Genomic DNA, 57,671 nt, shown 5'->3' on the forward strand with positions numbered 1-57,671 from the left:
GATCCCCATCCGCACCGATGTCGACAGCTCGAAGATGGACCTCTGCGCCCAGACCGGCCTGGCCATCATGAAGGACACCAGCCGCCACCTGGCCAACCCCGACGCGCTGCTGCCACCCGATGTGATGGGCTCGGTGCAGGACGTGATCTCCAAGTACTGGAACAACAACCAGTCGGTGGATGACGTGGTGAAGGCCTTGCAGAACGCCATCAAGAGCTAAGCGTTTTCTCCCGGTGCCGGCGTGCAAACACACGTCGGCACTGTTTTTTTGATGTACCGATTGACTGCTTCCAGGACCCTCCAGAACCCCTATGGCTCCCGTTAAAAAACCTCCGCCGCGGCGCGGCCTGCGCCAGAACTGGGCCGTCAACTTTGCCCTGCTGCCGATGGCGGTAACGGTGCTGCTGTGCTACGTGGGCACGGTGCTGTGGTCCATCACCATTTCGCTGACCAGCTCCAAGACTTTTCCGACCACCAACTTCGTCGGCTTGGCGCAGTACGAGCGGCTGTTTACCACCGAGCGCTGGGCGCTGTCACTGCACAACATGGCGCTGTTTGGCGCGATCTTTGTGGTGTCTTGCCTGGTGCTCGGCTTTTTATTGGCGGTCTTCATCGACCAGAAGGTGCGCGGCGAAGGCGTGCTGCGTACCATCTTTTTGTACCCGTATGCCATGAGCTTTGTGGCTACCGGCCTGGTCTGGCAGTGGATGCTGAACCCCGGCCTGGGCCTGCAGCAGGCGGTGCGCCAGCTGGGCTTTCCCGGGTTTGAATTCGACTGGATCATCAGCCAGGACAAGGTGATGTACGCCATCGCCCTGGCCGCGGTCTGGCAGTCTGCCGGGCTGGTGATGGCGCTCATGCTGGCCGGGCTGCGCGGTGTGGACGAAGAGATCTGGAAGGCCGCGCGCATCGACGGCATCCCGGTGTGGCGCGTCTACCTGAGCATCGTGCTGCCGATGATTGCGCCCAGCATCGCCACCGCCAGCGTGCTGCTGTCGCTGGCCGTGATCAAGGTGTTCGACGTGGTGGTCGCCATGACCGGCGGCGGCCCGGGCATCGCCAGCGAGGTGCCGGCCAAGTTCATCATGGACTACCTGTTCAACCGCGCCAACATCGGCCTGGCCTCGGCCGCCTCGGTGGTGCTGTTGCTGACCGTGCTGGCCCTGCTGCTGCCCTGGATGTACGCCAAGAACCGCATGGAACGTGCGCAAACCAAGGGACACTGAAGATGAGCACGACGACCCTCCCCCGGGTGCGCAACCAGCGCCCGCCCCAGCCCTGGCTCACGCCTACGCGGCTCGGCATCTACGCCTTCCTGCTGCTGAGCGCGGTGTTCTTTTTGCTGCCGCTGTATGTGATGGTGGTGACCTCGCTGAAACCCATGAGCGAGATCCGCCTGGGCCAGATCTTCGCACTGCCCAGCCAGCCGAACCTGGAGGCCTGGGCCATGGCCTGGTCCAGCGCCTGCACCGGCCTGAAGTGCGAAGGCATCCAGGTGGGCTTCTGGAACTCGCTGAAGATCGTGGTGCCTAGCGCGCTGCTGTCGATCTTCATCGGCGCGCTCAACGGCTATGCGCTGGCCTACTGGCGCCGGCCCTGGGCTGGCTGGCTGTTCACCATCCTGCTGCTGGGCGCCTTCATCCCCTACCAGGTGCACATGTACCCGCTGGTGCGCGGCCTGTCGATGCTGGGCCTGTTCAGCACCCTGCCGGCCATCGTGCTGGTGCACACCATCTTCGGCATGCCGGTGATGACCCTGCTGTTCCGCAACTACTACGCCTCGCTGCCCGAGGAGCTGGTGAAGGCCGCGCGCATCGACGGCGGTGGCTTCTGGCGCATCTTCTTCCAGCTGATGCTGCCCATGTCCACGCCCATCATCATCGTGGCGGTGATCATGCAGGTCACCAACATCTGGAACGACTTCCTGCTCGGCCTGGTGTTTGCGGGACGCGAAAACCTGCCGATGACGGTGCAGCTGAACAACATCATCAACACCACCACCGGCGAGCGTTTGTACAACGTCAACATGGCGGCCACCATCCTCACATCCTCGGTGCCGCTGTTCATTTATTTCATCTCCGGCCGCTGGTTCGTGCGTGGTATCGCCGCCGGTGCAGTAAAGGGTTAAAAGAAAAATATGGCAAGCGTTTCCATCCAACAGCTCCACATCCGTCTGGGCAATATCGACATCCTGCAGAACATGGACCTGGAGGTCGTCGACGGCGAATTCCTGGTGCTGCTCGGCCCCTCGGGCTGCGGCAAATCGACCCTGCTGCACAGCATTGCCGGCCTGATCGACGTGCATGACGGCGCCATCCATATCGGCGGCGTTGATGTGACCTGGGCCGACCCCAAGGACCGGTCCATCGGCATGGTGTTCCAGAGCTATGCGCTCTACCCCACCATGACGGTGGAGCGCAATATGTCTTTCGGCCCGCGCATCACCGGCATCCCCAAAGACGAGATCGCGCGCCGCGTCGACCGCGCCGCCACCATGCTGCACCTGGGCCCGCTGCTGCAGCGCAAGCCCTCGCAACTGTCGGGCGGGCAGCGCCAGCGGGTGGCGATTGGCCGGGCCCTGGTGCGCGATGCCGGTGTCTATCTATTCGACGAGCCGCTGTCCAACCTGGACGCCAAGCTGCGCAACGAGCTGCGCCGCGAACTCAAGCAGCTGCACGTGGACATCGGCAAAACCATGGTCTACGTAACCCACGACCAGACCGAAGCCATGACCCTGGCCAGCCGCATCGCGGTGATGCTGGACGGCAAGATCCAGCAGATCGGCACGCCGGCCGAGGTCTACGACCGGCCGGTGAACCGCTTCGTGGCGGGCTTCCTGGGCTCGCCGACCATGAACTTCTTTGACGGTGTACTGGCCGCCGACAACGGCCGGCTGCTGTGGCGCTCGCCGGCTCTGAGCATCGACGTCAGCGCCTATCCGTTTACCGCCGAGCCGCACATAGGCCAGCAGGTGGTGCTGGGCATGCGGCCCGAGCACATCGAGCTCGTGCCGCTGGAGCAACCGGCACTCGGCCAGGCCACCGTGACCCTGGCCGAACCCATGGGCGCCAGCGTGGTGCTGTGGCTGGACCTGGGCGGCACAGCCATGTCGGCCATCGCCGAGAGCCACACACCGCACCAGCGCGGCCACACCCTGGGCGTGCGCTGCGACGCGCAACGCATCTCGCTGTTTGGCGCCGACAGCGGGCAGCGGCTGTAGCCGACTCGCTGTAGCACTACAAAAAACATATCTGCTTCCGCAGGCAAGTAGAGCGCCACAGCCCTGAAAAGCATAAAAATCCCAGTTTGGCTAAGATAGCGGGCTTACCCCTGGAGTACCCCATGAGCCTGCATACCTGGTGGCTGTTTCTGATGATGACCTTTGTGGTGTCGGCCACGCCCGGCCCGAACATGCTGCTGGTGATGACATCCAGCGCGCGCTTCGGCTTCGCGGCGGCGCTGGCCACCATGGGCGGCTGCATGCTGGTGATGGTCCTGATGATGGGCGTCTCGGCCGCCGGCCTGGGCGCGCTGCTGCAGAGCTTTCCGGCGGTGTTCAACACCTTGCGCTGGCTGGGCGCCGCCTACCTGGCCTACCTGGGCATCAAGTGCTGGCGCGAGCCGGTGGCCGAGGACGCGGGCGGCGCAGTCGCCAAGGCCGCGCCCATGCCCGGCTACGGCAGCCTGTTCCGCCAAGGCGTGCTGGTGGCGGGCAGCAACCCCAAGGCGATTCTGTTTGCCGTGGCCTTTTTGCCGCAGTTCATCGACGCGGCTACACCCCAGCTACCGCAGTTTGCGATCCTGCTACTGACCTTTGCGGTGATCGAAGCCGGCTGGTACCTGGTGTATGCGGGCAGCGGCAAGACCCTGGCCCGCTTTCTGCGCCGGGCTACCGTGCTGAAAGCCTTCAACCGCGCCACCGGCGGCGTGTTTGTCGGCTTTGCCGCGGTGATGGCCAGCGTACGCCACTGACCACACGCTATTGAATCCATAGCTGCCAGCGCTGGATTTACCTGCGCCAGCGGCCTGTTTGGCTAAAAATTAGCTAGCGCCCCAGGGCCAGCTGGTTGCCGGCGCCGAGCTTGAACACGGCCACCGACTCCACCAGCGCCAGGGCCTGGCTCTTCAGGCTGCTGGCGGCGGCGGCCATTTCTTCTACCAGGGCGGCGTTCTGCTGCGTAGCCTGGTCCATATGATTGACGGCCTCGCCCATCTGCGCCATGCCGGTGGCCTGTTCGGAGCTGGCCGCGCTGATCTGGCCCATGATCTGCGTCACCTGCTGGATGGACTCCACCACCTCGGCCATGGTGGTGCCGGCCTGATCGACCAGCACCGTGCCCTGGCCTACGCGCTCCACGCTGGCGCCGATCAGCGCCTTGATCTCTTTGGCCGCCTGGGCGCTGCGGCTGGCCAGACTGCGCACCTCACTGGCCACCACCGCGAAGCCGCGGCCCTGCTCGCCAGCCCGCGCGGCTTCCACGGCGGCGTTCAGTGCCAGGATATTGGTCTGGAACGCAATCCCGTCGATCACGCTGATGATGTCGGAGATCTTGTTCGAGCTGTCGTTGATGCCGCGCATGGTTTCCACCACCTGGTTCACCACCTCGCCGCCGCGCGTCGCCACGCGGGAGGCGTTCAGCGCCAGCTGGTTGGCATTGCGGGCGCTCTCTGCGTTCATGGCGACAGTAGAGCTGAGTTCTTCCATCGAAGCGGCGGCCTGCTCTAGCGCGCTGGCCTGCTGTTCGGTGCGGCTGGACAGATCGTGGTTGCCGCCGGCGATTTCCGCACTCGCGTGGGACACGGTCTCGGACCCGATGCGCACCTTCCCGACCACCTGAAACAGGCTGACCTGCATGGCCTGCAACGCGGTCAGCAGCTGGCCGGTTTCATCTCGGGAAGTCACGTCAATGCGCGAAGTCAGGTCGCCCGCTGCCACCGTCTGCGCTACCTGCACCGCCCGGCCAATCGGCTGCGTAATGGAGCGCGTCAAGCCGTACGCCAGGCCCACGGCCAGCAGCGTGGCCGCGGCGGTCAGTACCAGCATCAGCACATTGGCGCCATGGGCCATGGCTGCCGCCTGGGCGCCAAACTCTTCCATGCTGTCGGTCTGGCTTTTCACAAAGCCCTCTATGGCCGCCAGATAGGCATTCTGCGGCTGCAACATCTCCTTGACCAGGTAGACACGGCCTTCGTCGATCTTGCCGGCCTTCAGCAGTTCGAGCAGCTCGTGCTCATGCTTCTTGAAGTCGGTCCGTGCTGCCAGCATGCTGGCCAGCGCGGCCTTGCCTTTGTCGCTGTGCACGATGGTCTGCAGCTCGTCTACCGCCTTGCCGACCACCACCACCGAACTCTCCACCGTGGCCAACTCGCTCTGCACCACCGCTGGCTCGCTGGCGATCAGGGCCGTGCGCAAGGCGCGGGACTGGCGGTTCACCTCGTTCTCGATCTTCTGCGCCAGCGCCACCTTGTGGTAGCGGTCGTGCAAGATGGTTTCGGTGTTCTGGTCGACGGCGTTGATGCGGCTGATGCCCACCGCCGCCATGGCGACAAGCAGGCCAATGACGATGGCAAACCCAGCCGCCAAGCGTTGGCCGATTTTCAGGTTGAGAAGGAATTGCATCGCGCCAACTTTCTTTTTAGAGGTTTTGGGTCCATGTACGTCGCGCCCACCCGCCAGCGCGCTGTACGCATACTGCCACGCCGCAGCGCCATGTAAAGCAGTTTCTATAGCAAGCACCGGCCAGGGGATGCGCTGTAATCAGGCTCTGGAGCACCGGGAACGCGGTCCCCGGTGCTGTCGAAGACTATAAGCAAAATCATGCTCTAGCGCATACAAATTCTGCGCCAACAGCTACCAAAAAAGTAGCAAATGGCACGGCCCATGGCGTTCACCGCGGCAAGATGTATCAGCGGCTTTACCCATTTCTGCGGGTTTGTCCGTAGATAGAAAACGTTTGCGCAAACGTTTGCTTTGTTATTATCCGCGCCACAGAAGCCCGCCCGGACCGGCTCCGCCGCCCTCGCTCGCCCGCTGTAACTTTCACAACGCCATGGAGACATACACATGAAATTCACCCGCCGCACCGTCCAAACCACCCTCGCCCTGAGCATCATGGCCGGCCTGTTCGCCGGCCCCAGCTTCGCCGCCGACAAGCCCAAAGTGGCGCTGGTGATGAAGTCGCTGGCCAACGAGTTCTTCCGCACCATGGAAGATGGCGCCAAGGCCCACAACAAGGCCAACGCCGCCAAGTACACCCTGGTGTCCAACGGCATCAAGAACGAAACCGACACCGCGGCCCAGATCCGCATGGTCGAGCAGATGATTGCCCAGAAGGCCGACGCCATCGTCATCGCCCCGGCCGATTCCAAGGCCCTGGTGCCGGTGCTGAAGACCGCCATCGACAAGGGCATTCTGGTGGTCAACATCGACAACCAGCTCGACGCCGATGCGCAAAAAGAAAAGGGTATCCAGATCCCGTTCGCTGGCCCGGACAACCGCGCGGGCGCCAAGCTGGTCGGTGACTTCCTGGCCAAGAGCCTGAAGGCGGGCGACAAGGTCGGCATCATCGAAGGCGTGTCCACCACCTTCAATGCACAACAGCGCACCCTGGGCTACCAAGACGCGATGAAGGCCGCTGGCGCCACCGTGGTCGGCGTGCAGTCCGGCAACTGGGAAATCGACAAGGGCAATACCGTGGCCTCCGGCATGCTGCGCGAACACCCAGACCTGAAGGCCCTGCTGGCCGGTAACGACAGCATGGCCCTGGGCGCCGTGGCTGCCGTCAAGGCCGCCGGCAAGACCGGCCAGGTGCAAGTCGTCGGCTACGACAACATCGGCGCCGTGAAGCCCATGCTGAAAGACGGCCGCATGCTGGCCACCGCCGACCAGTACGGTGCCAAGCAAGCAGTGTTCGGCATCGAAATCGCTTTGAAGGCAATTGCCGAGAAGAAGAAGCAAGCAGAAATGCCAGCGGCCATCCAGACCGACGTGGTGCTGGTGACCAAAGACACGAAGTAAGCTGGCTCCCCCGTGGCGCCGGCATTCGTCCGCGCCACCTCCATTCCCGAATTCCATGACCCCCTCCCCCGTTTTAACCATCCAGTCGGTCAGCAAAACCTACGGCAGCAACACCGTGCTGCACGGCGTGTCGCTGCCGCTGCATCCCGGCGAAGTGCTGGCGCTGACGGGCGAGAACGGCGCCGGCAAAAGCACGCTGTCGAAAATCATCTCCGGCCTGGAGCACGCCAGCCAGGGCACGCTGCTGCTGGGCGGCCAGGCTTTCGCCCCGGCCTCACGCCGCGACGCCGAAGCGCTGGGCGTGCGCATGGTGATGCAGGAGCTGAGCCTGGTGCCGACGCTGACCGTGGCCGAAAACCTGCTGCTCGGCGCCATACCACACCGCGGCCGCTGGCGCGGGCACTGGATAGACCATGCACAGCTGAATACCCGCGCCGTGGCCCAGCTGGCCAAGATGGGTATTGAGGACATCGACCCGCGCACACCCGTGTCGCAGCTGGGCATAGGCCAGCAGCAGATGGTGGAGATTGCCCGCAACCTGCAGGACAACACCCGCGTGCTGATCCTCGACGAGCCCACCGCGATGCTGACGCCGCGCGAAACCCGCCATCTGTTTGACCAGATCGCGCTGCTGAAGGCGCAGGGCGTGGCCATCGTTTATGTGTCGCACCGGCTCGAAGAACTGATCCAGATCGCCGACACCCTGGCTGTGCTGCGCGACGGCCGGCTGGTCAAGACCTGCCCCATGCACAGCGTGACCGAGCCCGACATCGTGCAGCTAATGGTCGGCCACGCGGTCGACCAGGACATGGACCGCCCCCGGCGTTCACGCGGCCCGCTGTTGCTGAGCGCGAAAAACCTAGGCCGCGGCAGCGCCGTACAGGACGTTAGCCTGGAAGTCCACGCTGGCGAGGTCTTCGGTATTGCCGGCCTGGTCGGCAGCGGCCGCACCGAGCTGCTGCGCCTGCTGTTTGGCGCTGACCGCGCCGATAGCGGTGAGATCACTATCCAGGGCACCAGCCACAAAGGCTGGCGCTCGCCGATCGAGGCAATTGCCGCCGGCATCGGCCTGGTCACCGAAGACCGCAAATCCCAGGGTCTGCTGCTGAGCCAGCCGATCCGCATCAACACCACCCTCAGCGATGTGGGCGCCGTGTCAAACGCCGGCTGGCTGGACCGCGTCCGCGAAGACAAGATCGCGCTGGACATGGTGCAGCGCCTGTCGATACGCTGCAGCGGACCAGAGCAGCCGGTCGGCACCCTCAGCGGCGGCAACCAGCAGAAAGTGGTGTTCGCCCGCTGGCTGCACCGCGAATGCAATGTGCTGCTGCTCGACGAACCGACCCGCGGCGTCGACGTGGGTGCGCGCGCCGACATCTATGCCGAGCTGGAAAAAATGGCCGAGGCCGGCAAGGCCTTGCTGATGGTCTCCAGCGATCTGCGCGAGCTGATGCAGATGTGCGACCGCATCGGCGTCATGGCCCATGGCCGCCTGGTCACGGTGTTCGAGCGCGGCGAGTGGACCGAGAAATCCTTGCTGGCCGCCGCCTTTACCGATACCGCCGCCCTGAATGGCACCCACGGTTGAACCCCAAATTTTCACTATGTCTACTTCCACCAAATCCCCCACCAGCAGCCAGCTCGGCACCTACCTGGGCCTGAGCGCCGTACTCATCGGCATGGTCGTGCTGTTCGGCAACCTCAGCGAATACTTCTTCAGCGCCGACACCTTTGTCGCCATCGCCAACGAGATCCCGGCGCTGCTGGTGATGGCCGTGGGCATGACCTTCGTGCTGATCATTGCCGGCATCGATTTGTCGGTCGGTTCGGTGCTGGCGCTGTCGGCGGCGGCCACTGCCAACGCCATCCTGCTCTGGCACTGGAGCGTGCTGCCGGCTGCGGCGCTGGGCCTGCTGGTCGGCCTGGCCTGCGGCGCCATCACCGGCAGCATTGCGGTGATCTGGCGCCTGCCGTCCTTCATCGTCTCGCTGGGCATGTTGGAGGCCGTGCGCGGTGGCGCCTATGTGGCCACCGACTCGCGCACCCAGTATGTGGGTGACGCGATCTCCGGCCTGGCCGCGCCCTGGGTGGGCGGCGTGTCGTCGGCCTTCTTCATCGCCGTGGCGCTGGTCGTCGTCGGCCAGCTGGTGCTGACCAAGACGGTGTTCGGCCGCTATGTGGTCGGCATCGGCACCAACGAGGAAGCCATGCGCCTGGCCGGCATCAACCCCAGCCCGATCCGCATCGCGGTGTTTGCCGCCACCGGCCTGCTGGCCGGCTTTGCGGGCCTGATGCAGTCGGCCCGCCTCGAAGCCGCCGACCCGAACGCCGGCACCGGCATCGAGCTGCAGGTAATTGCCGCGGTGGTCATCGGTGGCACCAGCCTGATGGGCGGGCGCGGCTCGGTCATCAACACCTTCTTCGGCGTGTTGATCATCGCCGTGCTGGAAGCCGGCCTGGCCCAGGTGGGCGTCAGCGACCCGAGCAAGCGCATCATCACCGGCTGCGTGATCGTGGTCGCCGTCATCATCGATACACTGCGGCAGCGCCGCGCCGCGCGCGCCCACTGAGCACCCCATGGCCTCCATCAAAGACGTTGCCCGCCACGCCAACGTATCCATTTCCACAGTTTCCCATGTGGTAAACCGCACGCGCTTTGTCAGCGACAAGGCGCGGCAAGACGTAGAGACCGCCATCCGCGCACTCGGCTATGTGCCCAGCGCGGTGGCGCGCAGCCTGAAGAGCAATACCACGCGCACCCTGGGGATGCTGATCCCCAACTGCTCCAACCCCTACTTCGCCGAGATCGTGCGCAGCGTGGAAGACCACTGCTTCGCCAGCGGCTACACGCTGATCTTGTGCAACACCGACGACGAGCCCCTACGCCAAAGCGTCTACCTCAAGGTGCTGGCCGAGAAACGCGTCGACGGCCTGATCATCATCTCCACCGGCGAAGACAGCGACCTGCACGACCTGCTGCAAGGCCTGACCACGCCCACCGTGCTGCTGGACCGCGAGGTCACCCATGTGCACTGCGACCTGGTGGAAACCGCCAACGTGCAAGGTGGCCAGATGGCCGCAGAACACCTGGTGGCGCTGGGCCACCGGCGCATCGCCTGCATCGGCGGGCCGGCCGATCTGAGCCCCAGCGCCCAGCGCATCCAGGGCTGGCGCAATGCGCTGGCTGCGGCCGAATTGGAAGCCAACGACCTGCTCTGGCACAGCGACTTCAGCAGCCAGGGCGGCTTTACCGCGATGCAGGAGATTCTGCAGTCAGGCCAACAGCCGACCGCTGTATTCGTCTGCAACGATTTGATGGGCATAGGCGCACTGAGCGCCGCACACGAGGCCGGGCTGCGCATACCGCAAGACCTGTCGGTCATCGGCTTTGACGACATCGAACTGGCCCGCTTCACCAGCCCGCCGCTGACCACCATCGTCCAGCCCAAGCAGCGCATCGGCATGCTGGCGGTGGACATGCTGCTGGAACGCATACAGGGCGGCCGGCTCGATGCCAAACAAGTTTTATTGCAGCCCGAGCTGATCGTGCGCGCATCCACCGCTTCCCCACCTTCACCATGAAACGTACCACCCTGCTCCACGCCGAACTCTCCCAGGTCATTGCCAGCATGGGCCATGGCGACATGCTGGTGCTGGGCGACGCCGGCCTGCCAATCCCGGTCGGCCCGGGCGCGCCGCAGCGCATCGACCTGGCGCTCTGCCCGGGCACACCGGGTCTGCAGCAAGTCTTGCAAGCCGTGCTGACCGAGCTGCAGGTCGAGGCCAGCATCATCGCCACCGAAGCCCTGGTCGGCGACGAACGCCAGCTGCCCGCCTGGTGCGCCGACCAACTGCCCGCCAAGCCGGCAAACATCAGCCATACCGAGTTCAAAAAACTCTGCGGCCAGGCCCGCGCCATGGTGCGCACAGGAGAATGCACGCCCTACGCCAACATCATCCTGGTGGCCGGCGTCAGCTTTTGAGAGGGCGCTAGAGGCGCTACACAATAGATAGCTGCTTGCGCATATAGATATTGCGCAAACAGCTTAAAAGGCCCATAAATTCGGCGCCTGCACAAATCTGCCGATCGGCCTAGAATTCAGGGTTTCCACGTAGACCCACCCCGCCGCCTGCTGCGGCTCCGCCCCCCGATCCGCACCATGAACCTCCCCTTGCTGGCCCTGGCCATTGCCGCTTTTGGCATTGGCACCACCGAATTCGTCATCATGGGCCTGCTGCCCGAAGTGGCCGGCGACCTGGGGGTGTCCATCCCCTCGGCCGGCATGCTGGTCTCGGCCTATGCGCTGGGGGTGGCCGTCGGCGGGCCTATCCTGGCGGTGGCCACCGCGCGCCTGCCGCGCAAGACCACGCTGGCCTGGCTGATGGCCTTGTTCGTACTCGGCAACGTGGGCTGCGCGCTGGCGCCCGACTACCAATGGCTGATGGTGGCGCGCGTGCTGACCTCGTTCTGCCATGCGGCCTTCTTCGGCATCGGCGCGGTGGTGGCCACCAGCGTGGTCGAGCCGCACAAGCGGGCCCAGGCCATGTCGCTGATGTTCGCCGGCCTGACCCTGGCGAATGTGCTGGGTGTGCCGCTGGGCACCCTGCTGGGCCAGCAGACCGGCTGGCGCTCCACCTTCTGGGTGGTGGCGGTGATCGGCGTGCTGGCCATGCTGGCCGTGCTGCGCTGGGTGCCGGCGCTGCGCCAGAACCTCAGTGGCAGCGTGCTGGGCGAGTTCCGGGTGCTGAAGATCAAGCAAGTCTGGCTGGCCCTGGGCACCAGCGCACTGGCCTCGGCCGCGCTGTTTACCGTGTTCACCTACATCACCCCCATCCTGCGCGACGTGACCGGCGTGGCGCCGCAGAACGTCAGCGGCGTGCTGCTGCTGTGCGGCGTCGGCCTGACCATCGGCAACCTGGTCGGCGGGCGCCTGGCTGACTGGAAGCTGATGCCCTCGCTGATGGGCATCTTCGCGGCGGTGGCGCTAGTGCTGGTGGTCTTCTCGTTCACCAGCGCCTGGCTCTGGCCGGCGGTCATCACCTTGATGGTCTGGGGCATGGCCTCGTTCGCCACCGGTGCGCCGCTGCAGGTGCGGGTGGTGTCGCAAGCCGGCAGTGCGCCCGGCCTGGCCTCGACCCTGAACATCGGCGCCTTCAACCTGGGCAATGCCGCCGGCGCCTGGCTGGGCGGCGCGGCCATCGACATAGGCTGGTCGCTGCAAGCCCTGCCCCTGGTGGCGGCCGGCGTGGCCGTGCTGGCGCTGGGCGTGACCGCCTACTCTGCCTGGCTGGAGCGCCGGGGTCCGCAGCTGCGCGGCGCGGTACTGGGCTGCGAAGCCGGTTGAGGCGCTCGGCGCCCGTCCGCAAATAAGAGGATGCGCAGGGCTACCAATCGGTTTAGGCTTGCACACCTCAATCCGACCGGGAGCCTCTCATGCGCCTCGCCAGCTTCAATGTTGAAAACATGTTCGACCGGGCCAAGGCCTTGAACGGCAGCGACTGGGCCGAGGGCAAGCCCGCGCTGGAAGCCCACAAGGAACTCAACGCCTTGTTCGAGAAACCGCGCTACAGCGCGGCCGACAAGCAGCGCATGCTCAAGCTGATGGCCGACAACGGCCTGCTGAAGACCGACGAAGGCCCGTTGTTGTTGCTGCGCAAAATCCGCGGCAGCCTGATCAAGCGCCCGCGGGTCGGCGAAGCCAGCATCGTGGCCGCCGGCCGCAAGAGCTGGATCGGCTGGGTCGAGCTGAAGACCGAGCCGGTCAACGAGGTCGCCACCTTGAACACCGCCCGCGTGCTGCATGCGGTGGCCGCCGACCTGCAGGTGGTGATCGAGGCCGAGGACCGCACGGTGCTGCGCCTGTTCAACGAGCAGGTGCTGATCGAGGTGGCCGGCAAGCCCTTCGACCACGTGATGCTGGTCGACGGCAACGACGACCGCGGCATCGATGTCGGCCTGATGACCCGCGCCAAATACCCCATCCTGTCGATCCGCTCGCATGTGGACGACCAAGACGCCAAGGGCACCATCTTCAGCCGCGACTGCGCCGAATACGAGATCGGCCTGCCCCAGGGCAAGCGCCTGTGGCTGCTGGCCAACCATTTCAAAAGCAAGGGCTATGGCACGCAGGCGGCCAACGATGCCAAGCGCAAGCGCCAGGCCCAGCGCGTGCGCGAGCTGGTGGACGCGCACCTGCTGGCCGGCGAAACCCTGGTGGCCGTGGTCGGCGACCTGAACGAAATCCCGGCCAACGGGCCGATGGACCCGCTGCTGCGGCAGGGCTCGCTGCTGAAGGACATCAGCAGCCACCCCGCCTACGCCAGCGGCGGCAAGCCGGGCACGCACGGCAACTGCGGCGCCAGTGCCAAGCTCGACTACATCCTGCTGTCGCCCGATCTGTTCGCCAAGGTCACGGCCGCCGGTATCGAGCGCCGTGGCATGTGGGGCGGCGCCAACGGCACGCTGTGGCCACATTTCCCCGAGCTGACGAATGCCGACGAAGCCGCGTCAGACCACGCGGCGCTGTGGGTCGACCTGGAGCTTTGACGCTACCCAGCGACCATGAAAAAAGGCTACCCCCGGTAGCCTTTTTTCGTTCGGGCCCGCAGGCCCCAACCATCAGCGCTTCAACAGCACCTTCAGCACGGTCTGCATGCGGCGCGCATTGCCGGCGTCGAACGGGCTGGCCAGCACCTTGGCCGTGTCCTGGGCCCAGGTCTGGGCGGGAGACGGGTCGTTGCGCTTGGTCAGCAGTTGCAGCTGCAGCATGCGGCGGGCGCTGACCAGTTCGGCCGGCGTGGGCGCTTCGGCGGCGATTTCCAGGCGCAGCAGGGCTTCGCCCGCGGCCTTGTCGTCGGCCTTGGCCGGCGCGCTGATGCTTTGCGACCAGGCGCTGCGGGTAGCGGGGTTCACGCCATGACCCAGGGCATGGACGCTGGGCAACTGCTCCACATCGCGCTTTTCCCAGGCGGTCAACAGATCGGTGAGGACTTCGCCATGGGCTTGGGCGGCCAGCTTCTTCAGGGCGTGCTGGGCGTTTTCCAGCGCGTCACGCTGGGCGCGGAAGGCCGCATCACCCAGGCGCGGGCCACGGTCTTCGAACGCCGGGCGGTCGCCAAAGCGGCCACCATCACGTCCGCCATCGCGCGGGCCACGGTCATCGCGGCGCGGCTCGAACTTGTTGTCGCCAGGGCGTGGCGCACCGCGTGGGCCGTCCTTGCGGTCGCCAAACTTGCCGCCGCGGCCGGCTTGCACCGGCTCGGACTTCTTCATGCCAGGGCGGTCGTCACCGCGCATCGCCACCACCGGCTTGCGCACGGGCTTGGGTGGCTCGACCGGAGCGGCTTCGGCTGCAGGCTCGGCATCCGCTACAGTTTCCGTAGCTTCTGGTGCAGACTCTGCCTGCGCTGGAGCCGGATTTTCTTCAGAAACTTCAGCGGCAGCGGCTTCCGGCGCAGCGGCTTGCGATTCGGCTTGCACAGCCGACTGGGCCACGGCTTCGGCCTTGTCGGCGTTGACAGCTGCCTGGGCCAGGGCCTGGCCGCGCAAGGCGGCTTCCAGGCCGGCCATGGCGGCGCGGATCTTCTGCGCGTCGCCGCTGGCATTGGCGGCGTCCAGGGCCTTGGCAGCTTCCAGCACCATGCGGTCGCGGTCGCTCAGGGCGGCAGCGGATTTCTCGCGCTCTTCGGTCTTGCGGTTGAAGGCGTCGTCCAGCGGCTTGCGGAACGCGTCCCACAGCTTTTGCTCGAACTTGCGGTCCATGGGCACGCTTTGCGCCTCGGCCTGCCAGCGTTGCTGCAAGGCCTTGACGGCGTCAATACGCAGCACCGGCGCGGCACCCAGCACCTTGGCTTCTTCGATCATGGCGTGGCGGCGGTCAACGCTGGCTTTTTGCAGGTTTTCCAGCGGCGCGGCGGCCAGGCTGATCGCCTCTTTCCACAGCGGCTGCATTTCGGCAAAGGCTTTTTCGCCCAGGTGGCCAGCATCGCGCCAGCGGTCGCCGAACTGGTGCAGGATGCGCGAGAAGCCCTTCCAGTCGCCGTCCTTGGCCGTCACGTTCTCGGCGGCCCAGGCCTTGACTTCTTCGATCAGCGCCAGGCGCTGGGCCTTGTGCGCGACGGCGTCGGTCTTGACCTTGTCGAGCCAGGCTTCGACGACCTTGTAGGCCTCGTTGCAGGCGTCGTCGAAACGCTTCCACAGCGCGTGGTTGGGCACGCCGCCTTGGTCGGTCTGCTTCCACTGCTCGCGCATCTGGCGCAAGGTGTCCTGCATCTTGCGGCCGCCCAGGGCGTGGCCGTCGGGGCGCTTGAGCAGGCCTTCGGCCTTGATCAACAATTCTTCGCGCAGCTGGTCGGCGCGCCAGCGTTGCCAGCCTTCAAGTTCGCCAGCGGCGGCCAGCGCGGCTTGCGCAGCATTGCCCAGCTTGTCGTCGACCAGGCGGTTGTGTTCTTTGAGCGCATTGCGCAGCGCGGCAGCCGCACCGGCGCTGGCCTTGCCATGGCCTTCAGCCACTTCTTGCTCGACCTTGGTCAGCGCTTCTTGCACGGCCTTGTTGGCGGCTTCGCGCAGGGCCGGATCAACCGGCGCCTTGGCCTGCTTGGCTGGCTTGGCCGCTTCCAGCGGCACGCCGCGGGCGACGCGCAATTCATCGGCCCACACATTGACGGGTGGCAGCGGTGCAGCGGCGTCGGCATCGGCGGCCACGGTCAGCGCCAGTGCGGCCTGGAACGCGTCCCACACGACTAGCAGCTGGCCGCGCGAGGCGTCGAGCATGGTGGGGTATTTGCCGTCCACGCTGGTCCAGTTGGCATCAGAGGCCAGCTGGGTGGCCTGGTCTTGCCAGTGCTGGACGTCGGTACGCAGCACTTCGAGTGCCGTCTGGGCGTCGCGCCAGGGCTTGGTGGACAGCACTTCGATGCGCTGGGCCAGCAGCACAGCGGCTTCGCGCTGGACTTGCACGCGGTGCTGCAGGTCTTCAATGCCTTTGACGCGGTCGGCCAGCTGCACCTTCAGGGCGGCCAGGGGCTCCTTGCTCAGCGGCGCGCCGGCTTTGGCGGCATCGCGCTGCCAGGCCATGGCGTCGGCCATGTTCAGCTTGGGCAGGGCCAGCAAAGCGGTGGCTTTGCGCGCCCATTCGGCGGCGATGATTTCGGCGCCCTTGGTGCGCTTGAGTTCGTCGAGCTTTTCGCGCAGCGGCTTGGCCGCGCCGCGGTCGCGCCCGTTGAGCTCCTGGAACACCTCGTGCATCTGCTCATAGCTGGGGTTGGTGACCAGCCAGTCGCGGATGCGCTGGGCCCGTTCGCCGGCGGTGTGGGCCGAGAAGGCGCCACCGGTCAAAGCGTCAAGCGGATGTGGTTCGTTGGATTTGGGTGTGGTCACAGCAGGCTTTTCGGACGGAGTGGCGGGCGCGGTTTTGGGATTGGAGAAACCAAACATGGATGAACTTATTCTTGGGGTAGACCGACGGGCATTTACACACAGGTAGATGCCCGCACAGGGTAAAAAAACAAGTGGCCAAAGCAGCCACCCGTGCCCTACGGCACACGGGTCCGGATCAGGGCTAGGGGGCTATTTTCGCCGCTTTTCGAACTGGCTTGTAAATTGACGTTAGTCGCTACGGCGTAGCCAGCTGCAAGTCGGCCTGCGGACGCCAGTTGGCGTCGCCTGCGGTGGTTTTGGCAGCGCCCAGAAACAGGCGTTCCAGCGGCAGCTTCTGGGCGGCCAGGTAGTCGCGTACCGCCACGCCGCGCTGCACCGCCAGGCGCTGCACATTGTCTTCGTCGACCGGCAGATTGGCCAGCAGCAGTTGCTCCATTTCGGGCTGCGGCAGGTCTTTGAGCAGGCCCAGTGCATTGCGCGGCTTGGGGAAGCTGGCGCGCTGGTAGACCGACTTGAGCAGCGCCGGGTATTCGGCGTCGCTCACCGTGATGCCTTCCAGCTCGGCGGCGTCGGCATTGGCTGCGGCGGCGCCACCGGTCACCAGGTTACGGCGCTTCTCGGCCAGCACCCGGCGCTGCAGGCGCTGGCGCTGCATGGCTTCGCGCTCGACTTCCAGGCTGGCATTGCCGACCACGGTCATCTTCAGCGCCGGCCGGTCGGTCAGCACCTTGGCCACCTTGTCCAGGCCTTGCCGGGCGTCGGCGGTGAGCACCGCGCTGCCGGGGGCGAAGGGCACGCTGCCCAGCTCTTCCCCGCCGCCGCCAAACGCGTGCGCCAGCAGGCTGAACGGCGAGGTGATGGCCTTGGCGATCAGGTTGCCCAGGATCTTCCAGATCACCGGGCCGATGCGGAACTGCGGGTCGTTCAAGGAGCCCGACAGCGGCAGGTTCAGGTCGATCACGCCATTGCTGTCGGCCAGCAAGGCCACGGCCAGCTTGACCGGCAGGCTGGTGGGCGCACCGGCCACTTCGTCGCCAAAGGTCAGCTGGTTCAGGATGATGCTGTTGGTGGCGGTCAGCTGGCCATCGGGCTGGACGGTGTAGTGCACGTCCACGCTCATCTTGCCGCGCTCTATGCCGTGGCCGACGTAGCGGATGCTGTAAGGCGACAGCGCGGGCAGCTCCAGATCGCGCACCTTGGCGCCGATGTCCAGCGCCAACGGCTTGGCCAGCGGGTTCAGCTTGCCCAGGATCTCCAGCGAAGCCGTGCCTTCGGCGCGGCCGCGCAGCTCCAGATCGGCCAACTGCACCTGGCCCTGCGCGGGCACGGACGAGAACGCGCCCAGCTTGCCGGTCAGCTCGCTCAGGTTGGCCGAGTAATTGGGTTTGACGAAACGGTCGGAGAACAGTACCCGGCCATTCACCAGGCTGATGCCGCCCATGCGCACCACCGCACCCGGCTCATTTGAAGGATTTGGGGCGCTGGCGCTGGTAGCGACTGCGGGAGCAGCTACTTTATTTGTAGCATCGGCAGCAGGCGTTGGCGGCGGGGTGCTGGACTTGACCAGGTCCTGCAGGTTGATGCGGCCGGTTTCGTCGACCACGATGCGGGCGTAGAAGTCGCTGAGCGCGGTTTCCTTGATGTCGACGCGGGTGGCCGTGCCGGGCTTGAGGGCGACGTCCAGGCCGCGCAGGTTCAGCAGCTTCCAGCTCAGCAGCTCGCGCCCGACTGTGGGCGCCGGTGGACCATCGGCCGAGGTCGTGGGGCCGGCCATGGTGCTGTTGGCCGAGCGGTTGGCACGCAGGTCTTCGAGTGTGCCGTCGCCGCGCACCTGCAGCACCGGGCCGGCCGGGCTGGCGGTATAGGCCAGCTGGCCTTTGAAGCTGGTGTCGGCGCGCACCACGTCCACGTTCAGCGACGCGCCGAAATACGGCTCAAAGGCATGCAGCGGCAGGTGCACCAGATCCAGCTGGCCCTGGGCTGCCAGCGGCTGCAGCGCCAGCGTGCCTTTGTAAGTCAAACGGCCTGGTTCTGCATTGCCTGCACCGATGCGCGCCGACACGCTCAGGGGCGAGGCCTTGGCGCTGCCGGGCACCAGGTCTTTCATCTGCAGCTGCAAGGCGGTCACCTCGAAGGCCACCGGATCGGCATTCGCCTGGTCCAGGTACGACACGGCGCCACCGTCCAGCTGCAGGTCGGCCACACTGACGGCCCAGGGCTGAGTGGGGGTGGTCGGTGCCGCAGTGGACGCAGCGCTGCTGGCAGGCGCCGGCTTGAGCCAGGCCTCATACATCCAGCGCTGGTCTTTGCCGCGCGCCACTTTGGCCCGCGGCTCGGTAAGGCTGAGCTTGCCGATCTGGACCCGGCGCTGGGCCAAATCGACCTGGGCCTGGCTGATCTGCAGCTGACGCAGACTGGCCAGCGCGGCCATTTCTGGCTTGGCGGCCTTGGCATCGCTAGGCTGGCTGCTCTTCTTATTAGTAGCAAGCGCTGTCGCCCCTAGGGCCAGGTTGTCCAGCGTCAGCTGTTTGGCACTAAGCTGCAGCGCGTCCGGCGCCTTCCATTGCAGCTGCAGATCGGCGCTGAGCTGGCCGGTCAGGCGCGGCTCCAGCACCGAAGCCAAGTACGGCGCGGCGACCGCCAACGGCAAACCGCCGAGCTGGGCATCGACCTGGGCTTGCTGGTCGGTCGCAGACCCACTGAAGCGCAGCTCGGAGGATGTGGCTGCATCGCCAGCGATTTGCGCACTGCCTTTGAACTGCAGCGGCTGGGTGAACGGCCAGGCGATGGCGGATGCCTCCAGCGCCAGCTGCTGCACCGCCACCTGGGCCGCGGGCTGGGTGCTGGCGTCGGTCCAGCGCAGGCTGCCGCTGTGCAGGGCCAGCTTGTCGACGCTGACCTTCCAACCCGCGGGTTGAGCATCTTTTGTGCCGCTGGCGCTGGCAGCTGCTGCGGGAGCAGCTATTGTTTTACTAGCAACCGGGGCAGATGCCAGGTTCAGCCGACCAGCAGCATCGCGGCGCAGGTCGAGCGCGGGCGCGGCCAGTTCGACGGCGGACAGCTTGACGGTCTGCTCCAGTGGGCGCAGCGCATCCACCGTGAGCTTGAGCGTGTCCAGCGCCAGCCAGCCCGCGCCCTGCGGATTGGCCAGCTTGATCTTGTCGGCCTGCAGCACGCCGCTGATCCGTAGCGAGAGCTTGGGCGTCTGCTCGAACGCGAGTTGCAGGTCCGCATTCAGCACCGCCGCCTGCAGCTTCACCGGCAGGCTGGCGGGCAGATAGGGCAGGTAAGGCGCCAGGTCCATGTTCTTCAACTGGAAGCTGGCGTCGGTCTTGCGCGAGACGGCAAACGGAGTGGTCTGCGCAGCCGAGTCGAAATGGCTGCCATTGAGGGTGAAGGCCAGCCGCGGCTCGGCCTTGATCTCGCGCTGCGAATCCAGGTTGCTGATGAACGGCAGGCCCAGGTGCAAATCGCGCAGGGCATGGGTGGCACCAACGGGCTGGTCGACAAAGTCCACCGCACCACCGGTCAGGGTGATGTTGTAGAGCGCAAAAGCCGGCGTGGGGCTGGGCGTGGGCTCGGACGGGCTGCTGAGGCGGGCCAGTACGTCGTCAAAATCGTAATGGCCATCGCCCTGGTGGGTGATTTTGAGCACCGGCTGGTCGATCGCGATGCCGTCCACCACCGGCGCCAGCCGCCGCAGCGACTGCCACAGTGCCGCATCCACCACGATGCGCTGCACCTGCAGCTGCGGCACCGTGCCGCTGGCGGCGGCGATGGACACGTTGTCCAGAGTCAGCGCCAGGGTCCAGGGGTGGAAGTCCACATGGCCGACCTGCACCTGGCGGCCCAGCTTCTCGGTGCCTTGCTTTTCAGCCTGGCTCTTCACTATATAAGGCAGGGCCAACCAGGCCAGGCCCCAGAGTAGCAGTGCGCCGACCAATACGTACAGCGTGCGGCGCAGCCATTTATTTCCAGAAAGCAGTTCGAATGTCATAGCGGGCATTTTGCCGCCAGACCGCAGCGGTACAACACGGGAAAGCGCGCGCCCAAAAACATGAAAGCCCGGACGGTAGGTGTTGAGCCTGGCCGCCGGGCCTGACGGCGAACTTGCGGTTCATGCCGTCTTGGGTTGCAAGGGAGAGAGTGATGTCCCCCATTGCATTGGAAACAAGAGATTGCTTCCATATAGTTCCGGGGCTGCTGCACACCACCGTCGCAAAGTGTCGGGTGGCGTTGGCTCCTACCGGAGAGCGCCCGTTTTGAGGCGGGCGCTGTCAATTTAGGCCATGGTGGGAGGGAATTCAAATCTGGTTTTCAATGCAAATCCTTCCAGCGATTGAGTCAATGTGATTGACAAGCCGCGCTGGCCCGGCGCATACGCGCAAGGGTGGGATGACGCTCAAAAAGCCCTACTAGACACAAAAATCTACAAACTTGCACCCGGTTTTACCTGCCCAAAACTGCGGCAATTTGGGCGGTATACAAAGCAATTGTAAAAATTTGAAAAAGAGCATCGGCCAGGCCCATTTATGCACTTTTATCGACTAGCCAAATTTTGCATAGGCCTTTGTAAGAACCTGTAAACACTGGGTAGCGAGCTCTGCTTTGTGTAGCAGTAGCATTTTGTAAGCCCTATCACGACGGGATCGGATGCTGCACTTTTTCAGCGCCCTTGGCGTCCCTCTCAACACAATAAGCTGTAAATAAAGACAGGTAAAATTCACATTTTTAGAATATCAAGTCGATTCGATATGCTTGACTCGATATTAATAGTCCTCCTAGAATCCGCCGTCCCCCCGTAAACCGCTACGGACAAACCGACCCGCTGCCGACCCCCGGCTAAGTCAAATCGCTGCCTACGTCTCGAAGACACCGCAGGATTTTGATGGCGTACCAACCCAATCGAAGTGCCAAAGCGAATTGCTCTTACGCAATCTGTCGCCCCCGGCCTTCGCGAGATGAGGAAGTGCTATGACAGCGTTACAGAAGTTAGGGAATGGGTTGCGAACTTTCGCATCCGACATTGCCCAAGGCTTTTTTGAGATCACCCACAACGGATTTGCCCTCTTGGGCTTGGTTGTGGCCTTTACCGTAGTGACCATGACCGCCCGGCCCGATTTGCGCCAGGTTGCCGAAGTCCAGCTGATGGGCTGGCTGCAAGAGCGCCAGGTCGAAGCCACTGGCATGGATACCATCGAAGCGGTAGCCGAGCCCGAGGCGGTAGACCGCGCCACGGCCAGCAATCCGCAAGATCTGCCCAAGCAGCAAGCGGCTGTGGCCTACTGGCTGAGCAAGAAGTACCATGTCGCGGCCGAACCGGTCAGCGCCTTGGTGGCCGAGGCTTATGAGCTGGGCCGCCGCGTCAAGCTCGACCCGACGCTGATTCTGGCCGTCATGGCCATTGAATCCGGCTTCAACCCATTTGCCCAAAGTGCCGTTGGCGCCCAAGGCCTGATGCAGGTCATGACCCGTGTGCACACCGAGAAATACGACGTGTTCGGCGGCAAATTGGCCGCGTTCGACCCGCTGACCAATCTGCGCGTAGGCGTGAAGGTGCTGCAAGAGTGCATTTCGCGCGCTGGTTCCGTCGAAGGCGGACTGCGCTACTACGTGGGTGCAGCCAATATTGAAGACGACGGCGGCTACGCCGGCAAGGTGATGGCCGAACACGGCCGCCTGCAGCAAGTGGCCGCGGGCCGCCCTACCCCTGTTACCACCCCGCGCGCCATTCCGGTCGCGGCACCGGCTGTGAAGCCTCAAGCACCAGCAGAAGCGGAAAAGGTCGCCGCTTTGATGGCTTACTAAGCCTCCGTTACACTAGCACCGTACGCAACTGGCGATAGGCGTGACCCCTGGATTTGATTCAGGGTGCTCACGCTGACGTGGACCACCGCAGCGGCCTTCTTAGCAAGGTCATGCGGGCAACCACTGGGAAGCGTGCCGCCAAATCCGTTTGGCGTTCAGCCGTTCGCCTGGGCAGCACTTGTTCCACCCCAAAGACTTTCGTCTCATAGGACTGCCATGTACGACCGCCAGATTTTGATCGAGCAAACCGACCCCGAGCTGTTTGCAGCCATCCAGGCTGAAAACGCCCGCCAAGAGCACCATATCGAGCTCATCGCCAGCGAAAACTATGCCTCGCCCGCCGTCATGGCTGCGCAAGGCTCGCAGCTGACCAATAAGTACGCCGAAGGCTATCCTGGCCGCCGCTACTACGGTGGCTGCGAGTACGTGGACGTAGCCGAGCAGCTGGCGATTGACCGTGTCAAACAAATTTTCGGCGCCGAAGCCGCCAACGTGCAACCGCATTGCGGCGCGTCCGCGAACGAGGCCGTGTTCCTGGCCTTCTTGAAGCCCGGCGACACCATCATGGGCATGAGCCTGGCCGAAGGCGGTCACCTGACGCATGGCATGGCACTGAACATGAGCGGCAAGTGGTTCAACGTGGTCAGCTACGGCTTGAACGCCAAAGAAGAAATCGACTACGACGCGATGGAGCGCAAGGCCCACGAAACCAAGCCAAAACTGATTATTGCGGGCGCCAGCGCTTACTCTCTTGCTATCGACTTTGAGCGCTTCGCGAAAGTCGCCAAGGCAGTAGGCGCGATCTTCATGGTCGACATGGCGCACTACGCCGGCCTGATTGCTGCAGGTATCTACCCGAATCCCGTGCCGCACGCCGACATCGTCACCTCGACCACCCACAAGAGCCTGCGCGGCCCGCGCGGCGGCATCATCTTGATGAAGTCGGAGTTTGAGAAAGCCATCAACAGCGCCATCTTCCCCGGCCTGCAAGGCGGCCCGCTGATGCACGTGATTGCAGCCAAAGCTGTAGCCTTCAAGGAAGCGCTGGCGCCGGAATTCAAGACTTACCAACAGCAAGTCTTGCGCAACGCCCAGGTTGTTGCCGAGACCCTGACCCAGCGCGGTCTGCGCATCGTCAGCGGCGGCACCCAAAGCCACCTCATGCTGGTGGATTTGCGTGCCAAGGGCATTACCGGCAAGGAAGCTGAAGCCGTGCTGGGCAGCGCCCACATGACGATCAACAAGAACGCCATCCCCAACGACCCTGAAAAGCCGATGGTCACCAGCGGCGTGCGCATAGGCACACCCGCCATGACCACCCGTGGCTTCAAGGACGAGGAAGCCCGCGCCACCGCCAATTTGGTAGCCGACGTGCTGGACAACCCACGCGACGAAGCCAACCTGGACGCCGTGCGCGCCAAGGTCGCCGCACTCACCAGCCGCTTCCCGGTCTACCGTTAAGCCCGCGTGGTTTAACGCACTGCCATGAAATGCCCCTTCTGCGGCCACGGTGAGACCCAAGTGGTCGAAACCCGTGAATCCGATGACGGCGACCTGGTACGTCGCCGCCGCCGCTGCGGGGGCTGTGAGCAGCGCTTCACCACCTATGAGCGCGCAGAAGTAGCCATGCCCAGTGTGGTCAAAAAAGACGGCAGTCGAACTGACTTTGACCGCAGCAAACTACAGGCATCCATGCGCCTGGCCTTGCGCAAGCGTCCAGTCGGTATTGAACAAGTGGAAGCAGCGCTAGACAGGATTGAACGCACCCTTCTATCGAGTGGAATTAAGGAAATGCCCACAGCCAAGCTGGGCGAACTGGTAATGCGCGAACTCAAGAACCTCGACAAAGTCGCTTACGTGCGTTTTGCATCGGTGTACCGCAGCTTTGAAGATGTGGATGAGTTCAGCCGGTTGATCCAGGATATTTGAAGCATTGCGCTAGGCTCGAAAAATAGAATCAGCGGTCGGTTTCACAGGACCAGCGGGCAGATTAACGGCACGGGTTGCATGCACAATCTGATACATGTTTGTTTACATGTCCCCTGCACACCCAAACCGTCATCGAGGCTTTACGGTAATCGAGCTGATGGTTACCGTCGCTCTCGTGGCCATTCTTGCCGCACTGGCCGTTCCCTCGTTACGCGCATTCATTGTGCGCAACAATTTTTCCAGCATGGGCAATGAATTCAGCGGCAGTATTTTGCGAGCGCGGAATGAAGCAGTGAGCAAGAACATGTGCGTCACCATGTGCATGAGCAGCACGGTAGATACCACAACAGGAAATGGACCAGTTTGCTTAACCAACGGCCAAGACTGGCAAGTTGGTTGGATTGTGTTTTTGAACCCCGAATGCAACACCACAATCAACCGCCCACAGGAAACTAATGCCAGCGGCACGCTCGTCAATAAGCCTGAGAACATGCTACTGGTAAGAAGAACCGGAAATGCCGACTACACACTGATGTCGCAAAGTACTACTCGCAAAATCCAGTTCAACCCACGGGGAAACTCAAACCTTGGCGCAGCTGGTCGATTTGATCTAGTTTATACAGACAACCAGTTGTCAAACGCATATGGTTTTAGCATCTGCCTGGATGCTTTGGGGCGGACGCGATCGGTTCCAGCCGCAGTCGTTTGCAATAGCTATTAGGAGTGGATGCTATGCCAAATGTTCACATCCTCATCCAACCGCATTCAAACCGCGCTCGTGGCGTCACACTTATTGAAGTGCTGGTAGCCATAGTCATCCTATCTATAGGACTTCTGGGCATAGCAGGCCTTCAGGTCGCAACCACAAAATTTAAACTCGGAAGCCAGGCTCGCGCAGCAACCGCCTCGCTTTACGCCGATTACGCAGATTTAGCGCGTCTGAACCCTGACATGCTAGGGAAAAGCTGGGTGTCTGGCGGTCGGCTTACAGCAGTACCAGACCATGCCGGCTACAGTTCTCTATATGCATTCCCTGCCTACTCGGACACTGCAACATATGCGAATAATCCGGATGCCATCGGCATTAGCTACCCGACGGGTAGCACTTGGGCTAACCAGCAAGCCATCAGCGATACCACACTTCAAACCCAGATAAATGCCGTAGCCTGTGAAGGTAGCAATGCCATATGTATACCTGCTGACCGCGCCACATACGATATGCTAAGTTGGCGCCAGCGCGTGCGCAACAGTCTGCCACAGGGAGCCGTTTTTGTAACGGGTGACCGTAGTACTGGCGTGGTGGTCACGCTTATGTGGCTCGACAAAGACAACACCGATCAAACGGCAACCACTAACGACGGCACCAGTGGGACCCAGCCAAATTTGGTTCTGGCCACCCAATGCAGCACTGTCGCAAGCACCAACTTTGGCCTCGCGCGGCAAACCTGCTGCCCCGATGCCGCGGCAGCACCTGCTGGAGTGCGTTGTAACCGCTTTTCCTTCATGCCATGAAACACAACAAACTGTTTGTACACCAGCGCGGCGTTACGCTGATTGAACTGATGGTGACAATTGCCATCACTTTGTTTTTAGTAGCGGCTGCAGCCTATGTTTATCTGGGCACAAGAGAAACCCAACGTGCCATTGATCGAAACGGCAGCAATGCCGAAACCGGCACGTTTGTACTACAGCTGATCGGCCGCGACATCATGAAAGCGGGCTACTACCCAGCCAATATCTCCCGCGTCACCACCGACGAAGGTTTCCCCAAGTTGGCCGGCTTCCCTCCCACCAAGGACATCAACAATAACGCACTGGCAACCGACTGGACGCCCCCTACACCGCAGTCAGTTTATCTATCAGGCCTGTTTGGCTGTGATGGCGCGCAATATGATCCAACAGCCACTCCTCCCTGCGGTACGCCTTCGGCCAACGAGCCTGACTCGCTTGTGGTGAATTACTTCACCAACGACAACATGGGTGTCAACGTAGGCGATCGATTTGACTGTAGCGGAGCAGATGTCGCCAACAGTGCCAGCAACGGTAATAGGCTCAATACAGTGCAACCCCTTCAGGCGCCACTCCAGCCGCTATTTGTATCCAACCGCTATGCAATTTCTGCAGCCAAAAAAACCCAAATCGATCAGCAGGAAATAACAACCCGAAGCTTCGCATGTGTTGGCAACGGCAGCGGCGACAACGCTGGAAGTACCGGAATTCCCTACCAACCCATACTTGCTGGCATTGAAGATATGCAAATCACTTATGGGGTTTTTGCCGCGACTGCCAACCAAGATCGTCGAACGCCAGATAAATACTACACAGCGACCGAGGTCAGCAATTTGGCGACTGTATCGGTGGAGTTCGGGGCGCTGGGCGTAACACCGCTGCCACCATGGTCTCGAGTTGTTTCAGTTCGCGTTTGTGTCATGACAAAAAGCGTAGGAGCCGCCCCCAAGATTGCCGACAAAGCCGGCGTTGAGCGGAAATATCTGGACTGCAAAGGCGTAGAGCAAACCCAAGCAGCAAGTGACAGCAGTTTGCGAAAGCGCTTTGTTCAAGAGTTTGCTGTTCGCAATCGGCTGAACCAGACCTACTAGTTCCACACTATGACAAGGCCAAAGAAATTAACGCTCATGCGTTACACACAGCCCGCCCAATCTCAACGAGGAGTCGCACTAGTCATGGTGTTGCTTTTTTTAATAGCAATTACAGGTTTAACAGTCTGGGCTGCTCGCCAATCCATGCTCGGCGAAGGTATGGCCCGCAATCAGCAAGATATGGAGGTAGCCAGACAGGCTGCAGAATCCGCTCTACGCGATGCTGAACGGGATATTGAAAATGCAGGACTAAATGTAGCTAATTGGGCAGTCAATCCCAACCTCTTGGCAGGAAAGTCTTGCTCAAGGACTGCGCGCAAATTGATTGCCATTGACTTCACAACTAATTGCGCCAAAGGGCTATGTCTTCGCACCGAAGCGCAATATGCGAGTTATCAATGGAGTACAGCAGATACATTGACCGGCGGTGAACCTTGGTGGCCGAGTAGTAAAGGCGGTCAATGGGTCAATGACTTTAATGGAAGTACTGTTACCAAGCCTGGTAGAACACCCGTAGACACAAGTAACTGCGAAACATTTACAGGGGGTGTACCACTTGGCACATATACCGGAGCATCCCCAATTAAAGGTGTAGCAGTCCAACCCGAGTATCTGATTGAATACTTCAAGCGTTCAGTACCCGGGCAGCAAGAAAAAGACATATACCGTATCACCGCACGAGGATTTGGCTACACCCCTCGCACTCAGGTGGTTGTTCAGTCCATTTTTCTACCTTAGTCGGTATGAGTGACACGTATTCTATTGATTAACCGAAAAGTAATTCTCTCTGGAGCCTCTATGCTAATAGTCCAAAAATTTTGTACAGCTATACTTATGACTGCAGCATTAGGAGGGCTTCTGCCTGCACAAGCAACTTCGGTAGAAGTATCGTCGCCACGCCCCTTAGTTCCACCAAACGTCACGACCAGCTCCAATCGGCCAATGATCATGTTGGCAGCCTCAAAGGACCACAGTATGTTTGGTCCCGTGTATACAGATTTTGAAGATCTTGATGACGATGGCACAATTGATACAACGTTCAAGCCCACATTCAAATACTACGGCTATTTTGATCCTACAAAATGCTACGCATATGACAATACCAATAAGCAATTTAATCCCGCAGCATCATCCATTATTATTACATCCACTGTAACAACGAATGGCGTCACCAAAACACTGGAAAGATATACATGCACTTCGGCGCAAAGTTACTGGAGTGGAAATTTCCTAAATTGGTCCACCATGACCCGTTTGGATGTTGTTCGAAAAATGCTATATGGTGGAACACGCAGTACAGATGCAACTGGAAATACAGTTCTTGAACGCGTAAAGCTTAACTGGGATGCACATTCATTCGTCAAATACTACCGCGGCACTGACATAAGAGATTACACGCCATTCACAACTGCAGCGTTGACAAAGACTACGGGCAGCAATCCAAACGTGTACGCAGGCCTAAGTATCTGCAACCTAGGCACAAATGACAGCACCACTGCATCCCCAAACCCACCCATAATGAGAATGGTGAAGGGAAATGTTCGCTTTTGGGCCACAGTAGAATATGAAGTATGCCAATGGAGAGACACATACAATTCCGGAACTTTTGGGCCTAAATTAGCCCGATACTATAGAAATTCTGATATTGACGGAATTTCCCACGAAGTCACCATTCCGTCTATTGCTAGAGATGGAGCAACTTATAGCAGCATAGGTCCGGAATTAACTGTACGAGTGAAGGTATGTGACCCTGCATTTATTGGAGAGGAAAGGTGCCAAGCTTTTCCATCCAATTCAACGACCAATTTAAAACCATACGGTTTATTCCAGGAATTCGGATACGCCGCGGCAGGGACTGCCGCGAGAGCGGAATTTGGAGTTATTACAGGTAACTATAGCGAGAACTATACAGCTGGCACCCTACGCAAAAATATGGGTGATTTTGCCGATGAAATTAACCCAAGTACCGGCGTTTTTTGCCATAGCGCTTCTTCTGGTTGTGCAACCACATTAGCGGCCCCAGATGGTCGCACCACCGGCATAGGTGCAATCAAGACATTTGACTCGATATTATTGAATGATAGAACCTCTCGAAGTTACGGATCGTCAGGCACGCCGAGTTCTGTATCCCAAGGCTCTTTATCCTCCTGGGGAAATCCAATTGGAGAAATGCTGGTACAAGCGCTTCAGTATTACTCTTACGACGGTTCTACGCCATCTCCCACAAATCCAAGCACAACCACAAAAGATACGGCGCTAGGACTTCCAACCAGAACTTGGAGTGACCCACTATCAAACTCCAATGCAACACGAAACAGTTTATATGGCAACTCGATTTGTCGCCCTTTAAATACATTACTACTATCCAGCAGCAGCTTGAGTTTTGATGGTCAAGCCGCCACTCCTTTTGCGACCTTACCCAATAGAACGGGGGATATCGCCAGCTATACAAACACGGTAGGTGCAACGGAAGGCATAAACAATAGCTTGCGTTCTATTGGGTCGGTTACTGGTGGTTATGGTGATTCCTGCTCAGCCAAAAGCGTGGTGAATTTATCTGATGTTTCAGGAATTTGCCCTGAAACACCTGCCATGGGAGGTACTTATCAGGTAGCAGGAGCAGCACTGTATGGCAATACTTCCAAAATTCGCACAGTAGCTACACCACCAAGCGATCTGCAATACGTGAAGAATGCCTTGAAAGTCAAAACCTTGGCGGCATCGCTCACTGGTGGTGCGCCGCGCATTGACGTACTGGTACCAGGAACCGGGACTAGCGCATCAAATCCAGCCAAATATGTATACATCACTCCCGAAAGTCTACAAAGCGGCGGCGGTATCAGTGCACCACTCACATTTGCGTCAATCAGCGCAAGCGCGACGCACGGTGCATTTATTGTCACTTGGAACGATATTTTAATGGGTGGCGACTATGACATGGATATCGTAGGCTATTTACGCTACGACATTATCACCAATGCAACTACGCCTACAAGTTACGACATAAAGGTCACAACGGATATACCAGGTGTCTGCGGTGGTGGAGCAGGAACCCATGGATTCAGTATTATTGGAGTCAAAAATTTGCTAAATGCGGATGCTAATGGTCGATACTTAACGCATCAGCATTACAACGCTGGAACGTTACCAGGAATGCCTGCAACTTCACAGTATTTATGTGGAGACAATACTTACAGAAATTTAACCAGCCCAGCCAACACAACCTATAGAAACTTAACCTTAACCAGCCCTGCCTTTGCGGGTGCATACAGCGCGACAGTGTGCAATGTTACGGGAACAGGAGCAACGGGTGATCCAGATATTCCAACAGCCGCCGCTTACTGCACCGTCAAAGATGTTGATTATCCAGTTTCTTTAACTTTTCATATGGATGGTGCATCCAATGCTCTAATTAAAGACCCATTATTTTACGCAGCCAAATATGGCGCATTTGACTCTAGTACAAAAAACAATAACAACACTTATACGGATTTAGCGCTCCCGCCATCTGTAGATTCATGGGATAAAGTCAAAAGCGATGGATCTTTAGGAGCGGACGGCGTGCCCGATAATTATTTCTTGGCCCGTCGTCCAGATCTGCTTGAGGCACAGTTGCGCAAAGCTCTAGATAGCTTGGCCAAGAATGCAAACTCCGCCCCTGCGACAACGTCAGGACAGCTGGCGGAAGGCAGCTATAAATATGTCGCAAAGTTCGACTCCACGACCGTCACAGGTGATGTTGCAGCTTACAAGCTGCTCAGTAGCGGTGCGTTTGACAGTAACCCCACGTGGGAAGTTGGGGAGTTGTTAAAAATCCGCGCCAGCACAGACTACGTAGCCCCTAATCGTCCAGGTAACTCGCGTCAGATCATTACCAATTTCGGAAACAAGAGCACTACAAACACTGCAGCAGCAATGCGCTTCCGTTGGACTGATTTACCCGCCGGGTATGTCACCCAGATGACTACATCCAGCACCAACACCCTCAGCGCCACCAATGCTGCGCTGGTTCTGAATTACATGCGCGGCGATCAATCACTAGAAAGCGCCTCTACTGGACTGAGGGAGCGGGGCGATAATTTATTGGGCCCTATCGTAAATGCCACGCCGTGGGTTCAAGCGCCGCCTTCAGCGAACTTCCTTGAATACCAATCTCCCGGCTACACGGCGTTCGCCAATGACTCCGTCAATGTATCCCGCGAAAAACTACTATGGGTTTCGGCTAACGATGGGATGCTCCATGCATTCTGCGCAGAAGGAGGAGGCACGGTATGTCCTACAGGGGGCAGCGAATTGTTCGCCTATGTCCCAGGCATGTTGGCCAATCGATTGGCCGAAATTCCTCTACAGCGAGGAATTGTAGGCCGAACCCGCTTGCAAGGTGCTAACTTCACATTGGATACAACCGAAACCCAACCCGACAGCACAGTATGGGCTTATGTGGATGGCAGCCCTTTTACCGCAGATGTAAAAACTAATATTGTGGTCGCAACTTCGACCACGGCTGAAACTGGTACCTGGAAGACCATGGCCTTCAGTTCGCTGGGACGAGGAGGACGAGGAATATTTGCCTTGGACGTCACCAATATAAGCACACTTGCTGCAGCAGAAAGTAGCCCTAACAGCATCTTTCAATGGCAGTTCACCCGTGATGATGACGATGACCTCGGATACCTAGTGGGCGACATCGGCACCAATACAAACACACGACAGGCCAATCCGGTAGTTAAGCTGAATAACGGTAAGTTCGGGCTGCTACTAGGAAATGGTTACCGATCAGCCAACGGAAAAGCTGTTTTGTTCATTTTGTTTGTAGATGGACCAAGCATCACCAGTGGCTGGACGGGCCAATACGTAAAAATAGTGGCAGATGCAGGCCCCAACAACGGGCTGATGGGTGTCACTTGGCTAGATCGAGACAACAACGGTACAGCAGACGCAGTGTATGCAGGTGATTTGAAGGGGAATCTGTGGAAATTCGACATCAGCAGTGCAGTTAGTACGGCCAACTGGGATGTCGCTTACAAAGGCACTGGTACACCAGCGGTTAACCGTCCGCTATTCACCGCTCAAAATAGCGTCACAACCGGCAATGTCACTACGGTGACCCCCCTGCCCATCGTTGCAGCCCCGGAGTACGTTTATCCTGCTTTCGATGGACTCATCATCAACTTTGGCACGGGCAATGCTTTGGAAACAGGTGACTTTCCAAAGACCTCGGTACCACAACGCATATTTGGCTTATGGGATCGTCCAGCGTTTAGCTCGACAGACCAAAACGGTACTGGACCGATGATTCAATCCGACCTATCCACGCTGATTACTAGAGCCTATGCGCGAAGCAGCACTGGTGTAGTGACGGCGACACCGAACTCCACTACTGGAGGTGTTTCTACATACACGGCTATAGACTGGACTAGCAAAGATGGTTGGTATTTCAATTTTCCAGGTGCGAGTCCCCCACCAAATACGCCGAACCTGTCGGAAATGCTCTTAGCTGATCCAGATGTGCAGGCTGGGTATTTGTTGTTCCCCACTGTTCGTCAAAAGGTAGGTACGGAAAGCTGTAACAACACACCAGATGTCACGCTCTACATCATTGACCCCATAGCAGGCATTCCCACACGCAAAGCTCAGGGCTTAGCCAGTGATGGGACTTTGATTGCAGGAACCCCTGTGATTAGCCAGAAGTGGGTGACGGTCACCAACCGGTCCACGGCAACCTACAAGCCACAGACCTGTGTTTCCGGAGAAGCTGGCTGCACCAATGTCAACGCAACCACAGGCATTGGTGAAAAGGATGCAACTTGTCCTCCGGGAAGCAAGGCCCTGTCATCGGAGAGCGGATCTGAAAGCCGTACTCTGTGTTACAACCCTTTGGGCCGCGTGCAATGGCGTGAAATTCCTGGACTGAGGACGGACCAATGAAGAACTTGAAGCGCCAGCAGGGCTTTACATTAATAGAGTTAATGATCACGGTTGCCGTTATCGGCATATTGGCAGCGATCGCCTTTCCCAGCTATACAGAGCAGATAGCCCGCGGTCGCCGCACTGAGGCGCAAACGGTTTTGTTGAGCGGCCAACAATGGATGGAGCGTTTTTACTCGGAAAACTATCGTTACGACCAGAATAGCGCGGGAACTGCGGTGACGGATACCAGTCAATTTCCCGCACGAGTAGCCTCTACTCCTGCTGCAGCGTATTACGCCATCACAGTAAGCAATTCAGCATCCAGCCCCCGCACCAGCTATACCATTACAGCTACACGCAAAACCGGTACGAGCATGGCTGCGGATCGCTGCGGCGATATGACAGTGGACCACCTGGGGCGGCGCAGCATCGTGGCAGGCACGTACACAGCCAAGGCTGGATCCAACCTCACCACGGCGATCGCCTACTGCTGGAAATAGGGTCAGGCACTGTACCCGAGAGAATGCGTATTGCCACCGTTGTATGGGCAGCTATCGGCTCATTGGTTATCCATACTGCAATCCTTGGGCTACTTTGGCCAACCACTCCACCGCAACGTATATCCGACAGTCCCTCAACATCCGTCATTCAAGCACGCTTGCTCACCGAGACTAGCACCCAAAAGGAGGAGGAAGCACGAACCTCAGGGCAGCTTCAAGCAGCTGTCATTGCGCCAGAGCCACCTTTGGTCACTCCACGCAAAACAAAAGCTCGATCCAATCACGATACGCCCAACCCGATAGCTGCAGCAACTTCGGCAGAGCAATCCATACCAACCGCTCCAAGCCGCGAAGGCTACTTGCCTATTGAAAAAGTAGACCAACCTGCAACACCGCTAGGTGACTGGGAGATAGATCCCGAAATGTTGCCACGCAATACCACTCTACGGGTAGCAATACAACTCTGGATATCCGCGCAAGGGACGATCGACTATTGGGATCTGCTAGACACATCCATATCAGACCCGGATTTAGTTCAAAAAGCTCTCGCCACAATCGAGCAGACCCGCTTACAGCCAGCCTTGCTAAACCATACCGCGGTGCCTAGCGTACGTAGGTTAGAGCTTGTCATTAGCCGCGAATAGTATTTGCCGATGCTCTCTTCGTCCATATGTAGAAAATCATCCCGTGACTGACTTCGATCTCGATTTGATGCAGCAAGCGCTGGCCCAAGCAACCCAAGCCCGCCTGCTCGCCCCCCCCAACCCAGCTGTCGGCTGCGTTATCACCACCCGAGATGGGCAGATTCTGGGTACAGGTCACACCCAGCGCGTAGGTGGCCCGCACGCCGAAGTCATGGCGCTGCGCGATGCCGCAGCCCGCGGCCACAGCGTGCAGGGCGCGACGGCCTATGTCACCTTGGAGCCCTGCTCCCACCACGGCCGTACCGGCCCATGCTGCGATGCGCTGATTTCAGCCGGTATCCGCAGACTGGTCGCCTCCATCGCCGACCCTAACCCCGTCGTCGCCGGCAACGGTTTTGCCCGGCTGCGCGCCGCTGGCGTCGAGGTTGAAATCGGCCCCGGAGCCGCCGAGTCCCGCGAACTCAACCTCGGCTTCTTCAGTCGCATGGTACGTAAAACACCTTGGGTGCGGATGAAAATCGCTGCCTCGCTGGACGGCAGCACGGGCTTGGCCAATGGCGACAGCCAATGGATCACATCACCTGCAGCCCGAACGGATGGCCATGCTTCCCGGGCCCGCGCCTGTGCGGTGTTGACGGGCATCGGCACCATCCTCAAAGACAATCCCTCGCTGGACGCGCGCTTGGTCGATACGCCGCGGCAACCGCATCTGGTGGTACTGGACAGCCGGCTGGAGACTCCGCCTGACGCTCATATTTTTATAGCTGGTCGCGCAGTCTATATATGCGCTAGCGAGCAAAATGACATTAAAAAGGCAGCCTTGGAGGCGGCAGGAGCCACTGTGCTTTACCTGCCCGATGCGGCAGGCCGGGTCGATCTGGCGGCAATGCTGCGCGAACTAGCGCGGCGCGAGATCAACGAAGTGCATGTGGAAGCCGGCCACACCCTCAACGGCGCGCTGGTCCAGGCCGGTTTAGTGGATGAATTCTTGGTCTACCTGGCACCCATGCTGATAGGCCCGGGCCTGGATATGGCCAGCCTATTGCCGCTGGACCAGCTGTCCGACGCAGTGCCTTTGGAGTTCACATCGGTCAGCCAAGTCGGCCCCGATATCCGCATCGCCGCACGCATTCCGGGCCGCGACCAGTTCTGAACAACTGCGCGGAATTTTCCCCCGCGCCAAGATCCATCCGAAACCCTGCGAAAATAGCCGGATGTTTACCGGAATCATCACCGGCGTGGGGCGCATCGTCGCCGTGCACGACCTGGGCAGCTCTTCATCGCATGGCAAACGTCTCACCCTAGAGACGCCCGCCGGGTATCTGGACGACGTGGGTTTGGGGGACAGCATCGCGCTCAACGGCGCCTGCATGACCGCCACCACTCTCAGCCCCAGCCAGCGCCAATTCACCATCGACATTTCCGCCGAGTCGCTCGACAAGACGACCGGTCTGGACACGCCAGGCCCCGTCAATCTGGAAAAGGCCTTGCGCGCCCACGACCGGCTGGGCGGCCACATCGTCTCCGGCCATGTGGACGGCATAGGCAGCGTGACCGAGTTCAGCCAGATCGGCGAAAGCTGGCTGCTGGTCATCCTGGCGCCGCCCAGCCTGGCCAAATACCTAGCCTACAAGGGCTCGATCACAGTCAACGGGGTCAGCCTCACCGTCAACCAGATTACCGACATGGCCGCGGGATGCGAGATGCGTATCAACCTGATACCGCACACGGTGGACAACACCGCACTCGGCAACCTGCGCGTCGGCTCCAGCGTCAATCTGGAGATTGACCTGATCGCACGCTATGTGGAGCGCATGCTCCAGGCCGACCCGCAGCAACCTGTAAAGCCAGCACCATGACAGCACCCTCTCCCGTCGCCATCTCTCCGGTCGAAGACATCGTTGCCGACATACGCGCCGGCCGCATGGTGATTCTGGTCGACGAAGAAGACCGCGAAAACGAAGGCGACCTGATCCTGGCAGCTGACCATGTAAGCGCCGAAGCCATCAACTTCATGGCCCGCCATGCGCGCGGCTTGATCTGCCTGACCCTGTCGCGTGAAATGTGCGAACGCCTGCAGCTGCCGCCCATGGTGGCGCGCAACGGCACCAAACAAGGTACGGCATTCACCATTTCCATCGAAGCCGCCGAGGGCGTCACTACCGGCATCTCCGCGGCCGACCGCGCCCGCACCGTGCAAGCCGCCGTGGCCCGCAATGCCAGCGCCAGCGATCTGGTGCAGCCCGGCCACATCTTCCCGCTGCAGGCCGTAGATGGTGGCGTGCTGATGCGCGCCGGCCATACCGAAGCCGGCTGTGACCTGTCCGTGATGGCCGGCTGCAGTCCCGCATCGGTGATCTGCGAAGTGATGAACGACGACGGCACCATGGCCCGCCTGCCGGACCTGCAGATCTTTGCCGCGCTGCACGGCCTGAAGATCGGCACCATTGCCGACCTGATCGAATACCGCAGCCGCAATGAATCCCTGATCGAGCAAGTCGGCAGCCGGCAGATTGAAACCGCCTTTGGCAGCTTCACCGCGCGAGCCTTCCGCGACAAGCCCAGCGGCGGCGTGCATCTGGCCTTGGTCAAAGGCAGCTGGGCCGCCGATGAATCGATTGCCGCGCGCGTGCACGAGCCGCTGTCGGTACTCGACGTATTGGAAGTGAACCGCAGCCTGCACTCCTGGAGCCTGGACGCCAGCCTGCGCCACATCGCAACTGAGGGCAAAGGCGTCGCCGTGCTGCTGAACTGCGGCGAAAGCGCCGCCGAGCTGCTGGCCCAGTTTGACGGCACCGCCCGCCCGGCCCAGGCCCCTGAACGCGGCCAGATGGACCTGCGCACCTACGGCATTGGCGCACAGATTCTGCTGGCCTGCGGCGTACACAAGATGCAACTCATGGGCAGCCCACGGCGCAGCCCCGGCCTGGTCGGCTACGGGCTGGAAACCACCGGCTACCTGGCGCCCCAAGAACCCGGCTCAGGTACCACCTAAGCCCCCAACAAGCACACAAGGAACCCACATGCTGGAAGCTGACAAAGGCGGCCTCGCGCCCCAGGATGCCCGCTGGAACGGCAGCAAGCTGCGTATCGCCATCGTGCAAGCCCGTTTCAACGAAGCCATCACCAACGCCCTGGCCGACGCCTGTAAAGGCGAACTGGAAGCCCTGGGCGTGCTGGCCAGCAATATCGACCACGTGCAAGTCCCCGGCGCCCTCGAAGTACCGTTGGCACTGCAAGCGCTGGCCGAAACCGAGCAATACGACGCCATGGTCGCCCTGGGCTGCATCATCCGCGGCGAGACCTACCACTTCGAACTGGTGGCCAACGAATCCGGTAGCGCCGTTACCCGTATCGGGCTGGACTACCAAATCCCGATTGCCAACGCAATCATCACCACCGAAAACCTGGCGCAAGCCGTGGCCCGCCAAACCGACAAGGGCGTTGATGCGGCCCGTGTTGCTGTGGAAATGGCCAACCTGCTGGAACAATTGGCATGAGCACCCCTGACAACACCACCCCACCCGCCTCTGCCACCAAGCGGCCGCGCCAATCGCGTAGCGGCCTCACCGACACCGGCGTGCGCAAAGCCGCCGCCAAGTCCGACCGCAGCCGTGCCCGTGAATTCGCCCTGCAGGCGCTGTACCAGCACCTGGTGGGCCGCAACGACGCGGCGGCTATCGATGTATTCACCCGCGACCTGGCCGGTTTCCACAAGGCCGACTCGGTGCATTACGACGCGCTGCTGCACGGCTGCATCGAACAAGCGGCCGAGCTGGACGCGCTGATCCTGCCGCTGCTGGACCGCAAACTGGAAGAAATCTCGCCCGTCGAGCGCTCCGTCATGTGGATCGGCGTGTACGAGATGCGCAACTGCCTGGACGTGCCCTGGCGCGTGGTGCTGAACGAATGCATCGAGTTGGCCAAGGAATTTGGCGGCACCGACGGCCACAAATATGTGAACGGCATCTTGAACGGCCTGGCGCCCAGCTTGCGCGCCGCCGAGGTCCAGGCCGACAAGGCCGGCAAAGTTGGAAAAACCAATACCGACTAATCCCGACTTAAGGCAGAACGCATGCGGATATCCCGGCGGGCCCAGGCCATCGAGCCGTTTTACGTGATGGAAGTGGCCAAGGCCGCCTCCGAACTGGCCCAGAAAGTCGCCCATACCGACCAGCCGATGGTGTTCCTGAACATCGGCGAACCCGACTTCACAGCGCCCCCGCTGGTGCAGCAGGCCGCCACCCAGGCCATCCGCGACGGCGCCACCCAGTACACCCAGGCCACCGGCATGCTGGCCCTGCGCGAACGCATCAGCGCCTGGTATGCGAGCCGCTTTGGCGTGCAGGTGGCCGCCAGCCGCATCGTGGTGACCGCCGGCGCCTCGGCCGCGCTGCAACTGGCCTGCCTGGCCTTGATAGACGCGGGCGACGAAATCTTGATGCCCGACCCCAGCTACCCCTGCAACCGGCATTTCGTATCGGCGGCCGATGGCAAAGCGGTGCTGCTGCCCGCCAGCGCCGCCGACCGCTACCAGCTGAGCGCAGCCCAGGTCGCCGCCGCCTGGACCGACAAGACCCGCGGCGTGCTGCTGGCATCGCCCTCCAACCCCACCGGTACCTCCATCGCGCCCGACGAGCTACGCCGCATCCACAACGTGGTGCAGCAGCACTGCGGCATCACCCTGGTGGACGAAATCTACCTGGGCCTGAGCCACGATGACCGCTTTGGCCAGACCGCGCTAGCGCTGGACGACCAGATCATCAGCATCAACAGCTTCAGCAAATACTTCCACATGACCGGCTGGCGGCTTGGCTGGCTGGTCGTGCCCGAAGCCCTGGTCCCGGTCATCGAGCGGATTGCGCAAAACCTGTTCATCTGCCCCAGCACCGTGGCACAGCATGCGGCGCTGGCCTGCTTCGAAAACGCCAGCATTGCAGAATTCGAACGCCGCCGGGCCGAGTTCAAAGCCCGGCGCGACTACTTTATTCCAGCCTTGAATGCGCTGGGATTTTTAGTACCCAAAATGCCCGATGGCGCATTCTATGCCTGGGCAGACTGCTCTCAAATATGCAGCAAACTAGGCATCAAGGACAGCTGGGATCTGGCCTATGAAATCATGCACCGGGCCCACGTCGCCGTGACGCCGGGACGCGATTTCGGCAGCGCCGACACGCACAAATACCTGCGCTTCTCCACTGCCAGTTCGATGGACAACCTGCACACGGCCATCGCCCGCTTGCGCGCCATGCTGGGCTGAACACCATGGAAGCCAACACCATCTTCACCCTGCCCGTCCGCGTCTACTGGGAAGACACCGACGCGGGCGGCATCGTCTTCTACGCCAACTATCTGAAGTTTTTTGAACGTGCCCGCACCGAATGGCTGCGCTCGCTGGGCATACAGCAGCGCGACCTGAAGGAAACCAGCGGCGGCATGTTCGTGGTGGCCGAAACTACCGTGAAGTACCTGCGCTCGGCCCGGCTGGACGACCAACTTCTGGTTACCGCCCAACTGGAACAAATCGGCCGCTCCACACTCACAATCAAGCAGCAAGCGCTGTGCGGTGACACCGTGCTGTGCGAAGGCAGTATCCGTATCTGCTGGGTACAGGCCGAGACCCTCAAGTCCAGCCGCATCCCGTCCAACCTTTTAGAAATTTTGCAATGACACAAGACTTGTCGATCTGGACCATGGTGTTGAACGCCAGCATCGTGGTGCAACTGGTGATGCTGCTGCTGGTCACCGTTTCCATCGCCAGCTGGGCGGCGATCTTTCGCAAGCTGTTCGCGCTTGGCAAGGTGAAGGCGCTGAACGAAACCTTCGAGCGCGATTTCTGGTCGGGCACCAGCCTGAACGACTTGTACTTGGGCGCCGCCAAGAATGCCCATGACGCTGGCCCGATGGAACGGATTTTTGCCAGCGGCATGCGCGAATACCAAAAACTGCGCGAGCGCCGCATCGCCGACACCAGCACCTTGATGGACGGCGCCCGCCGCGCCATGCGCGCCAGCTACCAGCGCGAGATGGACGTGATCGAGTCCAGCCTGTCCTTCCTGGCGTCGGTCGGCTCGGTATCGCCGTATGTCGGCCTGTTCGGCACGGTCTGGGGCATCATGCATGCGTTTACCGGCCTAGCCAGCATGACGCAAGTAACCCTCGCCACCGTGGCCCCCGGTATTGCCGAGGCGCTGGTGGCCACCGCCATCGGCCTGTTCTCGGCCATCCCCGCGGTAGTGGCCTACAACCGGTTTGCGCGCGATATCGACCGCACGGCCATCCGTCTGGAAACCTTCATCGAAGAGTTTTCCAATATCTTGCAGCGTAACGTGGCGGCGCAGACTCCGGCTGGGCCTGCTACGGCCGCGGCCCGGTAAGCGCCATGCCAGGCATGGTTTCCCGGGGCCGCGGACGGCGCACCATCAACGAGATCAACATGGTGCCCTTCATCGACGTGATGCTGGTGCTGCTGATCATCTTCATGGTGACCGCGCCCATGATCAGCCCCAGCGTGGTCGATCTGCCCAGCGTCGGCAAGGCCGGCAAGCAGCCCGACAAGGTGATACAGATCGTCATCGCCAAAGACGAGACGCTGGAACTCAAACTGCAAAGCAAAACCACCAAGCTCGGCAACCGCGATGTGGCCAGCGCCGTAAAAACCGCGCAGGGCGGCGACGCTGCCATGCCCGTGGTCATCAGCGCCGACCGCACGGTCAAATACGAGTCGGTGGTAAAGGTGATGGACACCTTGCAGCGCGCAGGCATACAGCGCGTCGGCCTGTCGGTCCAACTGGGCAACTAGAGCCACCATGCACGCCGCACCCGACAGCATCAGCCTCGCCCCACCCCAGCCGCCCGGCATGGTGCGGGCGTTCGGCCTGGCCCTGCTGGCGCACGCACTGCTGCTGGTCGCCCTGACCTGGAGCGTCAACTGGAAGCAGACCGAGAGCGCCACGGTAGAGGCCGAGATCTGGTCGTCCATTCCGCAGCAAGCCGCACCCAAAGCCGTGGAGGAGCCACCACCGCCGCCCCCACCGCCCGCGGAGGAAACCCGCCCGCCTCCCAAGCCGGTAGAAAAAGTCCAGCCGCCGCCCGCTCCCGAAGTCAAGGATGCCGACATCGCCCTCGAGCGCGCCAAGAAGAAACGCGAAGCCGAGAAGCTTGAACAAGCCCAACAAGAAAAGCTGGACAAAGCCAAGCGTGAGAAAGCCAAGATCGAAAAGGACAAGCAGGACGCCCTGAAGGCCCAGAAAGCCGAGGAAGAAGCCGACAAGAAGCGCGCCGAAGACAAGCGCGCCAAAGAAAAAAAAGCCGCCCAGGACAAGCAGGCGGCTCTGGACGCCCAACGGGATGAAACCCGCCGCGACGAAACCCGCAAAGCCCAGGCCGAAGCCAAGGCGCTGGCCGCCCAGCGCGAAGCCAATCTGAAGCGCATGGCGGGTCTGGCAGGTGCCACCGGGGGTGCGAACGCGACCGGCAGCGCGCTGCAGTCCGCGGGCCCATCCAGCGGCTACGGCGGCCGGGTCACCGCCAAGGTCCGGCCGAATATCGTATTCCCGGACAGCATTGATGGCAACCCGATGGCAGATGTAGAGGTACGCTCCGCACCTGATGGCACCATTCTCAGCCGGAAACTGGTCAAATCCAGTGGCAACAAGGCCTGGGACGATGCCGTACTCAAGGCCATCGACAAAACCGAAACCATGCCGCGTGATACCGATGGCCGTGTGCCCTCGCCATTGACGATTGGCTTCAGACCCAAAGACTAACCTTAAGAAACCCATGCAATACGTGATCGCGCCCCCTGCAGTTGTCTCCGTACCCGTAGTCGGCCAAGCCGCCCGCTTCCCGGTACACCGCATCTACTGTGTAGGCCGCAATTACGCCGAGCATGCCAAGGAAATGGGCTTTACCGGCCGCGAGCCGCCGTTCTTCTTCATGAAGCCGGCCGACGCCGTGGTGGCAGTGGAAGCCGGAAACACCGGCAGCGTGGCCTACCCGTCCCTGACCGGCAACCTGCACCACGAGGTCGAGCTGGTGGTGGCCATCGGTACCGGCGGCAAAAATATCTCCGCCGCCAACGCCCACCAGCACATCTACGGCTTTGCCGTCGGCCTGGACATGACGCGCCGCGACCTGCAAAACGAGATGAAGAAGCAAGGCCGACCCTGGTGCATAGGCAAGGGCTTCGAGCAGTCTGCCCCCATCGGCCCCATCACCCCCCTCGCCCAGGCCGCTGGCGTGGAGCAGGCCGAAATCGCCTTGCAGGTCAACGGCCAAGACCGCCAGCGCAGCACCGTAGCCCAACTGATCTGGAGCATTGCCGAAACCATCGAGCATCTGTCGGCCGCCTGGGAACTTCAGCCCGGTGACCTGATTTACTCGGGCACGCCCGAAGGCGTGGGCGCCGTGGTGCCGGGCGACACCTTGGTGGGCAGCGTGGAGGGCCTGGTTCCCCTGTCGATCCGCATCGCCTGAACCGCGTATGAATTTGCGCACCCCCATCAAGCACTGCAGAAACTGCGGCGCAGCCGTGGTTTACCGGATACCGGATGACGGCGACACCAAGCTACGCGCCATCTGCCCCGCCTGCCAGACCGTGCACTACGAAAACCCGATCAACGTGGTAGGCACCGTGCCCTACTGGGGTGACCGGGTGCTGCTGTGCAAGCGCAATATCGAGCCGCGTTTTGGCAAATGGACACTGCCGGCCGGCTTCATGGAGCTGGGCGAAAGCCCGGCCGAAGGCGCGGCCCGCGAGACCGTCGAGGAAGCCGGTGCCCAGTTCGAAATGGAAGAACTATTCACCGTGATGAGCGTTCTGCACGTGGGCCAGGTGCATTTGTACTACCGCGCCCGGCTGCTCAGCGAGGTGTTCGACCCGGGCTTTGAAACCATTGAGGCCCGGTTGTTCACCGAGGCTGAGATACCGTGGGACGAAATCGCCTTTCGCACTGTTTCGCAGACCCTTCAGCACTATTTTGCCGACCGCCGTACCGGCCAGTTTGCCCTGCACCACGCCAGCATCGTCTAGGCTGGAACTATCCAGTTCTTGCGCGCGGCCAGCACCGCATCGGGGTACGGCGCCTTGCCGCGCGAGCCGTTGTAGCGGCCCAGGCCCAAGAACAGGTCGCCATTCTCGCGGTCCAGGTAGTGGCGCAGTATCACGCAGCCAAAGCGCAGATTGGTCTGCATATGGAACAGCTTGCCCGGATCGCCATCGCCCAGCACCCGGGTCCAGAACGGCATCACCTGGGTATAGCCGCGCGCACCCACGCTGCTGACGGCAAATTTACGGAAGTTGCTCTCGACCTGAATCAGGCCCAGCACCAGCGAAGTGTCCAGGCCCGCACGCTTGCTCTCGTACCAGACGGTTTCCAGGAATTCCTTGCGCACCGGCCAATCCGGCTTTTTGGGCCTCAGGCGGTCGCTCATGGCACCCAGCCAGCGCAAATACGCCAGCCGCGCTTCAGTAGAGGAAAACTCGGGTACCGGTGGCGCGGCGTTGTGCACCGCTGAACTCAGGGCGCCGCGCACTGCATCGGCCAGCGGCTCCTCTACTTGGCCGCCGGCATGCGAGTACTCTACTTTTGATAGCACCCCCAGCAAACCAGCTGTGCGCAGAAGGGCTTTTCTTCTTGTAAAACTGCGCACCTCCACGGCATCAGGCTCCGGTGCTGGCCCCAAGGCGGGACTGCACAAAGGCAAACACCTCGGCCACCGCCACCTTGGTTGCGGTGGCGTCGCGGCGGTGCTGGTATTCCACCTGGCCGTCTTTCAGGCCCTTGTCGCCCACGGTCACGCGGTGCGGCACGCCGATCAGCTCCCAGTCGGCAAACATGGCGCCTGGGCGCTCGCCCCGGTCGTCCAGGATCACGTCCACGCCTGCCGCCAGCAGTTCAGCGTACAACGTGTCCGCCGCCGCCTTGACATCCGGGCTGCGGTCCGGGCTGATGGGGCAGACCACCACCGTGAACGGTGCCAACGCATCCGGCCAGATGATGCCGCGCGCATCGTGGTTCTGCTCGATCGCGGCAGCCGGCAAGCGGGTGATGCCGATACCGTAGCAGCCCATTTCCATGAACTGCGGCTTGCCGTTCACGTCCAGGAAGGTGGCGTTCATCGCCCGGCTGTACTTGGTGCCCAGGTAGAACACATGGCCGATCTCGATACCGCGTTCGATGGCCAGCACGCCTTTGCCATCGGGCGATGGATCGCCTTCGACGATGTTGCGCAGATCGGCGATCAGGTCGGGCTCGGGCAAGTCCCGACCCCAGTTGGCGCCGGTGTAGTGGTAGTCGGCCTCGTTGGCACCGCAGACCCAGTCGGACATGACTGCGACTTCGCGGTCCACCACCAACTTGACCGGCAGCTTGGTCTGCACCGGGCCCAGGTAGCCGGGCAGGCAGCCAAAATGCGCGTCGATTTCTTCAATCGTGGCGAAACGGAAGCCGTTTTCCAGGCCGGGCACCTTGCCGACCTTGATTTCGTTCATCGAGTGGTCGCCGCGCAGCAGCAGCAGCCAGACTTGCGTCTTGATGACCTCGCCCTTCTCATTGGTCTGCTCGGTCGCCAACACCAGCGACTTCACCGAACTCTGCAGCGGCAGCTTCAGGTAGTCGGCCACATCGGCGCAGGTGCTTTTGCCGGGCGTCAAGGTCTTGACCAGGGCTTGGCTAGCGTCTTTGCGTGGAGCCTGGGGCGCCAGCGCCTCGGCTTTTTCCATGTTCGCCGCATAGTCGCTGTCCGGGCAGTAGACGATGGCGTCTTCGCCGGTCGCCGCAATCACCTGGAACTCTTCGCTCAGGTCGCCGCCAATCGCGCCGCTGTCGGCCGCCACGGCACGGTAGGTTAAGCCAAAGCGGTCGAAAATCTTGCGATAGGCCTGGGCCATCACTTGGTAGCTGGCCTTGGCAGCATCCTGGTCGCGGTCGAAGCTGTAGGCGTCCTTCATGGTGAACTCACGGCCGCGCATCAGGCCGAAGCGCGGGCGGCGCTCGTCGCGGAACTTGGTCTGGATCTGGTACAGGTTCTTCGGCAGTTGCTTGTAGCTGCGGAATTCCTGCCGGGCAATGTCAGTCACCACTTCTTCGCTGGTCGGCTGTACCACGTAGTCGCGCTCATGGCGGTCCTTGATGCGCAGCAGCTCAGGGCCCATCTTGTCAAAGCGGCCAGTTTCTTGCCACAGCTCGGCTGGCTGCACTACAGGCATGGCCACTTCGATAGCGCCAGCGCGGTTCATTTCTTCGCGCACGATGGCTTCGACCTTGCGGATCACGCGCAAGCCCATCGGCATATAACTATAGATGCCGGCGCCCAGCTTCTTGATCATGCCCGCCCGCGTCATGAGCTGGTGGCTGACCACCTCAGCATCGGATGGCGCTTCTTTGAGCGTGGAGATGAGGAACTGGGAGGCTTTCATGGGCTAATTTATGTACAAGTGGGTTCGGGAAACAGGCTGCGCCGCTTGATACACAGGCCACGCTGTGCATAATGGACTCAGTTTAAAAATTGGGGTTTGATTATGCTTGACCGCGAAGGCTTTAGGCCTAACGTCGGCATCATCTTGCTCAACCAGAGAAATCAGGTATTTTGGGGCAAACGCATTCGTACCCATTCCTGGCAGTTTCCACAAGGTGGCATTGACCGTGGCGAAACGCCCGAGCAAGCCATGTTCCGGGAGCTGCACGAGGAAGTAGGACTACATCCTGAGCATGTACGCGTTGTGGCCCGCACCCGTGACTGGTTGCGCTACGAGGTGCCAGACCGCTTCATCCGCAGGGATGCACGCGGTCATTACAAGGGCCAGAAACAGATCTGGTACTTGCTGCAACTGGTCGGTCACGACTGGGATTTGAATCTGCGCGCCACCACCCACCCGGAGTTCGACGCCTGGCGTTGGAACGACTATTGGGTGCCGCTGGACGTGGTGGTGGAATTCAAGCGCGGCGTCTATGAAATGGCGCTCACCGAATTGGCCCGCTTTCTGCCGCGCCAGGATTACCGCAACCGTTTCTTGCGCAGCAGCATGCGTGGGCGTGAGGGCGAGCATCTCGACGGAAATTGTGATGCCGCCCAGGGCGCGCATTTCGAGCTGCCGCCTGGTGCCACGTTTGACCCGGACCCTCAGCTCAGCCACCCTGCTGCAAATTGAGCATAGCGGGCGCCCTGTGCACTCGCCCTTAGCCCTGCTACCGCGACAAGACCAGATTGTCGCGGTGCACCATCTCCGCTTCGGCCACGTAACCCAGCAGGTTTTCGATCTCGCTGGACGGCTTGCGGCACAGCAAGCGGGCTTCTGCGCTCGCGTAGTTCGCCAGGCCTCGGCCAATGGCCACGCCGGTGGCATCGCGGATGGCGATCACATCGCCGCGCGAAAAATCACCCTCAACCTGTGTCATGCCAATAGGCAGCAGGCTTTTGCCGCCATCGCGCACCTTGGCAGCGGCACCGGCATCTACGGTCACGGCGCCACGCAATTGCAGATGGTCGGCCATCCACTGTTTGCGGGCCTGGGTTTTCTGGGTTTGTGCCACCAGCAAGGTGCCGATAGCTTCACCGCGCGACAAGCGCACCAGGGCGTCGGGCTCACGGCCCCAGGCGATCACGGTGGACGCACCCGAGCCCGCAGCCCGCTTGGCGGCCAGGATCTTGGTGATCATGCCGCCGCGCCCCAGGCTAGAGCCCGCACCGCCGGCCATGGCTTCCAGTGCCGGATCGCCTGCATGGGCTTCGTGCACAAAGGTCGCCGTCGCATCCTTGCGCGGGTCAGCAGTGAACAAGCCCTTCTGGTCGGTCAGGATCACCAGCGCATCTGCTTCGACCAAATTGGCCACCAGCGCACCTAGGGTGTCGTTATCACCAAACTTGATTTCGTCGTTGACGACGGTGTCGTTCTCGTTGATCACCGGCACCACGCCGTGCTGCAGGAGGGTCAGCAAGGTGGAGCGGGCGTTGAGGTAGCGTTCACGGTCGGCCAGGTCGGCATGGGTCAGCAAAACCTGGGCGCTGCCCAGGCCGTTTTCACGCAGCTTGGTTTCGTACATCTGGGCCAGCCCCATTTGGCCCACGGCGGCTGCGGCCTGCAACTCGTGCACGGCGCGTGGCCGGGTGGTCCAGCCCAGGCGCTTCATGCCCTCGGCGATGGCGCCGCTGGACACCATGATGACCTCGCGGGGACGCAAAGCCTGGCTGGAATCCTCCAGACCTTTGACCAGTACCGCCAGCTGGCGGCACCATTCGCCGATGGCCTCTTCGTCCAGCCCTCGGCCCTCGTTGGTGACCAAGCTGGAGCCTACTTTGACCACGATGCGCCGGGCATCCCGCAATACCGTTGAAGCAAAAATTTGAGTCATTTAGGCCTGTGGCGCTTATTCAATAAGCGCAAGCAGCTATTATTTATGTAGCACTATGCAGCAGATGGATCTACCGGGAGAAAACGAGGATCGACTTCCACCGGCGTCTGCTCGGCCAGCTGTTCGGCCTTCACATGCTGGTAAATCGCTTTCACCAGCGGTTCGCAGCCTTCGCGGGTCAGCGCCGAGATTTCAAACACCGGACCCTTGAACTTGAAGCGCTTGATGAAATCCTTCACCAAGGCCGCCCGCTTGTCAGTTTCCGCCATGTCGAGCTTGTTCAGCACCAGCCAGCGCGGCTTTTTATACAGCGCATCATCGTACTTTTTCAGTTCGCCGACGATGGCCTTGGCCTGCGCCACGGGGTCGATGGAATCGTCAAACGGCACCATATCCACCACATGCAGCAGCAAACGGGTGCGCTGCAAATGGCGCAAGAACAAATGCCCGAGGCCGGCGCCTTCGGCGGCGCCTTCGATCAGACCCGGCAGGTCGGCGACCACAAAGCTCTGCTCGGGGCCGACGCGCACCACACCCAGATTCGGGTGCAAGGTGGTGAACGGGTAGTCGGCAATGCGTGGCCGGGCATTGGAAATCGCCGTGATAAAGGTGGATTTGCCGGCATTGGGCATGCCCAACAAGCCGACGTCGGCCAGCACCCGCAGCTCCAGCTTCAGGCTGCGCTTTTCGCCAGGCCAGCCTGGGGTCTTCTGGCGGGGTGCGCGGTTCACCGCGCTCTTGAAGCGCATATTGCCAAAGCCGCCATCGCCGCCCTTGGCAATGGTGATGACCTCGCCGGGCACCAGCAGTTCGAACAGTTTTTCGCCGGTTTCGGCATCGGAAATTATGGTGCCGACGGGCATTTTCAGCGTGATGTCGTCACCAGCGGCGCCAAACATGTCGGAGCCCATGCCGTGTTCGCCGCGCTTGGCATCGTGCCGGCGCGAGAACCGGAAATCGACCAAGGTATTCAGGTTGATGTCGGCCACCGCAAACACATGGCCGCCACGGCCACCGTCGCCACCATTCGGGCCACCGAATTCCTTGTACTTTTCGTGACGAAACGACACGCACCCGGCTCCGCCATCGCCTGCGGAGATGTCAATGTAGGCTTCGTCAACGAACTTCATACCGATTCCAGTTCCAAAATTATCCCGAAATAGCTTTTCAGGTTTGGGAGCAAAGCCTCCAAACCTGAAAAGCCCGGTCCCTAAAACACCGAAGCCCCGACGAGGCGGGGCTTCGGGGGGATCAAAGCGATCTATCCAACCAAGGCTTAGGCCGCTGGCGTGATAACCACTTGGTGCTTGTTCATCGAACCCTTGATAGCGAACGACACGTGGCCGTCAACCAAGGCGAACAAGGTGTGGTCTTTGCCCACGCCGACATTGGTGCCGGGGTGGAACTTGGTACCACGTTGGCGAACAATGATGGAGCCTGCGCTCACCAGTTCACCACCAAACGCCTTCACGCCAAGCATTTTTGGCTTGGAGTCGCGTCCATTTCGCGTAGAGCCGCCGCCTTTTTTCTGTGCCATGACCTGTGCCCGTTATGCTGCAATAGCGCCGATTTGCAGTTCGGTGAACTGCTGACGGTGCCCTTGGCGTTTCATGTAGTGCTTACGACGGCGCATTTTGAAAATGCCCACTTTGTCGTGCTTGCCGTGAGCCACTACCGTGACCGTAACCGTTGCGCCGGAAACCAAGGGGGTGCCGACCTTGATCTCGCTGCCGTTGCCGACTGCCAGAACTTGATCAAACACGATCTCTTGGCCTACGTCCGCAGCAATCTGTTCTACTTTAATTTTTTCACCGGAAGCAACACGATACTGTTTGCCACCGGTTTTTATGACCGCGTACATACTTGACCTCTTCACTAATTCTGTAGACGAATTTCCACAGAGCCCTAGATTCTAGCATTGTCTTGCACGCACCGCCAGCCACTTGGTTTTAAGCCGGCAATGCGGGGTGGCGAACTTCTTATAATTACGCAACTACCTGCTATCTATTTTGTCCGCCAACTCTTCCCGCACCGCTGCCGCCCTCGCCCTCATTGCCGATGACATGCGCGAGGTAGACCTTGTTATTGCACAGCGACTGGCATCCGGCGTGCCCCTGGTCGGTACTGTGTCGCAATACATCATTTCCGCCGGCGGCAAACGCTTGCGACCCGCCATCTTATTGCTGATGTGTGGCGCATTGGGCTACCGCGACGCGCAGCGCTTCAATATGGCCGCCGTGGTGGAATTCATCCACACAGCCACCCTATTGCATGACGATGTAGTGGACGAATCCACGCTGCGCCGCGGCCGCGCCACAGCCAACGAAGCATTTGGCAACCCGGCCAGCGTCCTGGTGGGTGACTTCCTGTACTCGCGTGCATTCCAGATGATGGTGGACGCCAAAGACATGCGCATCATGCAGATCCTGGCCGATGCGACCAATGTGATCGCTGAAGGCGAAGTCATGCAGCTGGTCAATATGCACGATGCGTCGCTCGATGAAGCCGCCTATCTGCGCGTGATCCGCTCCAAGACCGCCAAGCTGTTTGAAGCCAGCGCCCGGCTGGCTGCCATCCTGTCCCATAGTTCCCCCGAAATCGAGCAAGCCTGTGCCGACTACGGCCAAGCGCTGGGCACCGCCTTCCAGGTGATTGACGACGTGCTCGACTACGACGGCGATGCCGCCGAAATGGGTAAAAACCTGGGCGACGACCTGCGCGAAGGCAAAGCCACCTTGCCCTTGATTGCCGCCATGCAGCGCGGTACCCCAGAGCAGTGCGCCTTGATCCGCAATGCGATTGAGAACGGTGAAACCGAGCGCCTGGACGACATCATTGCCATCGTCAAAAGCACCGGTGCTTTGGACGTGACCCGACAGGCTGCGGCCGTGGAAGCGCGGCGCGCAGTGGCCGCCACGCAGCACTTCCAGCCCAATCCCTATACAGAGGGATTGCTACAATTGGCAGCCCAATTATTGGAGCGCCGTTCTTAAGCTAATGGCTTTCAAACGGGGTGTAGCTTAGTCAGGTAAAGCGCTACGTTCGGGACGTAGAGACCGGAGGTTCGAATCCTCTCACCCCGACCAAATTTCGATGGTGAGCACTTCGTGTGCTGCCCTCCAAATGCGGTCACCCCCACCACCGAAACAGCAACGGCATCAGCACGGATGACAGCACCGCCTGCATCCCCAGCGCGATACCCGCATACGCCCCGGCATCTGGATGTACTTGCAAGGCTCTGGCCGCGCCAATGCCGTGCGAGGCCGTGCCCAAGGCAAAGCCGCGTACCGCCCAGGAATCTATCTTCAGCAGATTGAACAGGTACTTGCCCGACAAGGCACCGACCAGCCCTGTCAGTACGGCAAACACGGCGGCCAATGCCGGCACCCCGCCCAAACGCTCAGCGATGCCCATGGCGACGGGCGCGGTGACAGACTTGGGTGCTAGCGAGCGCAGTACCTCGTCAGGCAGTCCCAGTGCCCAAGCGATGGCCACAGCGCTGGTGGCCGCAGCCAGGCCGCCCGCCAGTACGGCCAGAGTCAGTGCCACTCCCCGTTGGCGCACTTCGGCGCGCCGCAGCCACAGCGGCCAGGCTAGCGCCACCACCGCCGGCCCCAGCAGCACGTGCACAAACTGGGCTCCCGCAAAATAAGACGGATACGGCGTGTGGGTCCACACCAGCAAACCTCCCAGCACAACCACCGACCACAGCACCGGATTCGCCCAAGGCGCACGCTGGACCCTCTCGTACACCGCCTGGACGGCTACATAAGTTAGTAAGGTGGCCGTCAAGCCAAATAGCGGCGTGGCCGACAGATAGACCCATAATTGCACAAAGTCAGTCATGCGGACCCTTCTGCAAGGCTTGCTTGCGCAGCAGCGCCTGCAGTACCCAGGCGGTTACCGCCAGGCCGATCCAGGTGGACAGCACAATCACCACCAGCAGCTGTAAGCCATACTGGGACACCAGTTGCAGATGGGTCACGACACCCACGCCGACCGGCACAAACAGCAGGGACAGATGGGCAAGCAGCAATTCAGCCATGGCCGACACAGGCTCGCGCACCCAAGTCCATCGCAAAGCAGGCAACAGCAGCACCAAGCCCACCACCGGGCCTGGAAACGGCAATCCGAACAGGCGCGTCACGCTCTCGCCCGCCGCCTGCAACAGCAGCAGAAATGCCAAGCCACGCAATGCCATCATGGATATCCTCCCCGGGGTGTTGCCACAGTCCACCCAGCATAGCGGCAAAGCAGCGGCCCAAGACAGTGGGGGGTAACGGAAAGACGGCGCTATTCAGCGCACTGGACGATGCTGTGCTTGTCCATCAGGCGGTACAAGGTCATGCGGGATATACCCAGCTCGCGTGCGGCCAAGGTCACGTTGCGGCCTACGCGGGTCAGGGTCAGGCAGATCGCATCGCGCTCGGCCAGGGTACGGGCGGCATCCAGTCCCAGCACCTCGATTCTTTCTGCCGCCTGCAAGCCTAGGTCCGCAGGGCAGATCAGTCGCTGGTCGGCCATCACGACTGCGCGCCGCACCCGGTTGTGCAGTTCGCGCACATTGCCTGGCCAGTTGTGCGCCAGCATCGCCGCGATCGCTTGCCGACGGAAGCCTTCGACCCGGGTATTGCCCTCGCCGATGCAGCAGCGCAGAAAATGCTCGGCCAGCACCGGCACGTCCTCCATGCGGCTGCGCAGCGGCGGCACCTCGATGGGCAGCACGTTTAGCCGGTAATACAGGTCTTCGCGGAAACGCCCCTTGGCCACGGCTTCAGCCAGGTCGACGTGGGACGCAGCCACCACCCGCACATCCACCGCCAAGCTGCGCACGGCGCCCACACGCGTGATGGTCTTTTCCTGCAGAAAGCGCAGCAGACTGGTTTGCAGCTCCAGCGGCAGGTCGCCAATTTCATCCAGAAAAATGGTGCCATTGTTGGCCGCTTCGATGAAGCCGTTGCGCTGGGACGAGGCCCCGGTAAAAGCGCCGCGCTCATGACCAAACAGCTCCGAATGGATCAACGAAGGCGAGATGGCGCCGCAATTGACCGCAATGAACGGCCCATCCGACCGGCGTGAATAGCGGTGGATGGCTTGCGCCGCCAACTCCTTGCCACTGCCACTTTCCCCGGCTATCAACACCGGGGCGGCCGTGACAGCCACTTTGCGTATCTGCTGGCGCAAATGCTTGATGGCCGAACCACGCCCCACCATGCCCAGCGCGCCCGCTTCATGCTCTTGGGCGTAATAGCGTTGTCGCAAGGTGGCGCGCCGCGCCGCATGCTCGAGGAACAGTGCCAGCGCCGGCCAATCCAGCGGCAAAGTCTGGTAACCAAAGAAGAAACCCAGTATCAGCTCCCGGAACTCCGACTTCTCCAGGGCCTGGCTATCGCACACCGCCACCCACTCCGACCCCTTGGACGCTTTGACGCAAGCCTCCAACGCGCCGTCGGGCACGGGGTGCCCCGCCCCCAGCACCAGCAGGCTCACCGGAAAATGCCGATGGGACTGGATACGCCCGGCCGCCAATAGGTCGGAGACCTGTTCGACCTCCCAGCCTGCGGCACGCAGATGGGACGCAACCGCGCCTGCATCGTCACCCAGACCCACGCACAGGATGTTTCGAACCGCCATGGTGAGACCTGTCAAAACGATACCGGAATCCTGACGGTCAGCGTCAAATTAGGTGTATCCGGGGTCAGGCCTGCAGCTACCGATACGTTCACCGTTGTCTTGGGGTCCACCCGGTACGAGTAGCCGAGCAGCAAGGACGCCAGCTGCGTACGGACCGAACTTGCGACCGGCGCACCGTTTTGCCGGGTTCGGGCAATCGAGTTGAGGTCCACCCCCATGCTGAAGGTGGAGCGCTCGTTCAACGCCAGGCCCATACCGAAATTGACGCCCAGCACACCGCCAGGCTTGATGGTGCCAATCAATTCGCTTTGCCCCCCCAGGACCATGCGATGCACGTTGTCACGGCCAAAATTATGGGTGTAGCTAAAGCTACCGAAGAACACCGCGGGGTCCGATGGGAGCAGCCAGGTCAGGCCGGTTTGCAACGAATAAAAACCCGAACCGGTGGGCAGCTCCAGCGGCAAACCGGTACCGGTGGTATTGCCGATGCAACGGGTCACGCAGTCGGTCACCACCTCAAAAGGATCTTTACCCGTGCGCGACTTGAAGCGCAGTGAGCCGATCATGAAGGGGAAATTGCCTTTGGGCTGGTTCAGCTGGTAGCGCGCTGCAAATTCGATATCACCCACCGACATGCCGCTGCTGTTGAAGGCCCGGTCGGATGCGGTCCCGGTAAATATCTCGCGGCTGACGGTAGAGTCCGAACGGTAGACATAAGGCACCTTGACCTCCGCCTCCAAACGGTTCGTCAGGCCCCAGCGTGCAGCGAGGGCTGCGGTCGTCACATTGCGCTTCACTTCGCGCACATCGATCAGGCCAATCAGCAGCGCCGGGATCACGGTGTACCCCACCAAGGCCACGCGGTTGCTCGACGAGTAGCCGTACTGCACCGACGGCTCCAGCACATAGTGGCCAGGCGGCGTCAGAATGCCGGGCTGGTCGAACAGCTGGGCGACTTTGGGCGGCTGCACCTCCGCGCTAGGCGCCACACCCACGCGTATCGACTGGGTACCGTCAGCGCCATCAGCGGGCTGGTTACTCGCCATCGCCGGGTTCTCGGTACGCTCATTGGCTGGGGCTTCCTGGTTGGCCCCGCCCGGCTGTCGACCCGCCTGTTCAGCCACCTGCTGTCGCAATGCCTCGATCTGTCGGCCCTGCTCGGCGACCAGCCGCTGCAGTGCCTCGATTCGCTGGTCCACCGTGCTGGACAGTGGTGTCTCCTGTGCATATGCGCTAGCACAGAGCAACGCTACGGAAGAACAGGCCAGTTGCAAGACGGGCCGATTCTGGCGGAAGACTCTCATGGACTTGCTCCTTGTAGTCAAGGCATCGCCTTGCTTTTTCTTGTGTCCTGATTTTGTATTGCCACGTACAAATTGTGTACAAACTTCACCTTCAAATTGAAACTGTACGTAAACCACTTTAAATAATTGACTGTCACACAATTGAGGCAGTCTTTTTATCTGGTTTATCACCCATCCATTGAACAACCAACGCAAGTCCTGCCCTTGCTGGCAGCGCTTGTCGAGACGTTCCGCCCGCGGCTTGTGCCGTTAACCCTGTCTCACGCATGTGACAGCAGCCGCGAGCACATCCACATATGCATGCAAAAAAGGCCTGGAAACAGCCTGGTTTACGCCGCTCGGTGCTGTAGCCCGCCACCTGGCCAGTCACGGAATCGTTACAAACCCGGCCTGCCGATCGCATCCACAAGCTTGCCAACGCCCCCATCCGCATACAGATCTGCTCCAAAAACAGTGTTTACCCGCAGAAATCGCATACAAAACTAAAGAAAAAAATGTAGGCACACAAAATGCAAATGCTGATTTGGAGTTGTGGCGCCATGGCTCGGAGCTGTGCACCGTGACTCGATTTAGGACCTTTCTACTTTCAACGTTTGGAGGATTTATGAAAACAACGCTTCTAGCTACCGCTCTCACTGCGATATTCGGGTTAAGCAATGTGGCACTGGCCAGCGACATCGACACGGATATCACGCAGCGGGCCCGCACCGGTGACAACACCAGCACAGTCACCACGACCAACACGGATACGCGGACGGATTCCAGTACGAATACCAAAACCTATACGGACACGGATACCAAGACCATCACCAAAACCAACTCCAGCACCAACTCCAAGAGCTATGCGAACAGCAGCACCAACTACCGTGACACAGGCGCTGCCCGCGCCACCGACCGGTCTGCTGCGCTGAACAACGGCTCCACAGGCACCTTTACCAATGCCTTCAATGTGGCCACCGCCACCGCCACCAGCAAGCTGGAAGGGTCTGTCTCCGGCAACCGCATCTACGGCATTGGCAACGACGCCTACAACACCGGCAATGCCAATGGCGGAAGAGCCTATGGCGGCGACGGCGGCAATGCCAAGGGCGGCTATGCATCCGGCAAGGGCAATGGCGGCAGCGGTGGCGAAGGCTACGGCGACGATGGCGGCAACGGTGGCAGGGCCTCGGTGGGCAGCGTCAGCACCAAGGCCAGCAACGGCAGTGCATCTGCAGGCAAAGGCGGCAGCGGCTGGGGTGGCAATGCCAGCGGCGGCGACCGCTCGGGCCGGGCCATTGCCAACGGCGACAACGGCGGCAGCAGCGGCAGAGCCATTGCGAATGCCAACGGCACCGGCACCGGCTCTGGTAGCAATGGCGACGGCGACACCGGCACCGCTACCGGCACAGGCACGGGTACCGGCTCAGGCGGTACCAGCACGTCCGGTGCAGGCGGCGCAGGTGGTGCAGGCGGCACCGCATCGGCCAATGCAGGCGGCAGCACCCGTACGGCCGGAGCCGGCTCTGGTGGTGCAGGCGGTGCAGCTACCAATGGCAGCGCAACCGGTGGTGCAGCCACTGGCGGCACGGCCACGGCAGGTGCCGGTGGCGCAGGCGGCGCAGGCACAGGTGGTGCCGGTGGCGCAGGCAACGGCGGCGTCAACACTGCCCAAGGCGGCACAGGCGGCGCGGGCTCTGGCGGCGTAGGCGGCGCAGGCGGAACCAACTCGGTGAACGCAGGCACGTTCAACATGTCGAACACCATGACCAGCGTTGGCCAGTCGGCCGCCGGCATCATGGTGGCCAGCCAAAACAGCGGCATTGCTTCGCTCGTTCAGCAAAGTGTGAACGTACAAGCCAACCTGAACGTGGGTCAGTAACGCGTAGCCGGTAAGGCCATGCTGTCTGTGCCCCAGGGTGCAGACGGCATGGCGGATACCGGTACACCCCACCCACTCCACCGAGAGACCGAGGGGACAATGCCATGCAATCAACAATATTCCGCTGGCCGGGCGGCTTGGCGCTGGCCTGCGCACTAGTGGCGCCGGCCCTGGCGCAAACCCAGGACACAGGCAGCACTGCGGCCCGTGCAGCCTTCAGCAAACCGGTAGCACTGGCCGAGCTGGGCAACTACCGCGGCGGCAGCCAGTTCGTCCACAACGACATCACACTGGCCGGCACCACGGCGGACAACTCCGCGCAGCAGGTGACCACCGGCAACAACGCCATCAGCTCCGGCGCCTTTGCCAATATGAGCGGCATACCGGTGGTGATCCAGAACTCTGGCGCCAACGTGCTGATACAGAACGCGGTCATCCTGCATCTGCAGATCGATTGACGGCGGCACCATGCGCAGCCTGCTGCTTTCCTTAGCGCTACTCGCCGGCACCGGCGTAGCACCGGCGCAGACTGCGCATCTGCCGTCCATGGGCGCGGGCGACTTCCGCGTACCGGTCACCAGCATCCGCGAAGCCCGCTGGGCCGGCACCCTGCTGCAGCAATACGATTTCAGCTGCGGCTCCGCAGCCCTCGCCACCCTGCTGACCCACCACTATGGCTACCCGGTCAGCGAGCAAACCGTGTTCGAAGAAATGTACGCACAGGGCGACCAGCAAAAGATCCAGCGCGAAGGCTTCTCCTTGCTCGACATGAAGCGCCTGCTGGCCAAGCTCGGCTTCGAAGCCGACGGCTTTGAGCAGCCGCTGGAGAAACTCAACGAGGCCAATGTGCCCGCCATCGTGCTGATCAACGAGAAGGGCTACCACCATTTCGTGGTGGTCAAAGGCGTGCAACCCGACCGGGTGCTGATCGGCGACCCAGCGCAAGGCACGCGGGCCGTGGCGCGCCAGGCGTTTGACGCCAGCTGGCAAAACCGCGTGCTGTTCGTCGTGCACAACCGCATGGACACGGCCCGCTTCAACCTGCAGGCCGACTGGCGCGTAGCACAGCGCGCGCCCGTCAGCGATGGGCTGAACCGCATCGGTGCTGCGGGCATCACCCTGCCCCGCCTCGGGCCTGGAGACTTCTGATGCGCGCCCCTCGCCCCATGATCTTGAGCAAGCGCGGACGCAACCTCTGCCTGTTCGCCATCCTGGCGATCCTGGCCTATTTTTCCGACCGAGCCGATGCAGGCCAACCTGCGGACAACAGCCTGTGGCGCACCGTCAGCAACAGCACCCTGGACAAACTGCGCGGCGGCTTTGACATTGGCGCGGGGCTGCAGGTCAGCTTCGGCATCACCCGCACCGTGTACATCAATGGCGCACTGATCACAGAAACTACCCTGAGCCTGGGCGAGCTGTCCCAGCTGACGCCCGCACAGGCGGCGCAGCTCAATGGCCAGATCGCCGGATTGAACCTGGTGCAGGTCGGCACGGGCAATAGCGTGCCCAACGCGGTGGCCAACCTGGGGGCGGGCACCGTCATCCAGAACACGCTGAACAACCAGCAGATCAATGTGCAGACCTTGATCAACGCCAGCTCCAACGGCCTGGGCATAGTGCGCAGCATGAACGCCCAAGGCACTATCGACGATGCCCTGGCCCGCGCGATTGCACCACGCTGAAGGCAGCGGTATCGCAACGCCTACCGCTACTATTTATATAGCTG

Annotated in this window: 52 protein-coding genes, 1 tRNA gene and 1 riboswitch (1 of these 54 running past the window's edge); of the genes, 40 read left to right on the forward strand and 13 right to left on the reverse strand. The window is 61.2% G+C overall.

The features are described from left to right. The 5 genes from BLT66_RS05695 to BLT66_RS05715 form a co-directional block, all read left to right on the forward strand. Window positions 1-220, forward strand: partial view of an ABC transporter substrate-binding protein gene (locus tag BLT66_RS05695; protein WP_092756530.1) — the final stretch only. The gene continues 1,022 nt to the left of window position 1, outside the view; 220 of the gene's 1,242 nt are visible here — the last part of the coding sequence; its start codon lies off the left edge, out of view; the stop codon is at window positions 218-220. Between the two features lie 91 nt (window positions 221-311). Next, window positions 312-1,226 carry a carbohydrate ABC transporter permease gene (locus BLT66_RS05700; protein WP_092756532.1) on the forward strand — a complete coding sequence of 305 codons (915 nt, stop codon included), beginning with the start codon at window positions 312-314 and terminating at the stop codon, window positions 1,224-1,226. A gap of 2 nt (window positions 1,227-1,228) precedes the next feature. Next, window positions 1,229-2,128 carry a carbohydrate ABC transporter permease gene (locus BLT66_RS05705; RefSeq protein ID WP_092756534.1) on the forward strand — a complete coding sequence of 300 codons (900 nt, stop codon included), beginning with the start codon at window positions 1,229-1,231 and terminating at the stop codon, window positions 2,126-2,128. A gap of 9 nt (window positions 2,129-2,137) precedes the next feature. Beyond that, on the forward strand, window positions 2,138-3,220 hold the full coding sequence (locus BLT66_RS05710) for an ABC transporter ATP-binding protein (RefSeq protein WP_092756536.1): 1,083 nt from the start codon (window positions 2,138-2,140) through the stop codon (window positions 3,218-3,220). Window positions 3,221-3,342: 122 nt separating this feature from the next. Next, entirely contained in the window at window positions 3,343-3,972 is a 630-nt protein-coding gene (locus BLT66_RS05715; RefSeq protein ID WP_092756538.1) for a LysE family translocator, read from the forward strand. Window positions 3,973-4,045: 73 nt separating this feature from the next. On the opposite strand, the gene BLT66_RS27390 is transcribed toward BLT66_RS05715, so the two are convergent. Then, a complete protein-coding gene (locus tag BLT66_RS27390) occupies window positions 4,046-5,620 on the reverse strand; it encodes a methyl-accepting chemotaxis protein (RefSeq protein WP_092756540.1) in 1,575 nt (524 codons plus the stop codon). Between the two features lie 444 nt (window positions 5,621-6,064). Here BLT66_RS27390 and BLT66_RS05725 point away from each other — a divergent pair, with 444 nt between their 5' ends. The 7 genes from BLT66_RS05725 (at window position 6,065) to BLT66_RS05755 (ending at window position 13,565) form a co-directional block, all read left to right on the forward strand. Continuing rightward, entirely contained in the window at window positions 6,065-7,018 is a 954-nt protein-coding gene (locus tag BLT66_RS05725) for a sugar ABC transporter substrate-binding protein (RefSeq protein WP_092756542.1), read from the forward strand. Window positions 7,019-7,073: 55 nt separating this feature from the next. Beyond that, window positions 7,074-8,606, forward strand: a complete 1,533-nt coding sequence (locus tag BLT66_RS05730; protein ID WP_092756544.1) for a sugar ABC transporter ATP-binding protein — start codon at window positions 7,074-7,076, stop codon at window positions 8,604-8,606. A gap of 16 nt (window positions 8,607-8,622) precedes the next feature. After that, window positions 8,623-9,588, forward strand: coding sequence for an ABC transporter permease (locus tag BLT66_RS05735; RefSeq protein ID WP_255406782.1), 966 nt, complete (start codon window positions 8,623-8,625; stop codon window positions 9,586-9,588). 7 nt (window positions 9,589-9,595) lie between these two features. Continuing rightward, a complete protein-coding gene (locus BLT66_RS05740) occupies window positions 9,596-10,600 on the forward strand; it encodes a LacI family DNA-binding transcriptional regulator (protein ID WP_092756548.1) in 1,005 nt (334 codons plus the stop codon). Then, a complete protein-coding gene (rbsD, locus tag BLT66_RS05745) occupies window positions 10,597-11,001 on the forward strand; it encodes a D-ribose pyranase (RefSeq protein WP_092756550.1) in 405 nt (134 codons plus the stop codon). Before BLT66_RS05740 ends, rbsD begins: the two co-directional genes overlap by 4 nt. Window positions 11,002-11,178: 177 nt before the next feature. Continuing rightward, entirely contained in the window at window positions 11,179-12,363 is a 1,185-nt protein-coding gene (locus BLT66_RS05750) for an MFS transporter (RefSeq protein ID WP_092756552.1), read from the forward strand. Between the two features lie 89 nt (window positions 12,364-12,452). After that, complete coding sequence (locus tag BLT66_RS05755) at window positions 12,453-13,565, forward strand: endonuclease/exonuclease/phosphatase family protein (RefSeq protein ID WP_092756554.1); 1,113 nt, start codon at window positions 12,453-12,455, stop codon at window positions 13,563-13,565. 72 nt (window positions 13,566-13,637) lie between these two features. On the opposite strand, the gene BLT66_RS05760 is transcribed toward BLT66_RS05755, so the two are convergent. Both BLT66_RS05760 and BLT66_RS05765 read right to left on the reverse strand, forming a co-directional pair. After that, window positions 13,638-16,454 carry a DUF349 domain-containing protein gene (locus BLT66_RS05760; protein WP_092756556.1) on the reverse strand — a complete coding sequence of 939 codons (2,817 nt, stop codon included), beginning with the start codon at window positions 16,452-16,454 and terminating at the stop codon, window positions 13,638-13,640. Between the two features lie 178 nt (window positions 16,455-16,632). Then, window positions 16,633-20,394, reverse strand: coding sequence for a DUF748 domain-containing protein (locus BLT66_RS05765; RefSeq protein WP_369821576.1), 3,762 nt, complete (start codon window positions 20,392-20,394; stop codon window positions 16,633-16,635). 977 nt (window positions 20,395-21,371) lie between these two features. Here BLT66_RS05765 and BLT66_RS05770 point away from each other — a divergent pair. From BLT66_RS05770 to BLT66_RS05870, 21 genes are all read left to right on the forward strand, one after another. Next, window positions 21,372-22,205: a lytic transglycosylase domain-containing protein gene (locus BLT66_RS05770; protein ID WP_092756560.1), complete on the forward strand. Its 834-nt coding sequence runs from the start codon at window positions 21,372-21,374 to the stop codon at window positions 22,203-22,205. Window positions 22,206-22,219: 14 nt separating this feature from the next. Next, window positions 22,220-22,385: riboswitch (ZMP/ZTP riboswitch) on the forward strand. Between the two features lie 36 nt (window positions 22,386-22,421). Further along, window positions 22,422-23,666, forward strand: a complete 1,245-nt coding sequence (gene glyA, locus BLT66_RS05775; protein WP_092756562.1) for a serine hydroxymethyltransferase — start codon at window positions 22,422-22,424, stop codon at window positions 23,664-23,666. 24 nt (window positions 23,667-23,690) lie between these two features. Then, entirely contained in the window at window positions 23,691-24,134 is a 444-nt protein-coding gene (nrdR, locus tag BLT66_RS05780) for a transcriptional regulator NrdR (RefSeq protein WP_092756564.1), read from the forward strand. A 106-nt stretch (window positions 24,135-24,240) separates the two neighbouring features. Next, on the forward strand, window positions 24,241-24,855 hold the full coding sequence (locus BLT66_RS05785) for a GspH/FimT family pseudopilin (protein WP_176954976.1): 615 nt from the start codon (window positions 24,241-24,243) through the stop codon (window positions 24,853-24,855). An 11-nt stretch (window positions 24,856-24,866) separates the two neighbouring features. After that, the gene (locus tag BLT66_RS05790; protein WP_092756566.1) at window positions 24,867-25,646 is read left to right on the forward strand and encodes a prepilin-type N-terminal cleavage/methylation domain-containing protein; all 780 of its coding nucleotides are present in this window, start codon (window positions 24,867-24,869) and stop codon (window positions 25,644-25,646) included. Then, a complete protein-coding gene (locus BLT66_RS05795; RefSeq protein WP_092757039.1) occupies window positions 25,643-26,734 on the forward strand; it encodes a PilW family protein in 1,092 nt (363 codons plus the stop codon). Before BLT66_RS05790 ends, BLT66_RS05795 begins: the two co-directional genes overlap by 4 nt. A gap of 36 nt (window positions 26,735-26,770) precedes the next feature. Continuing rightward, complete coding sequence (locus BLT66_RS05800) at window positions 26,771-27,472, forward strand: pilus assembly PilX family protein (protein ID WP_255406816.1); 702 nt, start codon at window positions 26,771-26,773, stop codon at window positions 27,470-27,472. A gap of 237 nt (window positions 27,473-27,709) precedes the next feature. Then, a complete protein-coding gene (locus tag BLT66_RS05805) occupies window positions 27,710-32,662 on the forward strand; it encodes a pilus assembly protein (RefSeq protein WP_255406783.1) in 4,953 nt (1,650 codons plus the stop codon). Then, entirely contained in the window at window positions 32,659-33,144 is a 486-nt protein-coding gene (locus BLT66_RS05810; protein ID WP_092756570.1) for a type IV pilin protein, read from the forward strand. Before BLT66_RS05805 ends, BLT66_RS05810 begins: the two co-directional genes overlap by 4 nt. Before the next feature lie 711 nt (window positions 33,145-33,855). Continuing rightward, complete coding sequence (ribD, locus tag BLT66_RS05815; RefSeq protein WP_176955003.1) at window positions 33,856-34,941, forward strand: bifunctional diaminohydroxyphosphoribosylaminopyrimidine deaminase/5-amino-6-(5-phosphoribosylamino)uracil reductase RibD; 1,086 nt, start codon at window positions 33,856-33,858, stop codon at window positions 34,939-34,941. Between the two features lie 61 nt (window positions 34,942-35,002). Then, complete coding sequence (locus BLT66_RS05820) at window positions 35,003-35,647, forward strand: riboflavin synthase (RefSeq protein WP_092756574.1); 645 nt, start codon at window positions 35,003-35,005, stop codon at window positions 35,645-35,647. Then, the gene (gene ribBA / locus BLT66_RS05825; protein WP_092756576.1) at window positions 35,644-36,783 is read left to right on the forward strand and encodes a bifunctional 3,4-dihydroxy-2-butanone-4-phosphate synthase/GTP cyclohydrolase II; all 1,140 of its coding nucleotides are present in this window, start codon (window positions 35,644-35,646) and stop codon (window positions 36,781-36,783) included. The genes BLT66_RS05820 and ribBA overlap by 4 nt, the downstream gene beginning before the upstream one ends. A gap of 28 nt (window positions 36,784-36,811) precedes the next feature. Further along, window positions 36,812-37,288 (forward strand): 6,7-dimethyl-8-ribityllumazine synthase, encoded by a 477-nt coding sequence (gene ribH, locus BLT66_RS05830; protein WP_092756578.1) that lies wholly within the window; start codon window positions 36,812-36,814, stop codon window positions 37,286-37,288. After that, a complete protein-coding gene (nusB, locus tag BLT66_RS05835; RefSeq protein ID WP_092756580.1) occupies window positions 37,285-37,842 on the forward strand; it encodes a transcription antitermination factor NusB in 558 nt (185 codons plus the stop codon). Before ribH ends, nusB begins: the two co-directional genes overlap by 4 nt. Before the next feature lie 21 nt (window positions 37,843-37,863). Continuing rightward, a complete protein-coding gene (locus tag BLT66_RS05840) occupies window positions 37,864-39,048 on the forward strand; it encodes a pyridoxal phosphate-dependent aminotransferase (RefSeq protein WP_092756582.1) in 1,185 nt (394 codons plus the stop codon). Window positions 39,049-39,053: 5 nt separating this feature from the next. Next, window positions 39,054-39,458, forward strand: coding sequence for a tol-pal system-associated acyl-CoA thioesterase (gene ybgC, locus BLT66_RS05845; protein WP_092756584.1), 405 nt, complete (start codon window positions 39,054-39,056; stop codon window positions 39,456-39,458). Further along, the gene (tolQ, locus tag BLT66_RS05850) at window positions 39,455-40,165 is read left to right on the forward strand and encodes a protein TolQ (RefSeq protein ID WP_092756586.1); all 711 of its coding nucleotides are present in this window, start codon (window positions 39,455-39,457) and stop codon (window positions 40,163-40,165) included. The genes ybgC and tolQ overlap by 4 nt, the downstream gene beginning before the upstream one ends. 5 nt (window positions 40,166-40,170) lie before the next feature. Further along, complete coding sequence (locus BLT66_RS05855) at window positions 40,171-40,590, forward strand: biopolymer transporter ExbD (RefSeq protein WP_092756588.1); 420 nt, start codon at window positions 40,171-40,173, stop codon at window positions 40,588-40,590. Between the two features lie 7 nt (window positions 40,591-40,597). Then, on the forward strand, window positions 40,598-41,557 hold the full coding sequence (gene tolA, locus BLT66_RS05860; protein WP_092756590.1) for a cell envelope integrity protein TolA: 960 nt from the start codon (window positions 40,598-40,600) through the stop codon (window positions 41,555-41,557). Between the two features lie 13 nt (window positions 41,558-41,570). Continuing rightward, a complete protein-coding gene (locus BLT66_RS05865; protein WP_092756592.1) occupies window positions 41,571-42,266 on the forward strand; it encodes a fumarylacetoacetate hydrolase family protein in 696 nt (231 codons plus the stop codon). A gap of 7 nt (window positions 42,267-42,273) precedes the next feature. Further along, window positions 42,274-42,822 (forward strand): NUDIX hydrolase, encoded by a 549-nt coding sequence (locus BLT66_RS05870; RefSeq protein WP_092756594.1) that lies wholly within the window; start codon window positions 42,274-42,276, stop codon window positions 42,820-42,822. On the opposite strand, the gene BLT66_RS05875 is transcribed toward BLT66_RS05870, so the two are convergent. Both BLT66_RS05875 and BLT66_RS05880 read right to left on the reverse strand, forming a co-directional pair. Beyond that, window positions 42,819-43,394 carry a lytic transglycosylase domain-containing protein gene (locus BLT66_RS05875; RefSeq protein ID WP_369821583.1) on the reverse strand — a complete coding sequence of 192 codons (576 nt, stop codon included), beginning with the start codon at window positions 43,392-43,394 and terminating at the stop codon, window positions 42,819-42,821. The two genes, BLT66_RS05870 and BLT66_RS05875, sit on opposite strands and share 4 nt — an antisense overlap. 58 nt (window positions 43,395-43,452) lie before the next feature. Further along, entirely contained in the window at window positions 43,453-45,210 is a 1,758-nt protein-coding gene (locus tag BLT66_RS05880; RefSeq protein ID WP_092756596.1) for a proline--tRNA ligase, read from the reverse strand. 102 nt (window positions 45,211-45,312) lie between these two features. On the opposite strand from BLT66_RS05880, the gene BLT66_RS05885 reads away from it, so the two are divergent. Then, complete coding sequence (locus BLT66_RS05885; RefSeq protein WP_092756598.1) at window positions 45,313-45,942, forward strand: RNA pyrophosphohydrolase; 630 nt, start codon at window positions 45,313-45,315, stop codon at window positions 45,940-45,942. A 37-nt stretch (window positions 45,943-45,979) separates the two neighbouring features. Here the strand turns inward: BLT66_RS05885 and proB are convergent, their stop codons facing one another. The 4 genes from proB to rplU all read right to left on the reverse strand — a co-directional run bounded on the left by proB (window position 45,980) and on the right by rplU (window position 49,004). Beyond that, a complete protein-coding gene (gene proB, locus BLT66_RS05890; protein WP_092756600.1) occupies window positions 45,980-47,143 on the reverse strand; it encodes a glutamate 5-kinase in 1,164 nt (387 codons plus the stop codon). A 53-nt stretch (window positions 47,144-47,196) separates the two neighbouring features. Next, window positions 47,197-48,273: an Obg family GTPase CgtA gene (gene cgtA, locus BLT66_RS05895; RefSeq protein ID WP_092756602.1), complete on the reverse strand. Its 1,077-nt coding sequence runs from the start codon at window positions 48,271-48,273 to the stop codon at window positions 47,197-47,199. Window positions 48,274-48,419: 146 nt separating this feature from the next. Continuing rightward, entirely contained in the window at window positions 48,420-48,680 is a 261-nt protein-coding gene (gene rpmA, locus BLT66_RS05900) for a 50S ribosomal protein L27 (protein WP_092756604.1), read from the reverse strand. Window positions 48,681-48,692: 12 nt separating this feature from the next. Continuing rightward, a complete protein-coding gene (gene rplU / locus BLT66_RS05905; protein WP_092756606.1) occupies window positions 48,693-49,004 on the reverse strand; it encodes a 50S ribosomal protein L21 in 312 nt (103 codons plus the stop codon). A gap of 148 nt (window positions 49,005-49,152) precedes the next feature. On the opposite strand from rplU, the gene BLT66_RS05910 reads away from it, so the two are divergent. After that, window positions 49,153-50,136: a polyprenyl synthetase family protein gene (locus BLT66_RS05910; protein WP_255406784.1), complete on the forward strand. Its 984-nt coding sequence runs from the start codon at window positions 49,153-49,155 to the stop codon at window positions 50,134-50,136. Window positions 50,137-50,152: 16 nt separating this feature from the next. Then, window positions 50,153-50,229 (forward strand) — tRNA-Pro (locus BLT66_RS05915). A 43-nt stretch (window positions 50,230-50,272) separates the two neighbouring features. Here BLT66_RS05915 and BLT66_RS05920 read toward each other — a convergent pair. The 4 genes from BLT66_RS05920 to BLT66_RS05935 form a co-directional block, all read right to left on the reverse strand. Then, window positions 50,273-50,989 carry an LrgB family protein gene (locus BLT66_RS05920; protein ID WP_092756610.1) on the reverse strand — a complete coding sequence of 239 codons (717 nt, stop codon included), beginning with the start codon at window positions 50,987-50,989 and terminating at the stop codon, window positions 50,273-50,275. After that, entirely contained in the window at window positions 50,982-51,347 is a 366-nt protein-coding gene (locus tag BLT66_RS05925) for a CidA/LrgA family protein (RefSeq protein ID WP_092756612.1), read from the reverse strand. Before BLT66_RS05925 ends, BLT66_RS05920 begins: the two co-directional genes overlap by 8 nt. 89 nt (window positions 51,348-51,436) lie before the next feature. After that, on the reverse strand, window positions 51,437-52,777 hold the full coding sequence (locus tag BLT66_RS05930) for a sigma-54 interaction domain-containing protein (protein WP_092756614.1): 1,341 nt from the start codon (window positions 52,775-52,777) through the stop codon (window positions 51,437-51,439). Between the two features lie 11 nt (window positions 52,778-52,788). Then, complete coding sequence (locus tag BLT66_RS05935; RefSeq protein ID WP_092756616.1) at window positions 52,789-54,081, reverse strand: acetate kinase; 1,293 nt, start codon at window positions 54,079-54,081, stop codon at window positions 52,789-52,791. 604 nt (window positions 54,082-54,685) lie between these two features. On the opposite strand from BLT66_RS05935, the gene BLT66_RS05940 reads away from it, so the two are divergent. From BLT66_RS05940 to BLT66_RS05955, 4 genes are all read left to right on the forward strand, one after another. Continuing rightward, the gene (locus tag BLT66_RS05940; RefSeq protein ID WP_092756618.1) at window positions 54,686-55,942 is read left to right on the forward strand and encodes a hypothetical protein; all 1,257 of its coding nucleotides are present in this window, start codon (window positions 54,686-54,688) and stop codon (window positions 55,940-55,942) included. 104 nt (window positions 55,943-56,046) lie between these two features. After that, window positions 56,047-56,400 carry a hypothetical protein gene (locus BLT66_RS05945; protein WP_255406785.1) on the forward strand — a complete coding sequence of 118 codons (354 nt, stop codon included), beginning with the start codon at window positions 56,047-56,049 and terminating at the stop codon, window positions 56,398-56,400. 10 nt (window positions 56,401-56,410) lie between these two features. Then, the gene (locus tag BLT66_RS05950; RefSeq protein ID WP_092756620.1) at window positions 56,411-57,091 is read left to right on the forward strand and encodes a C39 family peptidase; all 681 of its coding nucleotides are present in this window, start codon (window positions 56,411-56,413) and stop codon (window positions 57,089-57,091) included. Next, window positions 57,091-57,627, forward strand: a complete 537-nt coding sequence (locus BLT66_RS05955; protein ID WP_143029148.1) for a hypothetical protein — start codon at window positions 57,091-57,093, stop codon at window positions 57,625-57,627. Before BLT66_RS05950 ends, BLT66_RS05955 begins: the two co-directional genes overlap by 1 nt. Window positions 57,628-57,671: the final 44 nt, after the last annotated feature.

The sequence above is a fragment of the Rhodoferax sp. OV413 genome (assembly GCF_900104385.1).
Classification (GTDB): Bacteria; Pseudomonadota; Gammaproteobacteria; order Burkholderiales; family Burkholderiaceae_C; genus Rhodoferax_B.

Coding starts and splice junctions, on each gene's coding strand:
- nrdR (WP_092756564.1), top strand. CDS start 23,691: ATGAAATGCCCCTTCTGCGGCCACGGTGAGACCCAAGTGGTCGAAACC.
- BLT66_RS05810 (WP_092756570.1), top strand. CDS start 32,659: ATGAAGAACTTGAAGCGCCAGCAGGGCTTTACATTAATAGAGTTAATG.
- BLT66_RS05800 (WP_255406816.1), top strand. CDS start 26,771: ATGCGTTACACACAGCCCGCCCAATCTCAACGAGGAGTCGCACTAGTC.
- BLT66_RS05840 (WP_092756582.1), top strand. CDS start 37,864: ATGCGGATATCCCGGCGGGCCCAGGCCATCGAGCCGTTTTACGTGATG.
- BLT66_RS05865 (WP_092756592.1), top strand. CDS start 41,571: ATGCAATACGTGATCGCGCCCCCTGCAGTTGTCTCCGTACCCGTAGTC.
- BLT66_RS05885 (WP_092756598.1), top strand. CDS start 45,313: ATGCTTGACCGCGAAGGCTTTAGGCCTAACGTCGGCATCATCTTGCTC.
- BLT66_RS05725 (WP_092756542.1), top strand. CDS start 6,065: ATGAAATTCACCCGCCGCACCGTCCAAACCACCCTCGCCCTGAGCATC.
- BLT66_RS05790 (WP_092756566.1), top strand. CDS start 24,867: ATGCCAAATGTTCACATCCTCATCCAACCGCATTCAAACCGCGCTCGT.
- BLT66_RS05755 (WP_092756554.1), top strand. CDS start 12,453: ATGCGCCTCGCCAGCTTCAATGTTGAAAACATGTTCGACCGGGCCAAG.
- BLT66_RS05785 (WP_176954976.1), top strand. CDS start 24,241: ATGTCCCCTGCACACCCAAACCGTCATCGAGGCTTTACGGTAATCGAG.
- BLT66_RS05950 (WP_092756620.1), top strand. CDS start 56,411: ATGCGCAGCCTGCTGCTTTCCTTAGCGCTACTCGCCGGCACCGGCGTA.
- BLT66_RS27390 (WP_092756540.1), bottom strand. CDS start 5,620: ATGCAATTCCTTCTCAACCTGAAAATCGGCCAACGCTTGGCGGCTGGG.
- BLT66_RS05750 (WP_092756552.1), top strand. CDS start 11,179: ATGAACCTCCCCTTGCTGGCCCTGGCCATTGCCGCTTTTGGCATTGGC.
- ribBA (WP_092756576.1), top strand. CDS start 35,644: ATGACAGCACCCTCTCCCGTCGCCATCTCTCCGGTCGAAGACATCGTT.
- glyA (WP_092756562.1), top strand. CDS start 22,422: ATGTACGACCGCCAGATTTTGATCGAGCAAACCGACCCCGAGCTGTTT.
- BLT66_RS05705 (WP_092756534.1), top strand. CDS start 1,229: ATGAGCACGACGACCCTCCCCCGGGTGCGCAACCAGCGCCCGCCCCAG.
- BLT66_RS05855 (WP_092756588.1), top strand. CDS start 40,171: ATGCCAGGCATGGTTTCCCGGGGCCGCGGACGGCGCACCATCAACGAG.
- BLT66_RS05710 (WP_092756536.1), top strand. CDS start 2,138: ATGGCAAGCGTTTCCATCCAACAGCTCCACATCCGTCTGGGCAATATC.
- BLT66_RS05700 (WP_092756532.1), top strand. CDS start 312: ATGGCTCCCGTTAAAAAACCTCCGCCGCGGCGCGGCCTGCGCCAGAAC.
- BLT66_RS05715 (WP_092756538.1), top strand. CDS start 3,343: ATGAGCCTGCATACCTGGTGGCTGTTTCTGATGATGACCTTTGTGGTG.
- rpmA (WP_092756604.1), bottom strand. CDS start 48,680: ATGGCACAGAAAAAAGGCGGCGGCTCTACGCGAAATGGACGCGACTCC.
- tolQ (WP_092756586.1), top strand. CDS start 39,455: ATGACACAAGACTTGTCGATCTGGACCATGGTGTTGAACGCCAGCATC.
- nusB (WP_092756580.1), top strand. CDS start 37,285: ATGAGCACCCCTGACAACACCACCCCACCCGCCTCTGCCACCAAGCGG.
- BLT66_RS05735 (WP_255406782.1), top strand. CDS start 8,623: ATGTCTACTTCCACCAAATCCCCCACCAGCAGCCAGCTCGGCACCTAC.
- tolA (WP_092756590.1), top strand. CDS start 40,598: ATGCACGCCGCACCCGACAGCATCAGCCTCGCCCCACCCCAGCCGCCC.
- BLT66_RS05770 (WP_092756560.1), top strand. CDS start 21,372: ATGACAGCGTTACAGAAGTTAGGGAATGGGTTGCGAACTTTCGCATCC.
- rbsD (WP_092756550.1), top strand. CDS start 10,597: ATGAAACGTACCACCCTGCTCCACGCCGAACTCTCCCAGGTCATTGCC.
- ribH (WP_092756578.1), top strand. CDS start 36,812: ATGCTGGAAGCTGACAAAGGCGGCCTCGCGCCCCAGGATGCCCGCTGG.
- BLT66_RS05740 (WP_092756548.1), top strand. CDS start 9,596: ATGGCCTCCATCAAAGACGTTGCCCGCCACGCCAACGTATCCATTTCC.
- BLT66_RS05930 (WP_092756614.1), bottom strand. CDS start 52,777: ATGGCGGTTCGAAACATCCTGTGCGTGGGTCTGGGTGACGATGCAGGC.
- BLT66_RS05795 (WP_092757039.1), top strand. CDS start 25,643: ATGAAACACAACAAACTGTTTGTACACCAGCGCGGCGTTACGCTGATT.
- rplU (WP_092756606.1), bottom strand. CDS start 49,004: ATGTACGCGGTCATAAAAACCGGTGGCAAACAGTATCGTGTTGCTTCC.
- BLT66_RS05935 (WP_092756616.1), bottom strand. CDS start 54,081: ATGAGAGTCTTCCGCCAGAATCGGCCCGTCTTGCAACTGGCCTGTTCT.
- BLT66_RS05805 (WP_255406783.1), top strand. CDS start 27,710: ATGTTTGGTCCCGTGTATACAGATTTTGAAGATCTTGATGACGATGGC.
- cgtA (WP_092756602.1), bottom strand. CDS start 48,273: ATGAAGTTCGTTGACGAAGCCTACATTGACATCTCCGCAGGCGATGGC.
- BLT66_RS05870 (WP_092756594.1), top strand. CDS start 42,274: ATGAATTTGCGCACCCCCATCAAGCACTGCAGAAACTGCGGCGCAGCC.
- BLT66_RS05925 (WP_092756612.1), bottom strand. CDS start 51,347: ATGATGGCATTGCGTGGCTTGGCATTTCTGCTGCTGTTGCAGGCGGCG.
- BLT66_RS05820 (WP_092756574.1), top strand. CDS start 35,003: ATGTTTACCGGAATCATCACCGGCGTGGGGCGCATCGTCGCCGTGCAC.
- ybgC (WP_092756584.1), top strand. CDS start 39,054: ATGGAAGCCAACACCATCTTCACCCTGCCCGTCCGCGTCTACTGGGAA.
- BLT66_RS05955 (WP_143029148.1), top strand. CDS start 57,091: ATGCGCGCCCCTCGCCCCATGATCTTGAGCAAGCGCGGACGCAACCTC.
- BLT66_RS05920 (WP_092756610.1), bottom strand. CDS start 50,989: ATGACTGACTTTGTGCAATTATGGGTCTATCTGTCGGCCACGCCGCTA.
- BLT66_RS05945 (WP_255406785.1), top strand. CDS start 56,047: ATGCAATCAACAATATTCCGCTGGCCGGGCGGCTTGGCGCTGGCCTGC.
- BLT66_RS05940 (WP_092756618.1), top strand. CDS start 54,686: ATGAAAACAACGCTTCTAGCTACCGCTCTCACTGCGATATTCGGGTTA.
- BLT66_RS05760 (WP_092756556.1), bottom strand. CDS start 16,454: ATGTTTGGTTTCTCCAATCCCAAAACCGCGCCCGCCACTCCGTCCGAA.
- BLT66_RS05880 (WP_092756596.1), bottom strand. CDS start 45,210: ATGAAAGCCTCCCAGTTCCTCATCTCCACGCTCAAAGAAGCGCCATCC.
- BLT66_RS05730 (WP_092756544.1), top strand. CDS start 7,074: ATGACCCCCTCCCCCGTTTTAACCATCCAGTCGGTCAGCAAAACCTAC.
- ribD (WP_176955003.1), top strand. CDS start 33,856: ATGCAGCAAGCGCTGGCCCAAGCAACCCAAGCCCGCCTGCTCGCCCCC.
- BLT66_RS05765 (WP_369821576.1), bottom strand. CDS start 20,394: ATGACATTCGAACTGCTTTCTGGAAATAAATGGCTGCGCCGCACGCTG.
- proB (WP_092756600.1), bottom strand. CDS start 47,143: ATGACTCAAATTTTTGCTTCAACGGTATTGCGGGATGCCCGGCGCATC.